This window comes from Thermoplasmata archaeon (assembly GCA_038851035.1).
In the GTDB taxonomy this organism is placed as follows: Archaea; Thermoplasmatota; DTKX01; order VGTL01; family VGTL01; genus JAWCLH01.
The window spans coordinates 56078-113748 of sequence record JAWCLH010000006.1; the positions used below are offsets into that span (position 1 = coordinate 56078).

Annotated in this window: 42 protein-coding genes (2 of these 42 running past the window's edge); 18 read left to right on the forward strand and 24 right to left on the reverse strand. The window is 61.4% G+C overall.

Going from position 1 to position 57671, the window contains the following annotated elements:
• On the forward strand, window positions 1-2642 hold the 3' portion of the coding sequence (locus QW379_03230) for a hypothetical protein (protein MEM2869419.1). The gene continues 226 nt to the left of window position 1, outside the view; only the last 2642 of its 2868 coding nucleotides appear in the window; the start codon falls outside the window, past its left edge; its stop codon occupies window positions 2640-2642.
• Between the two features lie 39 nt (window positions 2643-2681).
• On the opposite strand, the gene QW379_03235 is transcribed toward QW379_03230, so the two are convergent.
• Window positions 2682-3815 (reverse strand): hypothetical protein, encoded by a 1134-nt coding sequence (locus tag QW379_03235; protein MEM2869420.1) that lies wholly within the window; start codon window positions 3813-3815, stop codon window positions 2682-2684.
• A 69-nt stretch (window positions 3816-3884) separates the two neighbouring features.
• On the opposite strand from QW379_03235, the gene QW379_03240 reads away from it, so the two are divergent.
• Together QW379_03240 and QW379_03245 are read left to right on the forward strand one after the other, a co-directional pair.
• Window positions 3885-5342, forward strand: a complete 1458-nt coding sequence (locus tag QW379_03240) for a 4-hydroxyphenylacetate 3-hydroxylase N-terminal domain-containing protein (protein ID MEM2869421.1) — start codon at window positions 3885-3887, stop codon at window positions 5340-5342.
• Window positions 5343-5416: 74 nt separating this feature from the next.
• Window positions 5417-6364, forward strand: a complete 948-nt coding sequence (locus QW379_03245; protein ID MEM2869422.1) for a hypothetical protein — start codon at window positions 5417-5419, stop codon at window positions 6362-6364.
• Between the two features lie 112 nt (window positions 6365-6476).
• Here QW379_03245 and QW379_03250 read toward each other — a convergent pair whose 3' ends face one another.
• Window positions 6477-6959 carry a Mut7-C RNAse domain-containing protein gene (locus QW379_03250; protein MEM2869423.1) on the reverse strand — a complete coding sequence of 161 codons (483 nt, stop codon included), beginning with the start codon at window positions 6957-6959 and terminating at the stop codon, window positions 6477-6479.
• A gap of 4 nt (window positions 6960-6963) precedes the next feature.
• Complete coding sequence (locus QW379_03255; protein MEM2869424.1) at window positions 6964-7686, reverse strand: dihydrofolate reductase family protein; 723 nt, start codon at window positions 7684-7686, stop codon at window positions 6964-6966.
• A gap of 86 nt (window positions 7687-7772) precedes the next feature.
• On the opposite strand from QW379_03255, the gene QW379_03260 reads away from it, so the two are divergent.
• The 4 genes from QW379_03260 to QW379_03275 all read left to right on the forward strand — a co-directional run bounded on the left by QW379_03260 (window position 7773) and on the right by QW379_03275 (window position 12438).
• Complete coding sequence (locus QW379_03260) at window positions 7773-8567, forward strand: PAC2 family protein (protein ID MEM2869425.1); 795 nt, start codon at window positions 7773-7775, stop codon at window positions 8565-8567.
• A 210-nt stretch (window positions 8568-8777) separates the two neighbouring features.
• A complete protein-coding gene (locus QW379_03265) occupies window positions 8778-11063 on the forward strand; it encodes a minichromosome maintenance protein MCM (protein ID MEM2869426.1) in 2286 nt (761 codons plus the stop codon).
• A complete protein-coding gene (locus QW379_03270) occupies window positions 11060-11353 on the forward strand; it encodes a DUF424 family protein (protein ID MEM2869427.1) in 294 nt (97 codons plus the stop codon). Before QW379_03265 ends, QW379_03270 begins: the two co-directional genes overlap by 4 nt.
• A complete protein-coding gene (locus tag QW379_03275) occupies window positions 11350-12438 on the forward strand; it encodes an NMD3-related protein (GenBank protein ID MEM2869428.1) in 1089 nt (362 codons plus the stop codon). The genes QW379_03270 and QW379_03275 overlap by 4 nt, the downstream gene beginning before the upstream one ends.
• 40 nt (window positions 12439-12478) lie before the next feature.
• Here the strand turns inward: QW379_03275 and QW379_03280 are convergent, their stop codons facing one another.
• The gene (locus QW379_03280; protein MEM2869429.1) at window positions 12479-13426 is read right to left on the reverse strand and encodes an A24 family peptidase C-terminal domain-containing protein; all 948 of its coding nucleotides are present in this window, start codon (window positions 13424-13426) and stop codon (window positions 12479-12481) included.
• A gap of 75 nt (window positions 13427-13501) precedes the next feature.
• Between QW379_03280 and QW379_03285 the strand changes: the two genes are divergently transcribed.
• Window positions 13502-14293: an ATPase domain-containing protein gene (locus QW379_03285; protein MEM2869430.1), complete on the forward strand. Its 792-nt coding sequence runs from the start codon at window positions 13502-13504 to the stop codon at window positions 14291-14293.
• A gap of 13 nt (window positions 14294-14306) precedes the next feature.
• A complete protein-coding gene (locus tag QW379_03290) occupies window positions 14307-14771 on the forward strand; it encodes a dCMP deaminase family protein (protein MEM2869431.1) in 465 nt (154 codons plus the stop codon).
• A 59-nt stretch (window positions 14772-14830) separates the two neighbouring features.
• On the opposite strand, the gene QW379_03295 is transcribed toward QW379_03290, so the two are convergent.
• The 3 genes from QW379_03295 to QW379_03305 all read right to left on the reverse strand — a co-directional run bounded on the left by QW379_03295 (window position 14831) and on the right by QW379_03305 (window position 17001).
• On the reverse strand, window positions 14831-15535 hold the full coding sequence (locus QW379_03295) for an ATPase domain-containing protein (protein ID MEM2869432.1): 705 nt from the start codon (window positions 15533-15535) through the stop codon (window positions 14831-14833).
• Between the two features lie 73 nt (window positions 15536-15608).
• Window positions 15609-16310, reverse strand: a complete 702-nt coding sequence (locus tag QW379_03300; GenBank protein MEM2869433.1) for a hypothetical protein — start codon at window positions 16308-16310, stop codon at window positions 15609-15611.
• 199 nt (window positions 16311-16509) lie between these two features.
• The gene (locus QW379_03305; protein MEM2869434.1) at window positions 16510-17001 is read right to left on the reverse strand and encodes a PUA domain-containing protein; all 492 of its coding nucleotides are present in this window, start codon (window positions 16999-17001) and stop codon (window positions 16510-16512) included.
• Window positions 17002-17057: 56 nt separating this feature from the next.
• Here QW379_03305 and QW379_03310 point away from each other — a divergent pair, with 56 nt between their 5' ends.
• Window positions 17058-18116 (forward strand): TIGR00269 family protein, encoded by a 1059-nt coding sequence (locus tag QW379_03310; protein MEM2869435.1) that lies wholly within the window; start codon window positions 17058-17060, stop codon window positions 18114-18116.
• Between the two features lie 200 nt (window positions 18117-18316).
• On the opposite strand, the gene QW379_03315 is transcribed toward QW379_03310, so the two are convergent.
• Window positions 18317-21718 carry an Ig-like domain-containing protein gene (locus tag QW379_03315; GenBank protein ID MEM2869436.1) on the reverse strand — a complete coding sequence of 1134 codons (3402 nt, stop codon included), beginning with the start codon at window positions 21716-21718 and terminating at the stop codon, window positions 18317-18319.
• A 154-nt stretch (window positions 21719-21872) separates the two neighbouring features.
• Between QW379_03315 and QW379_03320 the strand changes: the two genes are divergently transcribed.
• Complete coding sequence (locus QW379_03320; protein MEM2869437.1) at window positions 21873-23684, forward strand: C45 family peptidase; 1812 nt, start codon at window positions 21873-21875, stop codon at window positions 23682-23684.
• Between the two features lie 10 nt (window positions 23685-23694).
• Here the strand turns inward: QW379_03320 and QW379_03325 are convergent, their stop codons facing one another.
• From QW379_03325 to QW379_03340, 4 genes are all read right to left on the reverse strand, one after another.
• Window positions 23695-24000: a transcription factor S gene (locus QW379_03325; GenBank protein ID MEM2869438.1), complete on the reverse strand. Its 306-nt coding sequence runs from the start codon at window positions 23998-24000 to the stop codon at window positions 23695-23697.
• A gap of 103 nt (window positions 24001-24103) precedes the next feature.
• Window positions 24104-27253: a hypothetical protein gene (locus QW379_03330; protein MEM2869439.1), complete on the reverse strand. Its 3150-nt coding sequence runs from the start codon at window positions 27251-27253 to the stop codon at window positions 24104-24106.
• 58 nt (window positions 27254-27311) lie between these two features.
• Window positions 27312-29324 carry a tRNA guanosine(15) transglycosylase TgtA gene (gene tgtA, locus QW379_03335; protein ID MEM2869440.1) on the reverse strand — a complete coding sequence of 671 codons (2013 nt, stop codon included), beginning with the start codon at window positions 29322-29324 and terminating at the stop codon, window positions 27312-27314.
• Window positions 29321-29968: a hypothetical protein gene (locus QW379_03340; GenBank protein ID MEM2869441.1), complete on the reverse strand. Its 648-nt coding sequence runs from the start codon at window positions 29966-29968 to the stop codon at window positions 29321-29323. Before QW379_03340 ends, tgtA begins: the two co-directional genes overlap by 4 nt.
• 137 nt (window positions 29969-30105) lie before the next feature.
• Here QW379_03340 and ftsZ point away from each other — a divergent pair, with 137 nt between their 5' ends.
• Window positions 30106-31224: a cell division protein FtsZ gene (gene ftsZ, locus QW379_03345; protein ID MEM2869442.1), complete on the forward strand. Its 1119-nt coding sequence runs from the start codon at window positions 30106-30108 to the stop codon at window positions 31222-31224.
• A gap of 58 nt (window positions 31225-31282) precedes the next feature.
• Here the strand turns inward: ftsZ and QW379_03350 are convergent, their stop codons facing one another.
• Window positions 31283-32089, reverse strand: a complete 807-nt coding sequence (locus tag QW379_03350) for a putative Ig domain-containing protein (GenBank protein ID MEM2869443.1) — start codon at window positions 32087-32089, stop codon at window positions 31283-31285.
• A 163-nt stretch (window positions 32090-32252) separates the two neighbouring features.
• Between QW379_03350 and QW379_03355 the strand changes: the two genes are divergently transcribed.
• Complete coding sequence (locus QW379_03355) at window positions 32253-32771, forward strand: 50S ribosomal protein L16 (GenBank protein MEM2869444.1); 519 nt, start codon at window positions 32253-32255, stop codon at window positions 32769-32771.
• 193 nt (window positions 32772-32964) lie between these two features.
• Here the strand turns inward: QW379_03355 and QW379_03360 are convergent, their stop codons facing one another.
• Together QW379_03360 and QW379_03365 are read right to left on the reverse strand one after the other, a co-directional pair.
• Window positions 32965-35439 carry a tetratricopeptide repeat protein gene (locus QW379_03360; GenBank protein MEM2869445.1) on the reverse strand — a complete coding sequence of 825 codons (2475 nt, stop codon included), beginning with the start codon at window positions 35437-35439 and terminating at the stop codon, window positions 32965-32967.
• Between the two features lie 65 nt (window positions 35440-35504).
• Window positions 35505-38072 (reverse strand): tetratricopeptide repeat protein, encoded by a 2568-nt coding sequence (locus tag QW379_03365; GenBank protein MEM2869446.1) that lies wholly within the window; start codon window positions 38070-38072, stop codon window positions 35505-35507.
• Window positions 38073-38291: 219 nt separating this feature from the next.
• On the opposite strand from QW379_03365, the gene QW379_03370 reads away from it, so the two are divergent.
• Both QW379_03370 and QW379_03375 read left to right on the forward strand, forming a co-directional pair.
• A complete protein-coding gene (locus QW379_03370; GenBank protein ID MEM2869447.1) occupies window positions 38292-38513 on the forward strand; it encodes a hypothetical protein in 222 nt (73 codons plus the stop codon).
• Window positions 38514-38663: 150 nt separating this feature from the next.
• Window positions 38664-39644, forward strand: a complete 981-nt coding sequence (locus QW379_03375; protein MEM2869448.1) for a sialidase family protein — start codon at window positions 38664-38666, stop codon at window positions 39642-39644.
• Window positions 39645-39771: 127 nt separating this feature from the next.
• On the opposite strand, the gene QW379_03380 is transcribed toward QW379_03375, so the two are convergent.
• The 7 genes from QW379_03380 to QW379_03410 form a co-directional block, all read right to left on the reverse strand.
• On the reverse strand, window positions 39772-40224 hold the full coding sequence (locus QW379_03380; protein MEM2869449.1) for a flagellar protein G: 453 nt from the start codon (window positions 40222-40224) through the stop codon (window positions 39772-39774).
• A gap of 19 nt (window positions 40225-40243) precedes the next feature.
• Window positions 40244-40675, reverse strand: coding sequence for a hypothetical protein (locus QW379_03385; GenBank protein ID MEM2869450.1), 432 nt, complete (start codon window positions 40673-40675; stop codon window positions 40244-40246).
• Between the two features lie 21 nt (window positions 40676-40696).
• Window positions 40697-41878: a FlaD/FlaE family flagellar protein gene (locus QW379_03390; protein MEM2869451.1), complete on the reverse strand. Its 1182-nt coding sequence runs from the start codon at window positions 41876-41878 to the stop codon at window positions 40697-40699.
• Between the two features lie 38 nt (window positions 41879-41916).
• Window positions 41917-42588 carry a hypothetical protein gene (locus QW379_03395; GenBank protein ID MEM2869452.1) on the reverse strand — a complete coding sequence of 224 codons (672 nt, stop codon included), beginning with the start codon at window positions 42586-42588 and terminating at the stop codon, window positions 41917-41919.
• 216 nt (window positions 42589-42804) lie between these two features.
• Window positions 42805-43641 carry an ATPase domain-containing protein gene (locus QW379_03400; protein ID MEM2869453.1) on the reverse strand — a complete coding sequence of 279 codons (837 nt, stop codon included), beginning with the start codon at window positions 43639-43641 and terminating at the stop codon, window positions 42805-42807.
• Window positions 43638-47351, reverse strand: a complete 3714-nt coding sequence (locus QW379_03405) for a hypothetical protein (protein ID MEM2869454.1) — start codon at window positions 47349-47351, stop codon at window positions 43638-43640. The genes QW379_03400 and QW379_03405 overlap by 4 nt, the downstream gene beginning before the upstream one ends.
• A gap of 3 nt (window positions 47352-47354) precedes the next feature.
• On the reverse strand, window positions 47355-52121 hold the full coding sequence (locus QW379_03410; protein MEM2869455.1) for an ATPase domain-containing protein: 4767 nt from the start codon (window positions 52119-52121) through the stop codon (window positions 47355-47357).
• A 122-nt stretch (window positions 52122-52243) separates the two neighbouring features.
• Between QW379_03410 and QW379_03415 the strand changes: the two genes are divergently transcribed.
• From QW379_03415 to QW379_03425, 3 genes are read left to right on the forward strand one after another with little or no spacing between them, the layout of a single operon-like run.
• On the forward strand, window positions 52244-53074 hold the full coding sequence (locus QW379_03415; protein MEM2869456.1) for an NAD(+)/NADH kinase: 831 nt from the start codon (window positions 52244-52246) through the stop codon (window positions 53072-53074).
• A 15-nt stretch (window positions 53075-53089) separates the two neighbouring features.
• Window positions 53090-53218: a hypothetical protein gene (locus tag QW379_03420; GenBank protein MEM2869457.1), complete on the forward strand. Its 129-nt coding sequence runs from the start codon at window positions 53090-53092 to the stop codon at window positions 53216-53218.
• Complete coding sequence (locus QW379_03425; GenBank protein MEM2869458.1) at window positions 53215-53637, forward strand: Mov34/MPN/PAD-1 family protein; 423 nt, start codon at window positions 53215-53217, stop codon at window positions 53635-53637. Before QW379_03420 ends, QW379_03425 begins: the two co-directional genes overlap by 4 nt.
• 4 nt (window positions 53638-53641) lie before the next feature.
• Here QW379_03425 and QW379_03430 read toward each other — a convergent pair whose 3' ends face one another.
• Entirely contained in the window at window positions 53642-56881 is a 3240-nt protein-coding gene (locus QW379_03430) for a PKD domain-containing protein (GenBank protein MEM2869459.1), read from the reverse strand.
• A gap of 118 nt (window positions 56882-56999) precedes the next feature.
• Window positions 57000-57671, reverse strand: partial view of a zinc ribbon domain-containing protein gene (locus QW379_03435; GenBank protein ID MEM2869460.1) — the end only. Its footprint extends 915 nt past the window's final position; 672 of the gene's 1587 nt are visible here — the last part of the coding sequence; its start codon lies off the right edge, out of view; it ends in the stop codon at window positions 57000-57002.

The window sequence follows — 57671 nt, forward strand, 5'->3', positions numbered from 1 at the left end:
GGCTGAACCGCACCGGCGGAAATGTAGAGAAGCTCGTCGTGGAGTCCGAGACGTCGGAGGGGGCTCCGAGGCTCTTCGTTTATGACCCGACGGGAAAGAGAGTGCTGCTCGACGGGGACGCCGCCATTGACACCAGGCACAGGGTCACCACCTACGGTCATGTGACCGGAGACTACTATATTCGGTACGAAGTGCAGACGATGACTACTGCCAGCTACCAGCTCACCTTTACGAAAACAACCGAGGCCCTAGCCGACGATGGTGACAACTCCCCCTCCGCCGCACCAGTTATCAGCGCCTTCCCTGCCCATGTCAGCAATAGCGTAAACGATCCGACCGACCAGGGGGACTGGTATGCTCTGGACCTCCAGTCGGACGACATAAAGGCGGATGTGGTCACCTTCATGTGCAGACCTGCCCAGACTCTTGCTGTCAATGTGGAGGTGTACGACCCGGACCTTGATTTTCTCCAGGAGTTCTTCTACGAGCCCTCGGGCCCTGGGGACATAAACAAGGGCGATACGAGGCAGGGCTCATTCGGTGCGAGCTCTGGGGGGAGGTGGTACCTGAGGGTCTTTGCGGCCGAGGGGGGCGGGAGCTACGAGCTCGACATCTTCAAAACAACTGTTCTGAAGGACAGCTATAACTCGGCGGAGACCGCCTTCGGCCTCCCCGAGGCCGTCGACGGCCACTTCATCGAGTTCGCTGACACCCTCGGAAAGGACGTGGACATCGAGGATTACTTCTCCTTCCCCGTATCCGAGGGACAGATAATCCACGCCACTCTGGTCTCTCTGAATTATTCTAAATCCCTTGACCGCCCGCACATAATGATGGAGCTCCGGGACAGCACGAACACCTCCTACGGGACTTCTGGGGGAGCAGCCCGGAACACAACAACAGCAGATGGCGTGTCGGCGGAGAATGCGATAGCGAGCTTCCTGCGCGTTTCAATGAACAACTACTGGGGCGGGGCGGGTGAGTACAGATTCAACATCACCCTTAACAATCCGCCCCGAATTCGCGAGAACACATGGGAATATGAATTTAAAATCAACGAGAGCTCATACGGCATCCTGGACCTAAGCGAGATATTCTATGACCCCGATGGCGACTTGCTAAAGTTCAGCGCGGAGAACACCGTCCCCTCTGGCAAAACAATTGTTGAAATAGAGGGAAACCGAGCCAACTTCAGCACCGTGCATCCGGGCTGGACGGGCATGGAGAACTACACCGTCACAGCAAGGGACCCGTTCGGAGCGATCGCCACAGCGAACGTCCACGTGATTGTGGGGGTAGTTAACCATCCCCCCTACCTTCAGGGACCCACGATGGCGGAGGTGCGCATGTATCCCGAGCAGATTCTCGTGGACGCCCTAGACCTGAAAGACTATTTCGCAGACGACGACATTTACAACCCCGCAATCAACGATTACCTGACGTATCACGTCAGGGACAATGGATCCGTGCGGGTGACCTTCCAGCTGATTCCAGGAACACTTAGGCACTCGGGAGGTCTAACCCTGCAGGCCCCCAGCCTGCCGGGGCTTGAGGAGCCGATTGTGATAGAAGCAAAGTTCTGGGCGACGGACAGCTACAACCTAAGCAGCCCCGAGCTCCTCTGTGAGATCATCATCCAGCCCCAGCCCAACAAGCCCCCTCGCTGGAGCACCAATTTCACAGAAATAGTGATGGACGAGAACCAGCCCGGCAGACCCTCAGAGGCGACCGTGAACCTCTACGATTACTGCACCGACACGGACCCCTGGGACAAAGGGGCATTGACTTTTTCAGCATCGGGCTATAACCTGAGCGCCTTCGCTGTGACCATCACGGGAAGCGTTGTGAAAATAGTGCCCAAGGAGGGTCTGTGGACGACCTATCCGCACGAGAAAATCACCTTCACCGCTACCGACACAAAAATGGAGAGCAGCGAGCAGACAGTGACTCTCATAGTGAACCACATCTACACACCGCCCGAGTTCACTTCCGTGCTACCCGCTGCAAAGAGTGTGTCCGTCGACGAGGGGAGCTCCATCTCGTTCGGAGTGGCGGTGAGCTACGATGCCAAGATTGCGGCCGAGAGCCCGCACTTACTGAGGTACCGGTGGTACCTCGATGGGGCAATTCTAGCAGCGACCTCCGACACCTACACCTTCAGACCCGACTATACCGCTTCGGAGCGTTCCCCGTACAACATCACCGCCACCTTCAACGACTCAATTACTGAGATTCGGCACTCCTGGAGGGTGACGGTCAACAATGTCAATAGGCCTCCGGAGGGTGTGGCGATTATATCACCCGTTAATGGAACCAACTTCACTAGCGGAAAGCGCGTCGAGTTCAGGGCCGCCGTGGCAACCGACCCCGACGACCCCAACGCCACTCTCGAGTACGAGTGGAGGGACTCGGGTGTAAAAATCGGAAGCGGCCTGAGTTTCACAACAAATAAACTTTCCGTTGGCCTCCACACAATTGTGCTCACGGTCACCGACCCGGAAGGCGGAAGCGCGGAGGCCTCCGTGACGATAAGAATCAAACCCGCGCCACCTCCCCCTACGCCCGGACCCGGCATGGCTACCCTGGGCCTCGCCATTGTTCTCGCAATTGTGGTCTCTGCGCTGTGGGTGAGGAGGAGGTAGACCTGAGGGTGGGCGATCCCCCAACGGCCCGCCAACTCTCTATTTCAACGCGGAGAGCCTCAGGGGCCCTGACGACACCAGACTCCTCCGACCACAGGGGGGTGCGCGGCTGGCGCCCGCGCATGTGACGTGACAATTGGCAGTGCAGCCCGGCACGGGCCTGAAGACTCCGTCCGAGCCCTTCACAGTGAATGGAAGACAGATGCCCTCGCAGTGGGGCAGATAAGGGCTGTCGGTCTCTGACGCCATAGTCTCCTGACAGGTGGCGTAGCTCATACCGAAGTCTTCGGCCAAGGCCCTGGCGATTCTGTGGAAATCTAGCCTCGCCTCCCTGCGAAGGAGATAGCCCTCGCTCGTGCCCTCACGGCTGAATACATAGTCCCTCTCCATTTCCTCCGCAAGGCGGGGCGAGAGAGTTGCCACGATTCTTTTCAGCCTTTGGAACATGGATGGCGACGGTCGACTTTTCGAGAAGCGCCCCGTCGATGACACGACGTGGACCGCCCCGGCGCTCTGGAAGTCCCGCATGAGCTCCTCGAGCCTCTCCCTCCAGCCCTCGTGGTAGAGGGCTTTCCATAGATGAATCAGAACTGGGTCGAGGCGCACGATGCACTTTACGCCATTCAAGCTCATAGACCGCAGTGCCTCAAGACGTGCTTCGTACGGCGGGGCGCCGGGAGAGAGGAGGCGGAGGACTTCTGGCGGACCCTCGATTGTTATCGCGATAAACTTCCGTGGAAATTCTGCAAAGCCATCTATGTCAAGGAGAAATGAGGGGTCGGCCTTCGTGGTTATGGAGAAGGATGGCCCCTTGCGAACCAGCAGCTCGACCAGCCTGCGGGTCTCGCGCCGGAGCTCGGGCACCGCCTGGCATGGGTCGGTGGTGTTTGATATCGAGAAGGGTGGGCAGAGGCGAATTCTCCTCAGGTCCATCTCGACGAGCTCGGGAAGGTTGGAGTAAATCTGCATGACTCTCTTCGGGGGTCGTGAGTAGATAGCGTATCTTGCGTAGCAGTAGACACAGTCGTGGATGCAGTGGTCCTTGCCGGGGGGTGTCAGGTTCACAATCCATGCGTGGAAGCACTTCCGCCGGGGCCCGGCGTATGGCCAGTCGTGGAAAGTCGAGCCCCTCTTCGGCACTAGCTGCAACGCGCGTGGTTCACCCAGCACCAACTGTTCACCGGCAAGTCAATGCAGCCAAAGTATATTTAATCCACCCTCCTCTCCCCCTCGGGGAGATCCATGAGGACACCGGAACAGTATATGGAGAGCCTACGCAGGATGCGGCCCAACGTGTACAAGTTTGGCGAGCTGATCGAGGACGTGACTACCCACCCAGCAACGCGGCGGTGCGTCGCGGGTCATGCCAGGCTCTATGCCGCGGCGCTTGAGGACGGAACGAGGGAGCTTCTCACCACGAGTTCGGGCCTCACAGGCGAACCCGTGTCCCGCTACCTCTCCTTGATACAGAGCCAGGAGGACATGCTCGCCAACCTTCGGTTGAAGAGGCTCGCCTTCAACCTCACCGGCACATGTACAGGAGGCCGCTGCGTGGGGTGGACCGCAATAAACGCAATGTGGGCGACTACATTCGATATGGACAGGGCCTTGGGAACGGACTATCACGGGAGACTCAGGGAGTGGCTAGTCGATAAGCAGCGGGAGGACATAACGCTCTGCGGAGCCCTGACCGACCCCAAGGGTGACCGCAGCCTAGGGCCATGCGAGCAGCCCGACCCCGATTTGAACTTACACGCGGTGGCGGTCAGGGACGACGGCATCGTCGTCCGAGGGGCCAAGGTGATGATCGCGGGGGCAGCGGCCGCAAACGAGATATTCGTCCTACCGGGGAGCAGGTACAACGAAAGGGAAAAGGACTATGCGATCTCCTTCGCAATTCCTAGGGACGCCGAGGGAATAATCGTCGTCGAGGCGCGAAGACCGTCCGACACGCGCGAGAATGAGGAGGGTTTTGATATACCGGTAAGAAAGGGTGGTATCTCCCAGGGCTACATATTCTTCGAGGACGTTTTCGTTCCCAAAAAAAGAGTGTTCATGTGCGGCGAGGCGAACTTCACACAGGCGGCGGTGCTCAACTTCATCACGCCCTATCGTTCCGCGATTGGAGGATGCGTTGCGGGACAGGGGGACGTGATGATTGGTGCGGCCTCGCTCATTGCGAGGGCGAACGGGCTCCCGGACAGGGTCTTCATGGACAAATTCGTCAGGATGGCCGTGAACAACGAGACGACATTTGCGGTTGGCGTCGCAGCGGCCTGCCTAGGCTCACTCCATCCGTCCGGAATCTGGATGCCTGACGGACTGACAGCAAACGTTTGTAAGGTTCAAGTGGCGACCTTGCCTTATGAAACGAAGCGTCTCGCTCAAGAAATCGCCGGGGGTATCGGAGAGACCGGGTGTATGCCCTCCTGGAGGGACTTCCAGGACGCGAGGCTTGGAGCGCTGCTCAAGAAATACTTACGTGCGAGGAGCAGTGCGGAGACGAGAATGAAGGTGGCGAGGCTCATTGAGTGGCTGACCATAGGAGCAGGAGTTCCCGGCTGCCTACATGGCGGTGGGTCCCCGGATGCGGCTAGATTGATGGTCTGGAGGGGGCTGGACAGGGAGCGATTGATTCGAATCGCGGGCGGTCTGGCGGGAATAGAGGAGGCTTTGGAGGAGCCATCCGCAAGGAAATAGAAGCGAATTTCTGCCGCAAAAACTCTATATATAGATATAGTATTTTAGCAACCGGGCTGAGAGGGGTATTGTATATGAGATACGGGGTGCTCCGCGGGGTGCAGCTGGTTCTGATATTCATTGGGATAGCATTCATTATTGCAGGACTCCTCCAGAGCGAGAGGTATGTTCTTAAGAAGGACAAGGAGGTCCCCGGAACTGGCGTAATAGTGACGGAGCAAGTTCCCCCAGGCTCGATAATGATTGTCAAATCAGACTCAACCAGGGCCATGGACACGCGCGTCGTTAAAAACGACAACCGGGAAATGGTATTCGTGGGCAATGACACCTATTTTGACAGCCATCTCGCAGCGGGCGGGCCGCCGCCCAGCGGAAACGGCGTGGGAAAGTATGTCGAGCTCTGGGTCTGGGCATATACAGAGACCAGCTATACGATATCCATCAAAGCGCCCACCGAGAGCGCGATAGACTATACCGAGGCGGATGTGAGCTACACCGTGGAAGTGTGGATATGGACCCCACATTACTATTTGATTCTGATGGGTATTGTCCTTATCTCTTCGACCTTTGTCGTCTCTTCAGTCATGGGCATCGGGATATTCCGCGCCCCAGCTTACAGGCCGAGACCCCGTGAGGCTCCCGCGCCTGCAGAGGTTCCGCCAGTTCACGCTCCGACCCCTCCCGTCGCTCCGCCCCCCACTCCTGAACCAGCTCCAGCAGTTAGGAGAGCTCCTCCAGCGCCTGCCCCCGCTCCGGTGCCAGTTCCAGAGCCTGCGTTCGGACCGAAGTACGAGGTCAGGGTCGAGGCCCCTCCCCCGGCGCCGGCGAGACGCGGTGAGCCCGCTTGGGAGGTTACCCCGGTCAGAGTCGAGAGGCCACCGGCGCCCGTGGAGGAGCCCCGCAGACCGCTTAAAAAGATTAAATGCTCCGCGTGCGGAGCCATAATTCCTATCTACACAGCCGAGAGGCCGCTGAGAGTCACCTGCCCCCTCTGCGGAAGACAGGGCACGCTGACCAGATAGTGCTTGAGGATTGGTGCTCCGGCCCCGCACGGGGCTGGCCCACAGCATATGGTCCACCCCGACGGTGGTCCTTTCCCGGTGGAGAGGGGCCCGGGCCCCAGCACGCGCCGACCTAGTCGCTCCCCTTTCCTCCTCTCTCGATTCTTTCCAGTCTCTGCAGAATTCTGTCATAGTGGCTCCCCGGCCAGTATATCTGTCCACAGCCCGAGCACCGCCAGAACTCACTCTGGCGCTCGAACACCGCCTCCGGAACCCTCCCCCGGGCCTCCTCTCGGGTCATGTCTTCGAGGAGGGAGTTGCAGAGGGAGCAGCGCGTCAGAGCGCTCTCATCGTCGAGCGGGAGTAGGCCCGAGGCCCTCAGCTGCTCGAGCTGCTCATCCAATCCGACGCTCTTGATGAGAACGCCGAGTTCGCCGGCTCTTGAGGCCAGCTCCTTGTCTCGGGTCAGAAGGAGCCTTCCCTCTGTGCGTGCGAGCCTGAGCAGCTCGCTGTCCTCGAGCAGACCTGGGTAGAGAGTGTCGTGGCCCAACAGCCTGAGCCATCTCGCTAGAGACCCGAGCATGTAGTCACAGACGAACCTCAACTCCTTTGCCAAGGCTCTACCTCCGGATGGGCCCGCGGCCCCTCGGCGGCCGGGAGTCTGTTTCGGATACAGTCTCCCTCCCGACAACGTTACCTTGTGGGGCGGGTTCGTACTCAAGGAGGACCCCGTCCCCTAGTCTCCGGACCTTGAGCAGCTTGAGCCTCGTCGCCTCTTCAAGGGACGCCGCGCCCTCGCCGCCCGCGGGCGTGGGTCCATGCCCACCGAGAACAACGCTGCCGATATATATTATAAAACGGTCGAATAGCCGACCGGCCACGAAGGAGCCTATGACCTCCTCCCCGCCCTCCACGAGAAGTCTCCTGACCCCCCTCCGGGCCAGCTCATCGAGAAGAGGAGGGAGAGGGACCCGAGGCCCCGGCCCGAGCCTGAGCTGCTCCACTCCTCCACCCCAATCCCGCCTTTCCGCCGCCTCCGTAGTCACAATGAGCGTTCTCGCCCCGGCTGAGACCACCTTCGCGCTAGGAGGGGTCCTGCCCCTAGAGTCCAGCACTATGCGTAGCGGAAGCTCTTGGCGCTTCAGGTACTTCTCCTTGACCAGCAGGCCTGGGTCATCTTGGAGGACCGTTCCGATACCGACTAGAATTGCATCGCAGGAGCTCCTGAGGCGCTGGACACGCTCAATGTCCTCGTCGCATGATATTCTAGTCTGTCGACGGGATGGGAGGGCGATTTTCCCGTCCGCCGACATTGCACAGTTGATTATCACATATGGCCTCATCAAGCAGGAATTCACCTCCTGGTATATAGCCGAGGGCGTCACATTTTAAATACCTCCAAACAGTTGAGGCGCGAGGAGGCGGAATAGTGGGCGATGATATAGAGATTCACATGCTCAAGAAGATAGATCTGAAGGGAGCCACGGTGATTGACGGCTTCCCCAGCGCGGGCCTTGTCAGCTCGATTGTGGCGAACTATATTGTCAGGGTCCTCTCGCTCGAGCAGGTCGGCGTCCTCGACTCCGTCTATTTTCCCCCGCTCTCGCTCGTCAGGGGAGCGGAACCACTGGACGCGGTCAGAATCTACGCGGGTCCCCGCGTCGGAACCGACACCAGCCACGACCAGATTGCGGTTGTCATATCGGAGTTCCAGCCCCCACCCAACCTGGTCCGCGCAATCGCGAGCTCCATGCTCGACTGGCTCCAGGAGGAGAGGTGCAAGATGCTTTTCTCACCGGAAGGGCTGGTGATCGAGAGGGAGGGAGAGGATGAGAAGGAGGAGAAGAGAGGTGAGGCGGAGGCGGTGAGGGAGGTCGAGACCTACGGCATCGGTAGCACCCCGAGAGCCCGGAGGCTTCTCGAAGAGAGCGGGGTGAGACTCTTCAAGGAAGGTGTGATAACGGGCATGGCGGGTGTGCTGCTGAATGAGGGTAAGAGGCGTGACTTCGATGTCGTCGCCCTTCTCGCTGAGGCAAACCCGCAGTACCCGGATGCACGGGCCGCGGCCAAAGTTATCGAGACGCTGGACAGGCTCATTCTCCACATTCGGCTCGATTCAAGGCCGCTTTATAAAGAGGCCGAAGTTATTGAATCACAGATAAAGAGCATCCAGCAGCAGACCAAGGTCCCAAAGCAGACCCCTGCCCCCCACATGTACGGATAATGACGCTGCCCGGGGTGGACCGCAACCCATTTGGCGCGCATACATGTCCAGGTGGTGGCTGAACCCATCAGCGGCGGCCTGCCCCGGGGCGAATGGGCTTGTGGAGCCGGGTGAGCCGGATTTCCACAGGAAACAAGGGGGTCTTCGCCCATCTCCCAGTTAAGCATATAAAGCAATCGCGCTAATGAAGGTCCCCTACGGGGAGCAGAGATGGCGGAAGAGATGGACCTGGCGGCGATGACCACCAGATGGCGAGACTTCCTGAAGACCTACTGCGCTAAGGAGCTCCTCGAGGTCGCCAACTCCTACCCCGAGAAGAGGAGCCTCCTGGTCAGCTTCAGGGACATCGAGGTCTTCGACCACGAGCTCGCAATGCAGCTTCTCGACAGGCCCAACAGCGCCATCTACACAGCGGAACTAGCGATACAGGACCCTGAGTGCCTCCCCCCCGATATCAGGCCAGAGGTCAGGCGTGGCATCCACTTCCGCGTGAAGGAGCTCCCGCCAAAGCCCCTTGCGTTGACCGACGTGAGGGAGCTCAGGGCGAAGCACATAGGGAGGCTAGTTGCGGTCAAGGGTCTCGTCCGGAAGGCGACGCAGGTAAAGCCGAAGCTCGTCGACGCGGTGTTCCAGTGCGCTAGGTGCCTCGCAATAATAAAGGAGCCCCAGACCAGCAGCGTTTTCAGGGAACCTATGGAGTGCTATAGGGACCAGGGCGGATGCGGAAAGAGCGCGGCCTCGACCTACTTTATCCTCCTGACACACGACATGGCTCCCTTGCGGAGACCGATTCAGCTCTCGAGGGCGAGGGAGAGCGCGGGCACCGACGCCGGGATGGGGGAAGGAGAAACGAGGGCGAGGGAGCTCCCCCACCCTAGGACCGTTCCCCCCACGGAGAGGTCCGTTTTCATAGACACCCAGAAAATCGAGATTCAGGAGAGCCCGGAGGGCCTGCGCGGCGGAGACCAGCCAGAGAGGCTCACGGCCTACGCCGAGGACGACCTCTGCAGGGTGGTCTCGCCCGGCGACAAGGTCATTCTCAACGGAATTCTCCGCAGCCAGCAGAGGACCTACGGGCAGGTCAAGTCCACATTCTTCGACTGGTACCTTGAGATAATCAGCATAGAGCTCGAGCAGCACGAGTTCGAGGAGGTGGAGATATCACCAGAGGAGGAGCAGGAGATTCTCAGGATGGCGAAGAGCAAGGACATCACCAGAAAAATCGTCGCATCAATAGCGCCGACGATATTCGGACTGGAGGTTGAGAAGGAAGCCCTGGCGCTCCAAATGTTCGGTGGCGTTCCCAAGGTCCTGCCCGACAAGACCAGGATAAGGGGGGACATCCACTGCCTCCTGGTAGGGGACCCCGGGACCGCCAAGTCCCAGCTCTTGCGGTATATCGCCAATCTAGTTCCCAGAGGAATCTACGCGTCGGGGAAAGCGACGAGCGCCGCAGGCCTGACAGCGGCCGCGGTCCACGACGAGTTCGGGGAAGGCCGGTGGACGCTCGAGGCGGGGGCGCTGGTGCTGGCCGACAAGGGCCTGGCCTGTATCGACGAGTTGGACAAGATGTCGGAGCAGGACAGCTCGAGCATGCACGAAGCGATGGAGCAGCAGTGCATCAGCATCGCCAAGGCGGGCATAACTGCGACCCTCCAATCGCGCTGCGCCATTCTGGCCGCCGCAAATCCCAAGGAGGGCCGCTTCGATGAGCACAGTTATCTTGTGGACCAGATAAACCTCTCCCCGACCCTCCTCTCTCGCTTCGACGTAATATTCCCTCTGACGGACAGGCCTGACGAAAAGAGGGACGCTGCTCTCGCAGAGCACATTCTCAGCGCCCACCTCGCAGGGGAGATAGCACAGTACAGGAAAAACGTCCAGGACAGGCGGTTTTCCAAGGAGGACGAGAGGAGGGCGATGAAGAGGGTGGAGCCCGAGATAAAGCCAGAGACCCTCAGGAAGTACATCGCCTATGCCCGGAGCCGCGTATTCCCCGTAATGACCAGGGAGGCGATGGAGATTCTTCAGGATTATTACGTGAGCATCCGAGCCCAGTCCAAGATGGCGGAGGGGGGAGAGGGAGGGGCCGTCCCGATGACCCCGAGGCAGATTGAGGCCCTCATCCGCCTCTCCGAGGCGAGCGCTAGGATGCGTCTGAGCAACGAGGTTACGGAGGAGGACGCGGAAAGGGCGAAGAGAATCATCGAGTTCTTCCTGCGTAAGGTCGCGAGCGACAGCGGCCGTTTCGACATCGACGCGATAATGACGGGCACGACCCACAGCCAGCGTGAGAGAATTCGGGCGATTCTGGACTACATTAAGGAAGCGGACGAGGGGCGGGGGGTCCCAGAGGAGGACATCGTCCGGGCGACGGCCAACAAGGGGGTTCCGGAGGAGAAGGTGAGGAGGGACATCGCAAGGCTCGTCGACGATGGTAGAATTTATGAGCCGAGCCCCGGCAGATACAGGTTGGCGGGAGGGGAGAGGAGGTGATTAGGTTGAAGAGGCACCGCTCTGGCAGCGAGCTTCTTATCGCGGCCTGTGACGATGAGCTACTCGGAAGGCGCTTCACAGAGGGTGAGCTAACCCTCGAAGTCAGCCCGGCCTTCTTCGGCGGTGAGAGGGTGAGCCGCAGGCTCCTCCTAGAGTGCCTCGCCCTCGCCACAATCGCCAATCTCGTCGGCGAGGAGACGGTGGCGGCGGCGATTGAGGGCGGGTTCGTTGACCCAGAGTGCGTGATTCGCATTGGCGGCGTTCCTCATGCCCAGATGGTGAGAATATGAGACGGACGGTGGGAGGGCGCCGGGGGCGCCCTAAGGAGCTGGCCTGCATCGTGTGCGGCGAGAGGCCACCCGCCCTAGACGGCCTTTGCAGCGAGTGCCTCTCGACGAGGCGCCGCTTTATAGAGCTCCCACAGTACACCGAGCTGGTGCGCTGCGCCCACTGCGCCAGCGTCCTGAGCGGGCGAAGATGGGCCGACTCCGTCGGAGAGCTAGAGGACATAGAGGCTGCGGTGCGCCGAGAGCTCCGAATTGACGTAGGAGAGGGTGCGAAGGTTGAGGCGAAGGTCAAGGTGATGCCCGTAGATGAGCATAGCGCCGATGCCGAGGTCGTGGCGCTGGTGAGGGCGGGTTTGGCATCCCTAACGCAGACGGCTCGCACGCGGGTGAGGCTGAGGAGATCCGTCTGCGAGCGCTGCTCCAGAATTCGTGGGCAATATTATGAAGCCACGCTTCAGGTGAGGGCCCTGGGCAGGCCGCTGAGTCGAGAAGAGCTGGCGCTGGTCAGGAGCAAGATCAGCGAGCTCTTCAGACCCGCCGGAAGGGAGGATTTCATCGGGAAAGAAGAGGAGGTAGAAGGGGGTCTTGACCTCAGGCTTGGGAAGGTTGCGGGCGCGAGAGCGCTCGCGAGGGCCGTGGCACAAGCGTTCGGAGGGAGGGTCAGCGAGAGCTCGAGTCTTGTCGGCAGGCGGGATGGAAGGAGCCTTCATCGTGTCACTTTCCTCGTCCGTCTACCCGGAATTCGGGAGGGCGATTTCGTGCGCGCAAGAGGAAGGCTCCTGATGGTCATGAGCATTGGGCAGAGGGGCGCCTCCTGCAGAGACTTGGCTTCCGGTGAGGAGAGGCTGCTCGATGGGAAGGATATTGCCACGGCTTTCAGAGTCGGTGGAAGAGAGATCGTCCGGGAAGCCGTTGTGCTCGAGGAGCGAAGGCCGGAGGTCCAAATTCTCGACCCTGTGAGCTGCCGGCCCCTAACATTGGTTGCTCCCGAATGGTTCTGGCGGAAAACTGGGAGGGAGAGCGTCGGGTTGGTCAGAGACGAAGACGAGGTTTATTTGGTCCCGGACGAGAGAGAGCGGGAAAGCTAGTCCGGCTCTACACGGATTGCCTCGAACTCTCCTAGAGGCCTCAGAAACCGGCCAGCGCTTTCACTATCCCGTAAAGAATTACATTTCCAAAGACGAAGCAAAAAACAAAACCCGCGAGGAGCTGGACCATGAAGGGAATTTGTGGCTGGACCCAGACGCGGGTCTCGCCCATCTCTTCGAGCCTGCGTAGCTGCGCCTTTTTCCATCCGGAATCGCAGCCCCTGAAACGGTAATAGAGGTATCTCCTCCTCCCGCCCTCGACACACTCCGAGAGCCAGATGAACCTCTTCGCGCGCGCCTCGTCGATTGGAATTCTATAAGCGAGGAACATCAGCGGGCCCCAGTCGCCTCTCGCCAGATTGTAGATGAAAAGCGCGATGGGGTTGAAAATCGTGAAGAAAGCAGCGGTGAAGAAAACGGCGAGAACGAAGGGGCAGATGAGCATGAAGCCCCGGGGGGCCGGGAGGGGATCAATAATGGGGGAAGGGTAGAAGGGTATGAAAACCGACATCGCCAGGAAGGCCTTGGCATCGGCCCCGCCGGAGAGGAGCTGGGTTCTGTAGAGAACATAGGCGAACAGCATCATCACCGGGATTGTGAGAAGCTGGAGGTGGCGGAAGCCCTCCTGAGTAGAGGGGTCGAGTAGGCCAGTCCTGAGCTGGGCCGCTACCACCATCAGCGATGCCGCGACCAGTCCTATGGTCGCCAAAGCACTGTCCCTTTTCCGGACGCCCACGCCCAGAATTTCCCCCTCGTACCAGAGGGTGATGAAAAAAACGATTATAAAGAACGGCGAGAGAAGGTAGACGATGCCCTCGCCGTTGAGAAGGAGGTCGAGCTCAAGCAGAGCGGTCCCCAGAGCCAAGAGTATCCACCAGGCCCCGTCTGCGACGCGCCTCGTTCTCAGGTCCGATTCCGCCGCCCACGCCAGAACCCCCGCACCGACCAGAAAGCGCACTAGGTCGGTGAAGCTCCCGGGTCCATACACAGACATGACACGCCTTTCGAGGAGTTAAATCTAGGGGAAAACATATTTAAAAACCAATCAGCATCAGGAGGCTCGATGTGCGCTAGGGTCAAAGAGGAGAGAGTCCAACCGCCTGATGCTCCCTCGGCCGCCCCATCCGGTGCCCGCTGCAAGACAGGAATCGAGCTACTAGACAGAGCTCTTGGAGGAGGAATTCCTAGGGGCAGCTCTGTTCTCCTGAGCGGCGCGTGTGGGACGGGCAAGACCACGCTCGGGATGGAGTTCCTCGCTCGCGGAGCCTCGGCAGGGGAGATCGGGCTCTACATCGCCGTCACAGAGCCATCGAAGAGGGTGAGGGACAATATGAGCGCCTTCGAGTTCTTCGACCCTAAACTCGTGGAGGAGGGCAAGCTCCGTCTACTCGACGCCCAGGACATGCTTGAGAGGCTCGGTGTTGACAGGGTCGAGTACACACAGGAAGACGCCGCCGCAATTCTTAAAGCGATTCTAGACTCTGTGAGGGAGTCCGGTGCGGCCAGGCTGGTGGTCGACTCTATAACTGGCATTTGCATCCATCTCAAAACCAGGGAGAGGGTGAGGGACTTTGTGCTCAAACTCGCGAGGGGTCTCTCGGCCGCGGGGTGCACCAGCCTCCTGGTTTCCGAGACCACACCCAGTGAGGGCCACCACTCCCCGTTCGGGGTTGAGGAGGCGGTGGCGGACGGTGTTATCGCGCTGGGGAATGCGGACCAGAGGGGGCACCTCCTGCGGACGCTGCACATTGTAAAAATGAGGGGGACCCACCACTCTAGGGCAAGGTACGCTCTAGACCTCACTCCCTTCGGGATCATTCTCGCCCCCCTTCTCAGGGGATCGCTCGGCGCCTGAGAGAGGCCTCCTGATGTCTCGCATTCCCTGGGATGAGTATTTCATGAACATCGCCTGCGACGTGGCTGCCCGGAGCACCTGCATCAGGAAGGGGAGGAAGATCGGAACAGTGATAGTGAACGAGTGGCACGAAATAGTAGCCACCGGCTACAACGGCAACCCCCGCGGGATGGAGCACTGCGAGGAAATAGGCTGCGTTCGGGAGAGACTTGGAATTCCGAGCGGTGAGAAGGCCGAGGTCTGCACTGCCGTCCATTCGGAACAGAACGCGCTCCTTCAGGCCGGGACTAGGTCCCGCGGCTCCACGCTCTATACTATATTCAACCCCTGTAACACCTGCGCGAAGATGATCGCGAACGCCGGTATCGTGCGTGTGGTCTACATTATTGACTACCCAGAGAGGATGGGTCTGGAGATTCTGAGGAAGTGCGGTGTAAGGGTGACGAAGCTCAGGGGCTTCAAGAGGAGGCCAGAATAGCTCGACCGAAGAGGTGAATCGACAGGATATGCAGGGGGCTCAGGAGCAGCCGCAACCCCCTACTTCTCTGTAATCACCTTCGTCACCGCGAAGTGGCTGTCCTGATGGAGGAGGGTGAAGTAGTTCGTGCTGTGCTTCGTGGCGCGCAGCTTGACTATCCTTATCCTTCTCTGTATGTGGATGTCGCCGACTCGCTCCATTTTGAGAAGGATTATGCCGTCCGCAAGATAGTCTTCTCCATACAGTGCTAGGGGGTCGCCCTTCTGCGTCATCTCAACTGGAAGGAAGGTCGTGACGCCTAGGTCCCTCAGCCACTCAAAGAGCTCGAAGAGCTCGATGCGGGGCTCCTTGAAGGCGGCGAGGAGTTCCAGGACCGTCAGGGAATCAATGGTGAGGAGCTGGTAGTCGAGGCTCTTTTTGAGGTTATTGGCGTACATCTTGAAGACCTCCATCCAGCTCTTCTTGCCGAGCCTCATCTTCTTGCGGAGGATGGCCAAGTCCAGAACGCTCAGGTGGGGCTCGACTTCGTCGTAGACCATGCCGAGGCTCGCCATCTGGGTGAGGACGGACTTGCGGCTCTGCTCGAGCGTAACGAAGAGGCCGGTCCTGCCCTCGACCGCGTTGTGATGGAGGATGCTGTAGGCGAGCGAGGACTTCATCGTCCCAGGCTCGCCCATGACGAGGATGACGAAACCCTGCGGAATTCCTCCCTCAATGAACTCGTCCAAACCCGTTATGTGTGTTGGAATTCGCTCCTCGGCCATGGACCCTCACCCCGAGGAAGTAACGGATTCAGGAGTATAATAATTTTGGCTGGACTCTGAGAGAGGTCCCTAATTATCTCACCTCCTCAAGAAAAGCCCGAATTGCGGCCCGCATCTCGTCCCCGCTCCCATACCTCTCGAGCCTCATCAGGGGCGATGTGTTCCCAGATATCATCGCCGAGAGGGAGTGAACCTCTCTGTGGCACAAGCAGAGCACCGGAATTCTGCGGACGTGTAGCGCATAGGAGATTTCGTATCCAACGCCCAGACTCGGCCCAGAAACCTCCGCGACGAGCGCGTCGGCTCGCCGAAGCCAGTGAAGGTCCCTTTCGTAAATGTAAGCGTCAATTGAGCGTGGCCATGGAGCCCTACCCCCCGGTTCTCCGTCGAGCACTGCGAAGGCCGCTCCTTCTCCCGTCTCCTTGGCCCCTGCGTCTGTCTCTTTCCCGCTCCGGCCTCCCCGGGCTTCATGCTCTCCGGCCCGCGTCGCTGCGGTCTCTCCCCGGCACTCCTCCCCTTTCTCGTTGAATTTCCCATGGCCGCCCGGCTCCTCGCTCAACCCCCCCAGCTCGCCCCACTCGACCGTGCCTGAGAGCTCCGTCAGGGCGAGGTGGCCCAGCTCTTCAACGATTCGAACCATCTCATGGAAATTATCGACGTATTTTCCTCCCGAGCGCATCGGGCCCGCGCAGTAGACCCGGAGCCGTCCGCTTCCACCGGTTGCACTCTCGACCCTTTCGGCCTCTCCTCCCCTCCTGCCCGTTTTCATGGCCACTTCCCCTAGTTCCCCATTTCCTTGTCGCTCCGAGGTACCGCCACCCTCCCTACACCTCCAATCGCTCGAATACCCCTTTTTCTCTCCATCCCATCTTTCCCCGGGCCTGTTCCTATCACCCACCAGCCGCTGCCACTCTCTCACCATCCCCCTGGCCCCCTCCTCCCACTCCCTGCGTCCCGGCCCTCCTGACCTTCGGTCACTTCTGGGAGCCTATGTTCCAAAGCTCGTCCCCTACATAATGGAGCGTCCTCACAGCCTTCCCAGGCGACCTCGAGGCCATCATCCCGGCCGCGACGAGAGCCCTTCCAATCGCAAGAGGTTTGAGGTGCTTTACGTCACGGACCCAGACGAGCTCTCCCTCCCTTATTGCAGAATCGACTTCAACGATGCCGGGGCCCATCACGTCCGCGCCATTGCAGATGAACCTGATCGCCCCCTCGTCCACAGACACGAACCTCCTAGCGGGAGGCCACCTGAGCAGGCCCCGCACGGTCAGGAAGGGGCCGCGCTCGGTCAGGATGGCGAGCGCCTGATTGCCCATGAGAATGACTTGGAAGTCTCCCGCCTCCGCCATGTCGACGGCGTCGTCCTCGCTGAAGGTCCTGACGCCCAGCGAAGCCTCGAGCTCGTCGGCGAGCTTCCTTATCTCCTTCCGCCTGAGCCTGTGCCTGTGCCTGAGCTCGAGCACGCCCCTCGAACTCCTCGGGGGATAATGATATTTGCGGGTAGCGAGATTGAGGGGCGATGAGGGAGTGCGGGAATTCCGGAGGGCGGCGTCGCTACCGCGCGCAGCAGGGCCACCCTGAACGTGGAGAAAAAGAAAAAGAGGCCATTGCGGAGCACTATTGCTCGCTCTGTGGCTCCGGAGCCCTCACCTTCGTGAGGTATAGCGGCGTTCATCTTTGCAGCAGGCATTTCGTGGCTTTCGTGAAAAAGAAGGTCTCGCGCGAGCTCAGGAAACAGGTCAGGCTCCCAGAGAGAGCGAGGGTCGCGGTCGCGGTCTCAGGAGGTAAGGACAGCGTGGTCACCCTGAGGCTCCTGCACGAGCTCCTCTCCCCGCGCAGGGGCACAGAGATTCTCGCGATAACCGTGGACGAGGGCATCAGGAGCTACCGGCCCCCGGCAATCAGGCTCGTTGCGGAGCACTGCAGGGAGATTGGAGTGGAGCACCGCGTGGTTTCCTTTACAAAAACCTTCGGCCTGACCCTCGATTCTACAAAGGGGAAATGGGGCGAGAGCACCGCCTGCACCTACTGCGGGGTCTTCAGGCGCTACTGCATGAACAGGGAGGCGCGGGAGGTCGGGGCGGACGTGCTCGCGACAGGTTTGAACCTGGACGACACCGCCCAGTCGATTCTGATGAACATCTGCAGGGGCGACGTGGAGAGGCTCGCGAGGCTCGGGCCACACGAGAGAGTCCAGCCGGGGCTCGTTCCGCGCATTCAGCCCCTCAGGCAGGTCACCGACAAGGAATCCTATCTTTATGCTATGCTCAGGGGCTACAAGGTCCACAGCCTGACCTGCCCCTACGCCGGAGACGCCATGCGAAACCGCTTCAGGGCCGTGGTGAGCGAGCTCGAGACTGCCTCTCCGGGCACCAGATTCTGCATCCTGAACTCGTACGATGCCATCCGGAGGGCTCTCGAGCCCCTGTACCCTCCCGCGAAACTAAGGCCCTGCTCGTCCTGCGGCGAGCCCTCCGCGGGAGAGTTATGTGAGGCCTGCAGGCTGGTCGGTTTTCTGAAGGGGGCCGGAGGAGGGGCCGGGGAGGCGCCCCGGAAGCCACCTCGCCGGAGGAGCTGAGCGCCGCCCCCTTTTCCTCCGGGGCACCATGATTCCTCCGCCCCCTAAAGGAGTGGCGCCTCCGACGACGAGCACTGCTCGTCGAGGCGGAGGCGACCACAGGTCGTCCGGGCACGGGCTTCGCCCCTTCCCCGTTGCTTCCGGGAATGAAGCCTTGAGCGTCCCAGCGAAGTGCGTGAAAGTTCTGTTCGCTTCACAGGTTACTTCCCAAGCTCCTTGAGGAAGCTGTCCACCTCGCTGTTTCCTCCCGGTTTCACAGGCAGGGCGGGCTGGGGGGCGGCCGCGCTTCCGGGAGCGGCCGGGGGGCCGGGCGGCGGCTGGATGGGAGGCGCGGCGAGAGCGGGCGAGGAGTGCTGGGGCGGGGCCGCGCTGGGTCCCTCCTCGACCCAGCCCGTCGCCGGGGGCTTTTTCTCCTCCCTCGGCGCCTCTCCGGACCGCTCGCCGGGCAGCTCCTCCACGGGCTCTCCCGCGACCGGGGTCACGGGCCCCGGCTCCTCGAGCTCCGGGGCCTCGCCAGGCTCCTCCTCCTTCTTCCTGTACCTGCCGACGACAACGACGACCGCTATCAGAACCAGCAGGACCACGATGACCGCCCACACAACCCAGGCGTAGTCGGGGTTCTCGACGCTGACAGTGTAGACCGCCACAGCCTCGTTACCGAGCTCGTCCACGGCCCTGACCTCGTACCTGTGTACCCCGTTGTCTCCGAGACCTGTGTCCCAGGTGGCGTAGTATCTCCCTGTGATTTCCCGGTATATCATCTCGCGCCACTCGCCGCCCTCCAGCTTGAGCTCGACCCTCTTCACCTTCGAGCTGTCGGAGATGGTGAACTTGAACTCCACCTTTCCCTGGACCGTTCCGGGGGGAGAGAGCTTGAAGATTTCGGGGGCGGAGTTGTCCACGAAAACCCTCACGCTCCGCGTGCTCTGGAGGCCGGAGGTGTCGCTCGCGGTCACGGTTATTGTGACGTACCTGTCCCCGCCCGCCCAGGACTTTGTGTCGAGAAGGGCCTCGTAGAGGGAACTCTGGGGGTTGAGGACCGCCTCGCAGCCCCGCGCCCCTGTGGAGTTGTCCGGGAAGACCAGCACCCGCGCGATTCCAAGGGCGTCCTGGGCCCGCACCGAGACCCTCAGCACGCCGGCGACTCTGGCGTCAGGTAGGGGCGAGGCGAGCAGCAGCTCCGGCTCCGAGGAGTCGAAGACGAAATCTGTTGAGACGGTGGTCAGGTGGCCGGCCATGTCCATCGCCCTTATCATCACAACGTGCCTGCCCTCGCCGAGGCCCGGGCAGGTGAAGGGTTCGCCCGCGGGCCTCCAGCCGGTCCCGTCCAGGTTGTACTCCACCCCGGCGAGGAACAGGTCGCCCGCCTCCAGCTCGAGGAGCCTTTCTCCTTCCGTATAGACAATCCTCTGGTTGGGGCGCGGGTAGCGAACCATGAGCGCTGGTGGCGTGTTGTCGATGTGGAATGAGACCTCCTCCGAAGAAGCGAGCTCACCGGTGAGGTCCCTCGCCTCGGCCAGAGCGGTGTAGTTTCCGTCGGGCAGGGAGCGGGTGTCAAGGGAGAGCTCGTAGTAGCCGCTCTGCGGGCTGAGGGAGAGTCTGCGCGGCGCTAGACCGGAGATGGAGACGCTCACGCTCTCCAGCCCGAGCCCGTCGCCTGCTCTGACCCGAAAGACGGCATCGCCGGAGAGGAACTCTCCCTCCAGGGGCCTCAAGAGCTCGACGGAGGGCAGGGAGTTGTCCACAACGACACTGACTGTCCTTTCCGTCCCGTGGCCGATGGCGTCCCGAGCGAGGAAATCTAGCGCGTGGGGGCCGTCGGGGAGCTCTGAGGTGTTAAGCGCGGCCCTGAAGCTCCCATTCTCCAGAACCATCGGCGACGCCGGGCGGCCGTCGACCCACCAGCTCACCTCAGAGAGGAAGAGGTCGGAGGCCGACACGGACAGGTTGACGGTGCCCTTTACCCTCTGGCCGTCGAGGGGAGACAGAACACCTAGCGAGGGCGCGTGGTTGTCTGTTTTGAAGCTCAGACCCTCATAAGCCACCGTCTTTCCAGAGGCGTCCCGCGCCTCCGCAGAGACGATGTGCTCCCCGTCTGCGAGGCCGGCGGTGTCCAGAGGCAACTCATAGTAGCCGGAGAGAGCGCTGAGGCCAGCGGGCCTCGAGACGCCGTCGAGGGTTATTGTCACGGAGGATATGGGGGCGAAGGAGGCGGCCAGGGCCCTTATCGTGAGCTGGCCCTCGAGCAGGCTCCCGCCGGCCGGGGAGACGATGTCCAGCGCGGGCTCGGCGTTGCAGACGATGACTTCCACGAGGGCCTCGGTCGCCCAGCCCGCCATGTCCACCGCCCGCGCCCGAATTCTGTGGGCCCCGTCGGGAATTCCGGAGGTGTCGATGAGGAAGCTCTCCTGCCAGCCGGGAGCGGCCGGGACCCAGGGGCCCCCGTCCAGTGCGTACTGGGTGTGGGAGGGGTTGGCGTCGCCCGTCCCGCTCAGGTCGAGCTCGAGGAGGCCCGAGACATAGACGCCGGAAACCGGTGAGTTCAGCGAGAGGGAGGGGGGCGTGTTGTCCACCGTAAGGGAGACGGACGGAGTGGACACGTTCGTGCCGGCGAGGTCGATTGAGTAGGCCGAGACCTCGTAGTCGCCGTCCTGAAAAGCGCCCGAGGGCCACTCGTACGCGTACACGCCTCCACCCAGGGTGACCATCGGCGCGTCAATGAAGACGCCGGGCCCGGTTATCAGGATATTCACGTTCATTGAGGCCTCTCCGTTTGAGCCGCTGATTAGGAAGACCTGCTCGCCCCTGACGAAGCCGGGCACGGGCGAGGAGAAGGCGATGCGGGGTTTGAAATTGTCGAACTTCAGGTCTATGCTCTTTGAGTCCGTCCGGCCTTCCCAGTCCCTCGCTCTGACGAGAAGGGTGTGCTGGCCGTCCAGATAGAGCGCGGTGTTGAGGCTGCATACGTAATTCCCGCCGGAGAGTGAGAGGTCCCCGGCGTAGCTCCCGTCAACGAACAGCTCGACGTCCTCGATTCCGGCGCCCTGGACAGAAGCCGTTACCTGCAGCATCCCCGAGACCGTGGCGCCGGGGGAGCTTGGAGCGACGAGGGTGAGCGAGGGCTCCTGATAGTGAATCGTCAGCGTCCAGGAGTCTATGTAGCCGCCGTAGGTGTTGGAGCTCCCGTAGTTGCCCTCGTCCCTGACCCGCAGGAACCACTGCCCGGTGCTCAGCTTGCTGTTGAAGCGGAAGATATCGTAGAACGTGGTCGATATCGAGGCTCCGCCGTAGTAGGTCCCGTCCCACACGAGCTGCTGCTCCGTCCCGTCCGGGTGGCGGATGTAGACGTCGATGTCTGCGGCGTCGTTGCCGTTCTGGTTGGCCCATATCAAGACCTGGACATCTATTCGGGTTATTGCCAGCCCGACATTCACATATATCGGGCTGAGCGCCTCCCTGCCGTACCAGCCGCCGTTCCCGAAGTAGTAGTCGGTACCATTCGAGAAGCTCTGCGTCAGGGCCTTCGAGCCCGGCGCCCAAATCGGGAGCGCCATTAGAAGCATGGAAGCGGTCAGACCCAGCACAACCAGTCTCATTCCCATCCTTTTATTCTCCATGTTGGACCTCCTCGATGCGTAACCGCTCCCTGAGATATTAAAGATATATATCGCGATTGGTGCGGTTTGAAATCAATTTAAGAAGTTTGCGCCCCGCAAAGGGGCCCGAGCGGAGATACGGTTAAGTATTGAGAAACGGTTGTTTCCCGATGGGGTTCCGGGCCTGCGCGGGAGGCTAGCTCGCGGGTCGGGAGGGAGGCGTGCACTCGTTGCTGTAGCTGTGGCTCTGGCCCTCCTCGCCCAGACCCCGATGTGCCGGGAGGCCGGGAGCAAGAGCTCCAGACCGCAGGCCCCGGGCGGCTCCTTCGTCTCCGAGAAGGCCGGCTTCACCCTCATACACCTCGAGGGCGACCCGCGGACGATCGGTCTGGAGCACGGCCGGCTTCTCGCGGACAAAATCGAGAGGGGCATGGCCGCCTACGCCCACTGCTCGATGGACTGGTACGGCTTCACCTGGGCCCAGTGCCGCGCCACCGCCCTCCTCTTCTGGACAAGGGTTCCGGCCGAGTACCAGCAGGAGATTCAGGGCATCGCCGAGGGCGCCGCCTCCGCTGGCGTCAGGAACCCCGACGGGGCTCTTGTTGACTGGATTGATGTTCTCGCCTACAACGCCCAGTGGGACATCTGGTGGACCCTCACATCGCCCGGAAACCCGCTCTGGTGGTGGCCCTTTCATAGGGATGAGGAGTGGCCGCACCATTGCTCCGGCTTCGTCGCCACAGGTCCCGACTGGACCGCGGACGGCGGCTTCGTGCTCGCCCAGAGTCTCTGGATGCCGTATTTCCTACCGCCAGCGCACGCGGTCTGGTGCGATCTCGTCCCAAACCAGGGCAACAGAATTTTCATGCAGCTGACCGCCGGGATGATATGGTCAGGGACGGAATATTACATCAACTCCGCGGGCCTCGTCGCGGCCGAGACGACACTAGGCCACGGAGCCCATGTATGGGGCGGCACGCCCGCCTTCGTCAGGGTACGGAGGGCAATTCAGTACGCCTCGACCATTGACGAGTTCAGGGAGCAGATGCTCAGGGACACCAACGGCGCCTACTGCTCTGACTATCTGCTCGCCGATGTGAAGAGCAACGAGGTCGCGGTGCTCGAGCTCGGTGGAAGGACATGGGCGCTGGCGAGGACGAGCAATGGCTTCCTCCCCTCCTGCAACTATCCATGGGACCCGACGGTGGCCGCAGAGATGGGCGCCCCACAGGGCGCGGCCCACGGGTGCTGGCCGAGGTGGATTCGAATTCAGGACCTCTGCAACAGCTCGAAGGGAAACATAACCGTCGAGTTCGGCAAGGCGCTCCTCGGCGACCATTACGACACCACCGTCGGTTACGAGAACCCGGGGAGGTACAGCCTCTGCGGCCACGGCGAGAACACCACCCGCGGCTACCCGCACGGCTCCCAGGACGGGAAGGTGACGAACCGGACAATGGCCTCTCGAATGCAGGTCTGGGCTCGTTACGGCCATTCCTGTGGCCAGCCTTTCTACAAGGAGCTGCACGCGGCGGAGCACCCCGACTACGCCTTCGACGACCTGGAGGACATGATTGCGGGCCCCTGGAGCACATTCGGCGCGCTCAACCCCCTAGAGCTGTCGGTGCTCGACTCCAGCGGCCAGCCCGTCCGGGGCTCGCGGGTGAGGGCCGAGGACGTGTATGATGGCAACACAACTTGGTTCGAGCTCCCGGAGGGCAGGCTCCTCATCGAGCGCTTCATGACCGGCGTCTACAATTTCACGGCGGAGAAGGGTGGCCTGAAGGTCAGGGAGCGGTTTGAAGTCTCCGGGCCCCGGTCGGTCGAGCTTTTCCTTAGGGAAAGCGGTAGTGGGTCGGTGGCGGGAGGCCACCTCGCGGTTGCGGCCGGCGCGGCGGGCATCGCGGCAGTATCGCTGGGATGGGTGATGTGGAGGAGGATGAAGAACTCGCGAGTCCGGGGGCGGAGCTGACGCGCCGGGTTTAATACTCCCTCCATCTGTGGTGGCACTTCGTGCACTCGTAAATGCGCGTCTCTGGCTCGTCCGCGGCCCGGGTCTGCCTGAGCACCCAGTAGGCCTCGCGCTGCCCGCACTTCGGGCACTCGGTGTCGTGCGTCGTGGGAAGGAGGCCAGCGTCCCCCTCAATAATAAGCGTCTCGCGGCTGTGGCACTCCTCCCTCACCGTCCTACGCTCGCCGTCGGAGACCTCCCTCTGGCACCCGCAGCGGCTGCAGCAGAGCCGGCCCTCCCGGGGGTGCATCAGCGCCCCGCACTCAGGACAGAACATCGGGCGCTCGAAGGGTTTTCTTCTATATATTGATTTGCGGGGAGCCCGGGCCCGCGGTATCCGAGGAACTCGGGCCGCGCACCCGCAAAGAGGGGTGAGTGGACTAAGTCAGGGGAGGCAGGTCCACGCCGCAGTGGGGGCATTTGACGAATCTGAGCTTGACCTCCTTCCCGCAGGCCGGGCAGAGACGGGTCGGAGGCATAGCACCCGTGTAGACCTTTGGCTTCGATGGGGGAGAGGTGTAGCGTGGTTCTGCCTCCGCGCCCGGTATACTATATCCCTCTATAGGGCCCCGGCCAGCTGGATACGCAGGGACTGGGACCGCTCCCGGTGGCTGGGGAACGTACGGCTGGGTGGTTGCGGGTGCGGGAACTCCAGGCGGAGGGGGCGGGAGTGGGTAGGCAGGAACCACCGCGCCTTTTGGCGCGGAAGGGGTGGGCGGGGGCGGCGGAGGCGGGGGCGGAGCCTGCGCAGGACCAGGAGGCGCCTGGGTCACTGCTTCTGAAGGAGGGGCCTGAGGCGCAGGCCTTTCTGCTTTCTCCTCTTTGCCTTCAGCGGCGGCCGGCTCCTCCCTTCTACGAGCACGCGCGGCGGCACCTGCAGCGGCGACGACAGCTAGGACGAGGACGACGATTGTAATTAGCATCCAGTCAGGCTGCTCCTTTGCGGGCGCGGGAGGGGATGCGATCGGGACGCTGATTGAGAGAAGCTCGCTCATCTCAGACCCTTCTCCATCCATGCACCAAAGGAGCACGGGCTCCCGCACCGAGGCACCCTGGGGGGCCGCTTTTACCGACCTCATATTGAATGACACGGTTGCCTTCTCACCGGGTGCAATGTCACCGGCGAGCAGGGCTGGAATCTCCGCGCTCAGGAACTCCCCGCCCTCTTTTAGTGGCTCGGGGGCCAGCGGCGGCTGCTTGAAGGGCAAGAGGCCCGGGACTGCGAGCGCCGGTAGGGCAACCCATACTCCCCGCGCCGTCTCACCTCCGGAGTTGAGGACCGTGACGCTCAGTGTGAACGGCTTTCCGGGAGGGACCTCAGAGGGGGTAAGGGTGATATTGACAATAGAGAGTCTGGGCGGTGCGGGGAGAATTCTGATAATGATGCTTCTCGAGAGCTCGAAAGCCTCGCCGGAAGCGAAGTACCTCCCGCTAAGCGAGGCCTCTATCTCGTAGCTACCGGGGGAGGACGAGGGGTCTATAAGAGCATTAATGGTGGTTTCAAGCTCAGAGAGGGGCTGGAGGGCGCTGATGCGTCTCTCGGGGAGCCAGCTCGAGTTGCTGTCTAGAGGGCTGATGAGGGGGGTGGGGGGACCCGCCCGGAGTCTCAATGTGATATCGGAGAGGAGAGCGCCGCCTGAGTTAATCAATTTGACCGGAATTTTAACGGAGCTGCCGGCGCCCGGAACCGCGGATGGCAGGACGGCACCGGAGGCTATGGAGAGCAAGGGGCCAAAGACCGAGAACCTCACAGGAATCTTCAGCTCCGTGCCTATGGGGAGACCCGTGTCGGCGTTCGTGCCGTTCAGCCTGAGGGTCAGCGCCTGTAGGCCCGAGGGTGTGCTCCTGTTGAGGCTGGCGAGGAACACAAGAGGGACCTCCTCTCCTGGGTCGAGGAGCGATACGTGAACCGGCTCCAAGGTCTTCGATAGCGGGCTGAGGGGGTTGACGAGCGGGGTACCCGGACCCGCTAGCAGGGTCAGCTCCGCCGACCGAATTGCGAAGCTCTCCTCGTTCCGGACAGAGAGCTTTATCGATATCCCCTCCGACTCGCCGCTCGGATTGAGTACGATGGGTGGGAGAGAGACCACGGCGAGTGAGGTCTGGAGGTCCCTCACTTCGAGCTCAATGTATGGGGCGCGGCCCCTCAGAATTTTGAACAGAGCATCGTTCATTGGGACCAGCGTCGAGGCTCCACCAAGCGCACCCTCATTCTCGTAGTACCCGGAGTAGGTAAGTGTTAGCCTGTGGGTCCCTGGGGGTATCGAGCCCAAGACCCTAAGTGGGAAGAGCGCTGTGGTGGTGGAGCCAGCGGGGATGGAGCTCAAGGTGCAGCTCGGCACGCCGGGAACCCTCTTTCCGCTCCCATCGTACCCCATCCCATCCCCCATAAAAAAGCTGGATGCGTCCAAGGTTACCTTCACCAGCTTCAGGTCTGTATTCCCCTCGTTGCTTAGATGGACTGTCAGGTTGAATGACTCAATCCCTTGGTAAATAATTGAAGGCGAGGTCGAGGTTGCGTTGAGGAGGGGAGTGTATTCGAGCCTGAATGTCAGGGGAATTCCCTCCTCCGCGGCCGCAACCCCGTTTACGCCGCCGTCCCAATTACGATCTTTAATATATTGGAGACGGAGAGTGATGTTGGCGCGCTGTGCGTCGTAGACCCCGGGGGGTGTGACTGAGACGTCCACCCTGAAGAAGAAAACCGTGCAGTCCGAGACACTGTTTGCGCTGGAGGTGAGAGTGGTGGTCCCTGAGGGTGCGAGCTGTAGGGGGCTAGTTTGGGGCACCACCAGCGTTGCGATCACAGAGGACAAAGAACCCGCAAGTGGTGTGACAGGAACCCCGATGAGCTGGAACCTCGCGCTCGCGTAAAGTGGCATCGGGTTCAGGCTCTCGTCCAGCACCTCCGGTGCCCCGACCTGCACATTGGAAGCGATTTCCAACCGGATATTGCTCTCTTCCTCGGTTTGCCTCGTGGACCACTCGGGTCCGAGCACGGGATCCCAGGAGGTCTGGAAAACGTATGAAACAGCGACCGATACGTTGTATCTGCCGGCCCTGGCTCCCAGCCCCTTCACATCCAGAGAAAGACCAGTCAGGGTGAGATAGTTCCTTGGCTCGCCGATATGCCCGAGCATGTAGCCATCGCCCCCATTGTCGTCCCTGGCTACGTCCCAAGTTACGGGCGATTCGGCAGCTTGGAGTCGGTTCCCCTTCTCGTCCAGCACTGCCCTCACCTCGATGGTGAGGTTGTAGAGCCTTTCGTCCCCGTTTGCCGAGTTTCCGTCAGAGGCGCGGAGGTTGCGGAGCGTCACGGCCAGCGACACGTTCTGATCACCGATGCGTAACGGCGAGGTTGGCAGGGACCAGTCGGTGACGACAACCCAATCATCACCATTCTCGTTCGGGCCCCTCCCTCCGGCCCCCTGACAGGGGGAAAGTGGAAGAAGCGGAATGAGGCCCAGCACAAGGATAGTCAGAGCGGTCAGAGACGAACCCAAGCGCCTGGTCTGTATCCGGTTCTTCATCCGTTCACAGCCCCTTCCATAATTTTTGTATATGTGCTCGATGGGTTAATAAGGATTGTCAATCCTCCTCTCCCCATACATCACCCGGCTTCGCCATCGCTGCCAACCCATGCCTGACTTTGACAGCCACGCCCCTCTTGAATGACATCATCTCATCCCTCACCATCACCGTTCTTCCTACAGCGACGAGCCTGTCCTCCCTGTCCACCACCAATGCCTCCTCTCCGGGCCTGAGCTCAGGGTCGCAATCAAGGACGAACCTCGCGAAGACGCTCCTCCCCTGTGCGGCATACTCAGCAGCTTCTGCATTTACAGAAACGCGCAGTCGGGGAGGGGGGAAGTAGCGCCTGAGCCTCTCGCCACCCGCGAGCCTCAAAGAGAAGAGGCCGTCGCTGGCCCTGAGGGACATCACGTGCTCTCCGTCAACCATTACCCGTCTCACCCTGCCCGTGCTGGGCGATTTGATGAGCTCGACCCTTCCCTTCAGGAGAGCCTGTGCGGCCCCCGCTCCGAACTGCATATCCGCTGTGGCGACGACGGCGAGAAGGTCGAGGTCGGGTGGGGGCCCCGTTCGGGGTCGCACAAGCATCTCAAGGTTAGTCAATGTGTTCTCCCCTTCCCAGACGATTGAGAACTTCGACTTGAGACCGTGGGAGAAGCGCTCCATTACTTTTCTGATACCAGCGAGCGACTCCGCGTCGAGTTCTTCGGGAACTACGGACTGGGCAATTGGGTACATGTGGTCGAGCTCTAGCGGAACCGGCCCGAAGAAAGAGGTCACTACGAAACGTGCGTCCCAGCGCTCCGATATCCTCGCCACTGCCTCGGCATAGTGCCTGGAGTAGGGCCGGGGCCCCTCAGGAAAGCACACTGTGACCTCGCACTCTGGCTGGCTGTATCTCTCGAAAAGGCGACACCGCCACCTCACGACTTCCGGCCTGAGCGAGGACTCCGGTCCCTTGTAAAAAAACGCCCCTGGCCTTGAAACCGAAGCGTACCTCTCGAGGTAGTCGGAATACTTCCCGAGTCTCCTCAGAGCATCCAGGAGGGCGGGATGGGCCCTGCACCTTTCCTCGACAAGTTCCCACAAGTTTCCCTCGAGAATCGCCTGCCTGACCGCCCTGAGCTCGGAGAAGCAGAGGTGGAGGTTGTGCTCGGCCAGGAGGCGCTCCCTCTCCTTTTCCTCCATACCCATCAGCTCCGTGGGCGTGGTAGAGGTGCAGACGGGGCAGGGGCAAGGGAGGTGGGAGAGATCTCTGAGATGTCTGGTCCCGCCAGGCAACATATACCTGCCGTCGCGTGCGTATTTGGCATAGGAGGCCGAGTCGAATGTGTCGCACCCCAGAAGGGTTGCTAGTGGTAATGTCATCGGGTGGCCTGCACCGAAGAGGTGGATAGGCCTCGACGGGTTGAGAACCATCCGAGAGGAGACGATTAAATCCACGAGCTCAGCAAAACGGTAGGACTCCATCAGAGGCACAACTCCCCCTATGCCCTGCAGCGCGCATTCCAGCCCCGCCACCGCCTCAGCCGCTTTCTTCCTCAGGTGAGGGAAGACCCCACCCTGCACCGTGAGGACAAGGCCCTGGCCTGTCTTCACCTCTCGAAAGCGCTCTGAGGCCTCGCGAGCCCTCCGTAGGTTCTCCGTTAGCTCCTCCGCCACCCTGTTCTCAGGAGCGTCGGGCCCCGAGAAGAGGTCGAGCATGGTGCAGAGGTCTGAGCCAATTTCGAGCTGGAAGTCGAGAATCTCCTTTTGGTCGACACCCACGCCGCCGTAGACATACTCCTGAAATGTGCCCGAATCGGTCATCACTGGGCCGTCGAAGCCGAGAAGGTCGTGCACACCCTCGCGCCGCGCTCTCTCCCGCAGCTCGGGGCTAGAATGGATGATGTAAGAGTTGGTGATGACGATTGGAACGCCGAATTTGCGCTTGAGCTCTGTTGCGGGAATCATTGTCTGGCCCGGGTGAATCACTGGAAGCAGCGCGGGTGTCTCAACCACCCCATGTGGGGTTTCGAGGCGACCGATCCTGGCAAGACCATCCCTAGCCTTCATCTCGAAACGGGTCATCCCTCGCCCCCCCTTCTCAATTCTCTGTGACAGAAGTCCCAGAGGATGGAGGGGTCGGCTAGGACCTCTGAGCGCATCCATGCGCGTAGGGGGGCCATCAGGGTCCTTTTGAGCTCATGAGCGCTGAACCTCCTCGCCTCTTCTACATATATCGTATATACGCCTTTTGCGCCGGCCAGACCGGATCTCAGGTAATCTCTACCCTCCTCGAGGACAAACGCCACCTGAACATAGGTCCTGCCGCGCAGCCTGCGCAGCTCTGCCTTGAGCGTGTGCCTGTAGGGAAAAACGCTCTCCTCCAGCGAGGCCTCCCTCAGTGCGGAGAAATTGAAACCATCCCTAAACCTGTAGCGCTTTCGGCCCTCGTAGATTACGAAATCCCACTGCCAGGGACTCATCCTGAGCTCTCGGCCAAGGTCTACAGCGAAGCGAATCCAGATGTTGAAGAATATTTCCAGCACCCCCCTCATAACCCTCTCACGTTGCGCGGGCGTGATGTCCTCGGCGCTCCTCCCAATCTCCTCGGCTGAGAGCCTCTCCAGTTCCCTGTCGAGCAACCTGAGCCCCTGGGCCGTCGCTTTGGTCGCTCTATCGCCGGCCCTTATTCTGACACCGGACCCTCTCCGTGGCTTCATCCCCGTCACAAAATTGTGATGGGTCTGCGGGTTAATAAACATGAGAGTGCGGGAGCGAGGGGAGTCAATAGAACGTAAAGTCCCCAAAGTAAAGCCTTATATTTCTCTAATTACATGTCGTTTTCCGGTGTAGAGGTGGTGTAGGTATGAAGTCTCTAATCGACAGTGCTCTCACGCGCACTGGCCTACCGGAACAGGCTCAGGCCCCGACGCCCGAGACGCCGGACGACAAGGAGCTGATGGAGCTGATTGAGGGGCTCAAGCTCTCCATCAAGGTGTTCGGGTGCGGTGGCGGTGGCTCAAACACGATAACAAGGCTGATGAACGAGGGCGTCGTCGGCGCGGAACTCATCGCCTGCAATACTGACGCTAGGCATCTTCTCAACACCCACGCGCACAAGAAGATTCTTCTTGGAAGGAAGGTAACAAAGGGGCTCGGCGCGGGGGGCGAGCCAGCAATGGGCGAGCAGTCCGCAAGGGAGGCCGAGGAGGAGCTGAAGAAGGCAGTGGCCGGGGCACACATCGTATTCATCGCCGCCGGGCTAGGTGGCGGAACCGGCACCGGCTCCGCTCCAATCGTAGCCCAGCTCGCCAAGCAGGCCGGTGCAATGGTTATCGCTTTCGTCACGAAGCCGTTCAAGGGCGAGGGGCGCAGGAGGATGGAGGAGGCGGACGCGGGTCTTGCTAGGCTGAGCGCCGTCGCGGACACCGTCGTCGTGATATCCAACGACAAACTACTTGAAATGGCGCCGAAGCTGCCCATCAACCAGGCCTTCCTCGTCCTCGACGAGCTGCTGATGGACTCGATGAAGTCCATAATCGAGTTAGTGACGAAGCCGGGCCTAGTCAATCTGGACTACAACGACCTTAAGACCATCATTGACGGTGGCGGGGTCTCGGTGATGGGGCTAGGGGAGTCGGACGCCCCCGGGGGGGAGAGGGTAGACGAGGCCGTGAACGCCGTGCTCAACTGCCCTCTTCTGGAGTACGACATCCGCAACGCCACCGGAGCCCTCGTGAAGATCACCGGCGGTCCGGACATGACCCTGGCCGAGGCCGAGAGGGTCGCGGAGATAATCCAGTCCAAGGTCAACCCCAACACCCGGCTGATATGGGGCGCGGCGGTTGAGCCTGAGATGAAGGGCACGGTAAAGGTGATGCTCGTGGTCACGGGCGTCACATCGAAGCAGATTGTAGGCCGGACCGACCGCACAGCCATCCAGTATGCCGGAGCTGGGCAGAGCGGCCTCGACATCGTGCGCTGAATATTCACCCTTGGGGCGAGCGGTCGCGGAATCCGGCAGACTTACTCTCTCCGGTAGCTCAGGCATCCCCTCCTCCCACCACCCGCTGTCTGCGCCAGTCGATGATTATAACGACGAGCCCCGTCACAAGCACTGCAGCTAAAACAACCGCGAGCGGTGCCGGGCCGCGCTCCGTTTCGACATCGTAGTCCATCAGAACATACCTTGGGTTGTTAAAAGTCAGGTTGACCCTGAGCTCGAGGGAGTAGGCGGAGCCGTCGAAGGCGCGCGCTGCCAAGACGTGCCTTCCGTTCCTGTACTTCGAGGTGTCGAGCGGGAAAGCCCAAGCCTCGCCCTGTAGCGAGGCAGGGAACCAGGGGCCAGAGTCAATGGAAACCTCGACTGTGGCGACCGGCGGCGCGTCCGGTGCGCTCCACGCCACGCCTCTAACATAAAAGGTTCGGTTGAGGATTTGGCCCTCACGGGGCGCGGATATGCGGAGCTCGGGGAGGGGGTGGTTGGCGGCGAGGACTACATGGAGTATGAATTCCTGAACGACTGAGTAGGTGCCGTCCGAGACCAGGAGCCGCACTGTGTGTTCTCCGGTCTGGTTCAGGGAGGGTCTCCACCGCACAGTGCCGGTCAGGAAGTCAATGACCATGCCCTCTGGGAAGTCGGCAAGCGAGTAGCTGAGGAAATCGCCGTCTGGGTCGGAGGCGTGGACCTGATAGATATACTCGAATGTGGCGAATGCCTCGGAGTGTGGAACCGATGATATGGAGGGCGGTAGGTTGGCGGATGCGAGCGGCTGGGTCAATAATACACCCAGATAGAGGGCGGCGGTCAGCAAGGCCACTCGCGCCCGCGTCCGGCTCACATCCCTCATTCGTGCAGAAGTACGCTTCTCGGGATATTAATAATTGGTCATGTAGTGGTGAGTGAGTGGAGGTCGCAGAGGGTGTGCGCCTCTGGTATCCCATCGCTCGGCACCAATCGCAATGTATATATGCGGTGACCATGTTAGAGCGTGCCCGCCAGAGGGACTTGGTATGGTCCGCAAGCCGGGTAGGATGTACAGGGAGATCAAGAGCCAGGCTTACTGCCAGAAGAGGTACATGGGCGGCGTTCCCGCGCCGCGGATCACCCAATTCGACCTCGGCGCGCCGGCGCGGGACTTTGAGCTCACCCTGAGCCTTGTCGCGAAGGAGAGGTGCCAAATAAGGCACATCGCTCTCGAGGCCGCGCGAGTTGCGGTCAACAAAGTCCTGCAGAAGAGCGCGGGCAACGAGGGCTATCACCTGAAAATAAGAGTCTACCCCCATGTCGTCATCCGAGAGAACAAACAGGCGACTGGGGCGGGGGCAGACCGCGTTTCACAGGGTATGAGGGCATCTTTCGGGAAGGCCGTCGGCACTGTCGCGCGGGTCGAGGAGGGGCAGAAGCTCATCACAGTGAGGGTCAACAGAGAGCACTTCCTCTCTGCGAAGGAGGCCCTCAGGTCTGGAGCGGTCAAGCTCCCCACGCCGACCAGGATTATAATAGAGAAGGGAGCGGAACTCGTAGCCTGAGACTGGCCTGAGGTCCTTCTTCATCAATCGCACCCGATTTCCTGACCCTGAACCTCCGCGACTTCCTATCCATTACCTCAGCCCAACACCAGGCTTCCCATACCCCCCTTCCGGCCATTCCCCACCACGGTTCATCAGCAGCGGCCTTCTACTGTACTCCTTTTCCTCCAACATCGCCACTGCCGCGGCCGCCTCACTCCTCCCTCTCGCTCTCTTGGAGCCTCCTCAGCTCGGCCTGGGCCTTCTCTATGTTCTTCTTTGCACCAATGGCCTCAAATGTGTGGAGTGCTCTGGTGATCAGCCTCCGGGCCTCCCGCTTGTCCCCCTGCATGGCGCAGGTGATGCCGAATTCTAATAGGTGCTCGCCGAGGGTAAAGGGCAGGTTCAGCTCTTCGATGACCCTGGTGCTCTCCAAGAAGCACTTGCGTGCCATTTCCCACTCCTCCGCGTTGCGGAATATCAAGCCCCGTCTCATCATTATCGAGGCTATCATTACCTTCTCGTCGAGCTTCTCAAAAATCGCAATCGAGCTGTCGAGGTGGTCCATAGCGGTCTCCAAGTCCCCGGCGCGTGCGAAGCACTCCCCCAGACTGGCAAGGGTGTAGCCGACCTGTCTGATGTTGCCGCTCTTCTTCGCAGCCTCCACGCTCTTCTGGAAGAGCTCGAGAGCGGCGTCGTAGTGGCCGGCCCTCATTTCGGTCAGTCCCAAGTCGTTGTAGGCCCGCGCCATCTCGAGAGGGTCTCCGATCTCAAGCGCGAGCGCGAGGCCCTTTTCATAGCACTCCCTCGCCTTGAGAGCCTCGCCCATGTTCGTGTAGATGTTCCCAAGAAGGCTCATCGCCATCGCCCTGAGGTACTTCTCTCCGCCATCGCCCAGAATCGAGAGGCAGCGCTCCCCTTCCTCGAGCGCCTTCTGATATTCGCCCTGCCTCCAGTGCATTGTGCCGAGCGCAAGGTGGGTGCTGGCCAGCCCAGTGGGGTCGCCGAGGGCGGTGTAGATCTCGAGGCTCTTCTGCAGGTTCTCGGCCGCCTGGGCCCAGTCGCTCCGCTTCTCCTGTATCTCGCCCATCCTGAGATGGCTCAGAGCGCGGCAGCTGTCGCTCCCGCTTTCCTCCCCGAGCTTGATAACTTCGGCGAACTCCTCAAGGGCTCTGTTCCACTCCCCGATGATGTAGTGCACATTCCCGAGAGAGACCAGAACCTCCTCTTCAAGCCTGATGTTCTCAGGAGTGGGCTCGAGCTTCTCGAGCGCCTCCAGGGCGGAGCTGTAGTATCGGGCAGCCTCGTCGAGAGCGTAGCTCTGAAGCGCCTTGTGACCCGCTTCCGCGAAGTATCTTGCCCCACGGGGTAGGTCACCGGCTCCGGCGTAGTGGTAGGCCATGGCATAGATGTGCTCGTCGATTCTGTCCGCATAGAGCTTTTCGATGGCCGCGGCGGCCTTCCTGTGCAGGGTTCGCCTTCTTGTGCGGCTTAGGTTCTCGTAGACAACCTCTCGTAAAAGCGTGTGAGTGAACCGGTAAATTCCCTCTCCGGAACTGGCTCCCTCAGAGACCAGGTGCGCTTCTTTAAGCCTTCCTAGGGCCTCCTTGAGCTCACCTTCATCCATATCGGAGAGGGCGCGGAGCTCCTCGAACGTGAAATCGTCGCCGAGTACAGATGCGCTTTCTAGAGCGCGGGCGGCCGAGCTCTCCAGACCCGAGACGCGCTGGGCGATGACGGCCCTTACAGTCGAGGGGATGGAGACGGAGGAGAGGTCGAGCCTTTCTGGCCATGTGGCGTCGCCGGGGTTTATGACCCGCTGCTCTACTAGGCTCTTCACCACCTCCTCCACAAAGTAGGGGTTCCCCCCGGTTCTCCGGAAAATAGCCTCCACAAAGCCCTCGGGGAGGTCGGGCCGGCCGAGGAGTATGGAAAGTAAATGCCTGGTCTCCCTCAGCCCCAGCCGGCGCAGGGCGAGGTTGGCCGAGACGCCCTCGCGGGCTATCCTAGCGATGGCCTGGGTCAGGGGGTGCGGCTTCCCATCAATGACCGCCAGCTCCTCCGGTCTGTAGGCTGCGACGATCAGGACCCTAGAGGAGCGTATGCTCCTCACAACATGCGTGAGCAGCTGGAGGGTGGCCATGTCGGCCCAGTGGAGCTCATCTATGAAGAAAAGGAGGGGCCTGGTCCGTGCGATCCCCATGATAATCGATGATATCGCCTCGAACATCCTGTCCCTCTCCCTCCCGAGGTCTATCCTGCGGAGCTGCTCCGCAATATCGACGCTCCTCCTATCCCTCTCCTCTATCCAGTCCTCGGGACCCCCCTCCATCACCGAAAGCCCCATCGGGGCCGTCTCCTTCACCCCCAGCTCGATACCGGTAGCTATGGTCAGCGGGAGGTCAGTCCCCCTCCAGTCGGTTTCTTTCCTCTTGCTTGAAAGCTCCCTGAGCGCGTCGAGGAACGGCAGATAGGGGTCTGCGCCCTCCCTGTAGAGGCACCTGCCGTGCATGTAGAGCACGCCCATCTCGCGGGCATAGGAGGCGAGCTCCTCAACGAGCCGGGTCTTGCCTATCCCCGCCTCGCCAGAGAGGAAAATGATGCGCCCCTTGCCCTGAATGGCCTCATCGAGAAGCTTCTTTAAGAAGGCCAGCTCGTCGTCCCTCCCTACGATCTTCCTCGCGTGCATCACTCCACGACCGCGTGAATGCCCTTGTGCGACTATAAATGATTTTGCGCGCGTTATCCGTCGGACTATTTCCTGCCCTTCATCAACCGTTTCTCGAGAGCCCGGACCCTTCTTGCGAAGGCCGCGGCCCGCCTCGCATCGCCCTTCTCCTTCCACATATCGGAGAGCTCGTGTAGCGCGGCCATCAGGTCCCCCGGAGTTCCGAGTCTCTCGAACGCGGCGGCGGCCCTGCCCAGCCATTCCTCCGCCTTTTCCCAGTTTCGCCTCGCTCTGTGGACCATGCCGAAGCCGAGGTGATTATAGGCGATGCCGTGCTCATCGCCCAGCCTCTCGAATATTTCGAGGGATTTCTTAAAGAGCTCCTCGGCCCTGTCCGTCTCCCCCTTTTTCACATAGACCTCTCCCAGACTGTGGTATATCGGACCGAGCTCTCTATAGTTGCCCTGCGAAAGCGCCTCCTCCTCCGCAGTCCGCAGAAACTCCAGCGCCTCTTCCAGCCTGCCCTGTCGCCTGAGAATCTCCCAGGCAAGGCAATTCTTCGCCCTCACAGCCTCCGAGAGCTCTCCCGTGGCCATGGCGAGCTCGATGCTGCTCCGAAATTGCTTCTCTGCCTCCTCAAACCGGCCGAGAGAAGCCAGAACCCGTCCCATCTCTATTCCCGCCGAGGCCTCCAGCACCCTGTCACCGGCAGCGCGGGCGGCGGCGATGCTCTTCCTGCAGAACTCAGCCGCCAGGTGAAGGCTCCCCTCCCTCCAGAGAACACGCCCCAGGCCGTGATAGGCCCTAGCCACCCCCCTCCTGTACCTGGCGCGCTTGGAGAGCGCTAGACACCTCCTGAAACTCGTCTCCGCCTCCCGCCAGCGATTCCTTTTCTGCTGTATCCAGCCGATGTGGTAGTGCGCCTCTGCCCTCCGCACCGGTGGAGCGCTCCTGAGAGCGCTGGAGTAGAGCTCGAGCGCCCCGTCCCAGTCGCCGAGGATATCGCTCACCCTGGCCCTGAGAAAGAGGAGCTTCTTACCCTCGCGCTTCTGAAGTGCGCCATCTAGCTCTTCGAAGAAGCGCCTGAGCTCTCCCGCGAATCCCGCCGCGAGCAGCTCCTCTCCGTGCCTAGTCAAGAGCGCAATTGCGCCTTTAGTATCGCCGGCGCGGAGTGTGTGGTGAATGAGCTCCAAGCGTGCTGCGCGTGTCCTGACACCCGCGTAGTATTTCGCTGCTTGTTGGTGAAGATTCCTTCTTTCGTAAGGGTTGGTCCGGGAGTAGAAGAAGTCGCGGACGAAATCGTGGATGTCGTATCTTCCGTCCGGTGACTCGTGAAGGAGGGACCGCGAGACCAGACCGGAAAGGGTCTCGAAGGTGAGTTCTGGGAGATAGAGAAGGGCCTCCGCGGGAGCTGGGTATCTGTGAACCGACGCCATTCGGAGGAGCGCGAGTTCATGCTGGTTAAGGCGGGCCGAGATTTCCTCCTCTATGTACTTATTAATGTTAGTCCTCTCCTCACCTTCCACCGACCCGGGAGTGTAGAGTTGCAGCGCTAGCGGATGTCCTCCCGTTGTGAGAAAGGCCCTCTTGTGGTAAACGGGATTCACCCTTCTCGCCGCAAGCAGCTCGTAGCTGGAGCTCTCGTCCAGCCCGTCCAGCTCCAGCTCGGCAACGGTCCTCTTCACCACGACATCGCTCCGGCCGTAGAACCTCCGGAGCTGGCGCGTAACGAGAAGGACTCTGATGCCCTCGCTGATTTCAAGCAGCTCCGTTAGCAGAGAGAAGCAAGGAAGAAAAGCGTCCGAGGCCTTGTGGACGTCATCGAAGACCAGCAGAGCCTTCAGGCCCCGGGCGCTGTCTCTCACGAGACAGCAGACCTCGTCCAGGTCGATTTCTGGTTTAGAGGCGAGGTAAGCCCTGAGCTTCCGCCTGCCCTCTCGCATTAGGAATTCTGAGAAAGGGGTGAGGAGACTCCGGAGAGTGTCCCACTCGTGGAATCGATACCAGAAGACCGGGCGGGAGGTGCGAAGCTCCTCGACGAGCTTCGCCGCCAGCGCGGTTTTCCCTATCCCGGCGACGCCGTGGAGAATCACCATTTTCTTCTCTTCGAGAAGACGCTTGAGGGTCTCCAGCTCCCCCTTCCTTCCGACGAACGGGCTGGGAACGGGAGAGACCATCGTCTCTGTCTCCGGGGCACGCCCCTGGGCTTCAAGCCTCTCATGGTCCAGAGTCCCGTCCGGACGAATCGCGCGGGCGATTTCTACGAGCGAGTGCCGGTGCCCCAGCAGTCTCGCTAGCTCGCGTAGGGGAATCAACCTCTCGACGCCACTCTCAGTCACCTTCACGGGAATTCCTTCCGCCCTCTCTTTGAGTGCAATGGCTACAGCCTCTCCGGCTGGTGTGAGGAAGTAGACTTTCCTTCTCTCTTGGACACCATCGACGCGCCGCTTCGTCTCTGAGGCGAGCCCCTTCTGAACCAGTCTGCGTACGGCTCGGGAGACGTGGTCCTGTCCCGTACCGATAGCCTCAGCTATGCCATACTGCGTCGTTCCCCACGGGGCCTCGAACTCATTAGGAGGTCTAGAGAACCGGAGGAGATGGACGAGTATCCACTCTTCAACTGTCAGATTCCCACGAGCGGGAGCTGAGCGCACGGGGGTGAGTAGCTCCTGAGGATAATAGTGTTTTTGGTCAGTTGGAGGGCCGGAATTCCACACCCAAGAGCCGCCGCCGATTGCTCGCGCTTAGGGGCCAGCGAGGAGCAAAGGAAGTACTAAAAGACCAATAATAATATATATGTTGAAACCTAAAAGGGGCTGGCCGGTAGGTAGAATGCCTCCGTCCGAGAAAAAAGGATTTTTTCGGCACTAGTCGTGGCCGTGCTCCTCGCCGGATGCCTCGGCTACGCCCTTTACCCAAAGCCCGGCCCGAGCTCGGGGCCACGAGGGACTGGGGAGGAGACTTTGCCGCCGGGAATAGTGTGGGAGCCGATATATGCATTCAACAAGCAGGGCTACGAGCCGGGCATAGCGATGGACTCAAAGGGCTACATGTACTATACCGCCCACAAGAACCTCGACGACAAGAGCTCCTAGGACTATCTCGCATCGTGGTTTTTCGTCGGCACGCCAGATGGAAAGCGCTGGCGCTCGCCATCAGAGCCGTTCCCGCGCGGCAACCTATGGAAGACCTATCTAGGCGAGGAGGGCGACATAGCGATTGACGCTAGGGACAACGTGTATTTCGTGGATACACATCTCATCGACAACCACATACATGTCTGGTCGGACCAGCGCCAGTACAGGTACTCGGTCAGGGTCCAGAAGACGGCCGGGCTGGACGACCGGCCCTGGATAGCAGCTCAGGGGGACGGCATCGTTCACTATCTAGGCAACAACGGAGTCGAGGTCAGGGGAGGGCGCTACTGGTACTACCGCTCGACCAACGGCGCCCGAACATTCACCGCCGGCGAGCCAGTGCCGGGCAACGGCTGGGGCCTCATCGATGCCGAGAGGTACGGGAGTCATGTCTATATAATATCGGAAACTGAAGTAGGTGCCGAGGCCGATATCGTAGTGTATGTCAGTGACGACATGGGCGCGACCTGGGACTTTGGAAACCCGATCACGATCGCCCACCGGGATGGTCCGGGGAGGGAATATCCAGTCATCAGCGCGGGCTCCAACGGGACCGTCTGGGCGCTCTGGAACGACGGCAGCAATGGAGAGGAGAATGGGACACGCATCTTCGCCGCCTGGAGCTACGACTACGGGCGGAGCTGGAACTACTCCGACATCACACCTTTCAGGGCCTTCATCGACTACCCAACAATCAATGTAGGCCCAGACGGCTCTGTGGGGGTGGCGCTCTACGCAACAACAACCCTCCCGGTCTCAGACCAGAGCGAGTGGCATGTCTGCGGAGGAATGCTGAGACCAGGGCCCGATGGGAGGATAGCCGTCGACGAGAATCCTACTTGGAAAGACGACCTCCCCTCGCCCTTTGGCCACCCGCGCACCCTGCGCTTCAACTTCACGAGAGGCGAGGAGGGGCCAGTCTACGTGGGCTCCAACCTGCACGCCCTCCACGACTTCTTCGAGATTGTGGTCGGACATGACGGCTACCTCAACGTCGCGTACCAGCAATACATCGGTCCCGAGAACGGGCACAGCGAGCTATTCTTCGTCAGAGGGACGCTGCCGTCGAGCCCTACTAGAGCCCCTTAGGCTTCTAAATGCAATCGCAACATATAGGAGCGCCGTGACTGGACCAAATCCGACCAACATTCAAACGAGGCAGAATCACTTCGGTCCCGCGGGCCATCCACGGAGCTGCCGCCCCACCTAGGACTAATCATATCCTGAACTGGAGCGTTGCGCTCTTTCCGTAGGAGACGACCACCTTAGCCCTGTGGTCCCCGGGTGAGAGGGTTATGTTGTGAATGACGATCTCGAGCACGGTCTCGCGGGACCAGCTCGCGGCCCCGTCGAGGAGGCTGAAGGTGAGATTCTCGGAGCGGGTGTAGTTTCCGTCGATGAAGACTTTGGTGCTGTTCTCGGCCAGAACGGTCTTCCCAACGTTCTTCACATACAGAACAAGGGTGCCGGTGGAGGAGTTGTAGGGCATGGCCGCAGGGTCGTTGATAATCACGACCCTAGTGTTCAGCTCGTTGACGCGGACGTCCGCCTGCTCTTTTATGTCCCCGGACATGCGAATCGCTGTGGTGGCGAAGATGCTCGCCACTGAGCTCGCCACAATCACCGCGGCGATGAAAAATATGATGTGGGAGGCAGAGGTGCCGGGCACTAGTAGCCCTCCAGCTGGGTCATAGAATCACCCCATACTGGGTCACGCCGTTCCCGGTTATGACGACGACGCGCTCACTCGCACTCGCGGTGATGTTCAGCTCGAGCCGCAGAAGCTCCGCGCTCGTCCAAATGGTCGTCTCCCTACCCCCGACCGTCGCGCTGGTCAGGCTCCTATTCACATAGGTCCCGTTGACGAGTACCGAGATGCCCGCGACCTCGAGCACAGTGCTACCAGTGTTGGTCAGATTCAGAACAACTGTGGAGCCGTTGAGGGTAGCGTTGTTCAGAACGAATCTCGTCCGGGCCCACTCCATCCTCTCCTCCGCGATCTCCTCGGCCCCCTGCATAAGCCTGTCGAGAGAGTAGAGCGCGGCGTCGACCATAGCGGCCGCGCCTATGAAGAACCCCACGGTGAGTATGGCGAAGCTAACGGAGACGCTGAGCCCCAAAGCTCACCACACCCCGCAGCGCTAGAGCCCGAAGAAGCCGTCCAGGCCCTTCCTCAGGTTGAGAACGTCCCTCTCAAGCTCTTCAAGCTTGCTCTTGTCGACTTCGGTGCCCCGAATTCTTTCGATGAAAATCAGGGTCTTGAGGTGGTCCTCCGGAGTCATCTTCCAGTCGTCCCCAAGTGGCACCGCGGGCTTCTTCGCCTCGGGGCCCGCCCCGACCTCGGTGACGGCTTCCTTGGAGTAAGCCATGACGACGTCCCCCTCTCTATCTTTGGGGGCCTCGTACGGGGCGTAGGTCCTCCCAGTGGCCCCTCCCACGGGGGCTCCTGGCCCGAACCGAATTCCCCGGATGACATCCATCACGTGCTGTTTAATTCCATCGCTTATCCAGCCAATTCTTACGTAGAAGCTTAGCAGCGATGGTATCTGCTCCCTCTTCACCTTAGAGAGCAGGAACTCAATCCACCTCATTAAAGCAATGAGGCACATCGAGTCGCTGCCGATCTGAGTGAGCCGGGCCACCCTGAGGGGCCTTTCGGGTCGCGGGGCAGCGGGCGCTCCGGGTGCGGCACCGGGAACCGGCGTTTCCATCGCCGGAGGAGCCGCTAGGCCCTCGGGCGTGGGGGCCAGTGGCGGTGGTGCGAGGGGGGCCTGCTCCACCGGAAGGAACTCCTCGCCCGCAGCGAGCTCCGGCGTGGGCTCAAAGAGGGCGTCGAACTCGGGCACCTCTTCCTTGGCAGCCTCTTCGACCGCAGGAGCGGCTTTGGCCGCCGCCTCCATCTCGATGAACGGGTTGACCTGGCTGGATATCAGGTCGTAGAGGGAGGTCAACTCTCTCATGTTCGCCTCAATGTGCGAAATGCTCTCCTTGACCTGGTTGATGTCGTTTCGAACAGCCTCAGTGAACTTGTCAATTGTGTCGATGCGCCGGATGGCCTCCTCGAGAGTCCTCTCGACACCATCGAGCCTCTCCATCGTGCTCTGGCTCGCGAGTTCGGGGGTCGGGGTGACGACCTGATAGGACTCTCCTGGCCTGGGGACGGCCTGGGGAGGAGGCATGGGGGCCATGGCCTGCGGGGGTCCGGGCGGCTGGGCAGCGGCGGAGACCTCCTGAAACTCATCCGCTCCCGGCGGCGCAGCTATCGGCCGGGCTGGAGGGGGAGCCGGAGGACCCCCGGGGCCAGTTCCGACGGGTATGGCCATAGCGCTTCCACCCTAGTCCGTGCCGCAGGATGTTGTGCTCACTGCATTGTCAAGTCGATGAACCTTTGTGAGCCGAAGGACAGGGGCGCTGTGAACTCCTCTTTCACGGTGAGTCCTGCAGAGAGTTCGAAGTAGAGGACCGCCGTCTCCCCGGGTCCTAGCTCGTCACCAATGCCGTTGGGCCCTGGCCTGAGGTCGATCGCAATGTAGATCATGTTATCGTTGAGGAGGAAGTACTGAGGCGGGGTGGCGGTTGGGTCCCACCCGTCGCCGGTGTCGCTGTTCTCATCATCCGCGCCGAATGCCGTGGTGGTTGGGACGGGCGGGTTGTTCGTTCTGTCCATCGGGAGCATTATCTCGACCGTGGGACCTATCCAGTGGACCTTCATCTTTGAGATGTCAACGCCTGGGTTCCCTTCCCATACCGTCACCCAGAGCTTGATCATCTCTATGTCCCCATAGGGAGGCCCGGCTCCGCCATAATCCCTGTCACCCGTGATATCCTGAATTTTGAGTCCGCCGCTGACTTCGCTGACCGCCGCATGCCCGCTCCTCTCGGCCGCGTCCTTGAGGGAGTAGGCGGTCTTGAGTATTACTGCCGAGGCGATCGCAGCCACAAGCACTAATGCGATGAACACGATCATGGTTCCGATGCCAATCGTTGCGCGCTTGGCCTTCTTCCAAGCGAGTTTCCGGGGGCTCTTCGCCATCCATTGCACCTCCACTTTTAACAATCCGTTCAGGCTATCCGTATATCCTAATAGAAGTATAAAAAACTTTGTCATTTACCTTGAAAAAACAATTTTTATCGATAGCCCGAGGCCACATCCTGAGTCCCCTTTACCCCATGGCCGCGCATCGCGCCACTAACATCGCGCTCCTCCCTTTCTGGCCGGGGGAGGTTGCTTCGGGTAGCTCGGAACATTTCACAACACTACATACTCCCGCGTGTTTATCTCAATTCCGCGGGAGGTGATGATGAATGGGTGGATGCCGGTGTCGTGGCGGCCGAACCGCATCTTCTGGACGGAGACCGTCCTCAGGAACTCGCCTTTTATATTTCTGAAGTTGAGCGAGATGTGCGAGTCGGTCAGGAAATGCTCCACGCCGAACATTACGGCGTTCGAGGCGCCCACGGTCTCCGTCACAAGAAGAGATGTCAGCTTCTTCTCCCGCAGGAAGCGGCCGAATGTGAAAAGCTCTTTTCTGAACACCTCTGCCGACTCATACATCAGCCCTATGGCCGCCACGGAATCAACAGCCAGCCTCCGGATGCCCCTCTTTTCGACCATGTGCCCCACCACCTCCCTCAGTGTCCGGAAGCCGACGAAGCCCCTGTCCAGCTCCTCCTGGGCGTCGCTCTCGGAGCTGAGCCATTCCATGTCCATCCGGTTGGCCCTTCCCTTCTCTCTGAGGAGGTCCATCCCGGCCAGACTCGCAGGCGCTTCCCGGACCTTTCCAAGCTCCTTTGTGAACCACCCGAGGTCTGCAATGATCAAGTCGCCATCGGTCTCATAGAGCTCGGGCTTGAGGCCGAGCGACTTCATTGCCCTTACAAGACTTTCGTGGCTCTCCTCCAAGGTAATGTAGAGGCCGGGCTCGCCGTACTTTTCAACCCCCTCGTATATGAAGTGAATGCAAAACAGGCTCCTTCCGCTTCCGGGCGGTCCGCTAACCAAATTGACGGTCTCAACGGGAAATCCCCCATTGAGAAGGGCGTCGAGGCCCTCTACTCCCGTCGGAACTCTGCCCTCCGCCATCATTTCACCACCTTCTTCACCTTCTTGAGCCTCCGTGGGCCATTGGGAGCAGAATCGGTAGGCCTCCTCGCACCCTCCCCACCCCCTTTCTCCTCCGCGCCTCTCCCCTCCCTGCCCTCCGCCCTCTCCGCTCCCTCAGTTGTCTCCCCCCCGGGACCCGTCTCTGGAGCCTCCCCGCTGTCAGGCTCGGCCTCGCGCCTCCGCTTCATCTGGATGTTGAGCGCCTTGAGCCTCTGGAAAACGCCCTCCGCGGTGATGGTCCCCGAGTTCAGGTAGTCCTCGAGGATGCTGACGTCGTGCCCCTCTCTCTTCCATTGCTCCAGTCTCTCGCGAAGCTCAACGATTTTCTCAGGGTCGAGGCTCGCCTCTCGCCTCGTTACCTGAGGACCTTCCACTAGGGCCTCATCAATCAGGTGTCTCCCGCATTCCATGTCCTCTCGGTCTTCCGTGCCCACCTCCTTTCTCGCCCCTCGTCGGCTCTCCTCCCTCCTCAGCCACTCCTCAAGGGCCGGAAGGGCGTCGAGGTCCCTCAGCCGGCTGAGGATTGGAACGGAGGTCGGGTCGATTCCCATTTTCGCCGCCATCCGCTCGACGTTCTTCAGCCTCTCTATGCACGCCTCTACCTTCTTACACTCTTCAGCGAGCCGGTCGAAGGGGAGGTCCAAGAGCTCTTCCATGCGCTGGCCATGGTAGCCCTCCGATATCCACGCGGCGACTTTGTCGGCGAGGAACTCCCTCTCCTTCCTCGCCTCCTCCCTCCTCCGGAGTTCGGCCTGGTGGCGCTCCCTTATTCTTTCCCTCAGCGCGGCGACGGCTTTCTCGGCTTGGTCGAGCGTTTCGGGGTTTCTGGCGAGACGCCTCACATTATCAACTTCTTCCCGGAACTCTGGGCTGTCAAAATGGTCCAGAATTCTCTCAATGTCGCGTCCCCTCTCGAGCTTCACCCTGAACGCCATGACGGCCTTCCGGAGCTCCTCTATCCTCGCGCCCGCGAGAGCCTCTAGGTGCTCGACATTGTGCCCGGCCTGCCTCCAGGCCTCAATCTGCTCGACCATCGCGATTCTCTGGAGCTCCTCGGCATCCCTTAGCTCCCTCTCTCTTCTCTCCCTGCGCGCTATTTTCTCGCGCAGCTCTGCGATCTCCCTTTGGGCCTCCGGCAGCTCGGAGATGTCTCGCAGCATCTCCCGAATTCTGTTCACCTGCTCTCTGAAGCCGGGGCGGTCCAGCGCCTCCAACTCCTTCCTCAGTGTTCGAGCGGTGCTTACGGCCTCCTCGAACTTTCTGAAGGCCGCCCCGATTTCCTCAACGCTCTTCCCGAGGCTCTCCTCCAGCGGCTCGACATGGAAGCCCTCGTCGAGCCAGCCCGTCATCTTCACCATCAGCTCCTGCTTGAGCCTCCTCCTCTCCTCTTGCGCCCTGACCGCCTCCGCTCTCCTCTTCCCTATGTTCAGCTCGAGCTCGGAGAGCCTGTCCCTGGCCTCCCCCACCCTCTCCGTGTCCTTCAGCATCGCTTCTATGGCACGCGCCTCCTCCTCGAACCCGCTCGTGTCTATTGACCTGAGCTCCTCCTCCAGCTCCTTAAGCTTCTGTACTTTGATTTTGAATATCAGGAACTCTTTTTTGGCGGTTTCTATGTCGCCCTCAATAACACCCTCGAGCGTGGAGACATCGTACCCCTGGGACCGCCACTCCTCCATTCTCTTGCGGAGCTCCGCCCTCCTCCTTTTAACGCTCATTTTCTGGGTGACTAGTTGTCTAAGCCTCTCCACCCCCGCCTCCGCCTCGCTGAGTCTGTTCAAGTCGAATGTGGCCCTCTCAACCCTTTCCGCCTCCTCCCTCAGCTCGGAAGTGTCCATCGCCCGAATCTCGCCTTGTAGCTCTTGGGCTCTCTGAATTCGCATCCCCAGGACGGCCATCTCCTTCCGAAGCACCTCAATGTCCCCATCCCTGAAGGGGTCCAGGGCTGAGACGTCGAACCCCATGCGTCTCCATTCCTCAAGCTTTTCCACGAGCTCGCGCCTCCTCCTCCTCTCCTCCTCCGCTTTTCTCTGCCTCTCCTCTTCCGCCCTCCTTATCTTCTCCCGCAGCTCGCTCACGCGGGCCTCGACCTCGTCCTGTTTGGAGATGTCCCAGGACATCTCTTTGAGCTGCTCGACCTCTGCCTCGAACCCGGTCGCATCGAGCTCCTCCAAGCTCTTTCTTAGCGCCTCGAGCTTTCGGAGGGCGCTCTCGACCCTCCTGAACTCCTCCTTGACGCTCTCTATGTCGCCGGCCGTCACTTTGTCCAGCCACCCCTCGATGCCGTATCGGTATCCCTCCTCCACCCATCCTAGTAGCTTTTCCACAATCCTCTGTTTCTCCTTTTTCTCCTCCTCCTTGATGCGCAAGAGCTCCTCCTTCTTGGCCTCGAGGCGGCTCCTCACGGCGATTATGCCCGCCTCGACTTCTGCAATCGTAGCCACGTCGATTGTTCTGGTTTTCGCAAGAAGCTTCTCCACCGTCTCTTCAACGCCTTCGCGCGGGAGGGCCCTAAGCTCCGCCTCGAGGTCCTGCATCCTCCGGAGCTGAATTCGGAACATCACCCACTCCCTCTTGAGCGCCTCATCGTCCCTCCCCATCGCCTCCTTCAGCCTGGTGACGTCATAGCCCCTCTCCTCCAGCTCCGCTATCTTCGTCTGGAGCTCCGCCCTCCACCTCCGGCTCTCCTCAGCCCTCTTCTCCCTCTCCCTCCTGAGCCTCTGCACCTTCAGCTGGAGGCGGACAAGCTTCTCCTCTCCGGCGTGTAGGCGCTCCGGATTGAGGAGCATCTTGCGCACCAGCCCTATCTCACCCTCGAACTCCTTCTCCTTTATCTGATTCAGCTCCTCAAGAAGCTCCTTTGCTCTCGCTATGGCTCTTTCGTACTCCTCAATAGTCTTCAGAAGCGTCTGCGTGTCGGTGGCGTTTATCCGGGCCTCATCAAGGGGGAGCTGAAAGCCCTCAGAGCTCCAGGCTCGGACCTTTTCCAGAGCCCTTTCCATCACCCGCCTCTCTCTCTCGCTCTTGAGCTGCTGCTCCCTCCTGTGCTTCTCTATCTTCAGCCTGAGGCGGAGCAGAGCCTCCTCTGCCTCCTGTGCCCTTGTGGGGGCGTGGAGGAGTGCCTCAACCTCAGACCTCTCGGCATCGAAGCCTGAGGTCTCGAGGGCGGAGAGCTCTTCCTCGCATACCTTTAGCCGCCCTATGCCCTCCTCGATCTGCCTTGCCGCCCTCTCTGCAAGCTCCAGGTCTCCCCCGAGCGCCTCCTGGAGAGACGAGACCTCGTAGCCCTCCGCCCTCCATCTCTCCATGCGAGACCTCAGCTCGCCCCTCCGCCTTTCCTCTTCCCTTTTTCTCCGCTCGGCCTCCTTCCTCCTCTTCTCCGTCTGGACCTGGAGCTCCATCAGCGCGCTCTCCGCCTCCGCCGCCAGCCAAGGGTTCCGGAGCATCCTCCTGACCCTCTCCGCCTGCTCACCGCCTATCATGCCCTCCAGCCCCCGGAACTCCTCCTGAAGCTCCCTAAGCTTCTCGATTCCCCTCTCAGCGGTCTCGACCGCGTGGCGGGCCTCAGGCGCCCCGGAATCGAGAAGGGAGGTGAGGCGGTCCACCTCGAACCCCTCCGACCTCCAACTGGCGACCTTTCTCCTCAGCTCCTCGACGCTCTGCGCTCCTTGCAGCTCCCTTTCCGGCATAGGCACAACCTACTCTCTTTGCTTATTGGCTTTCTTGACAGCTCCACCGCCGTGCTCGCTCCCCTCCCCCCCACTCCCCTTGAGCGACCTTTTTATCCCCTTCCACGTCGCTTCAAGGCCTTTAATCTTCTTTTGCTTTTCGAACTCCTCAAGAGCCTTCCGCAGCTCCGCAACACCCAGCGCCATCGCGCGCTCAAGGGCCGAGACGTCCTCCCCGCTCTCCTTGAGTGCGGCGACCCTCGCGGCGAGCTCCCTCATCTCAGCACTCCTGGCCTCCAGCGTCGCCTCGGCCCTCTGCCTGAACTCCCTGAACGCCTTCTCGGCCTGCGGGAGCTTGAGAGGGTCCTGGAGGAGCCTCTCCACGGTCTCCGCCCCCGGAACGTCCTCGATTCCTCTTGTCAGGAGCTCGTGGAACTCCATGCGGAGCTCCTCGGTCCTGAACAGAGCGTTCTCGAAGTCCGCGAATCTGGCCTCGGCCGACTTCAGGTCTCCGGCGAGGGCCGCGCGAAGGGCGTCGACGTTGTAGCCGAAAGCGGACCACTCCGCAAGCCTCTCCTCGAGCCGCTTCCGGACTGCCGCTGCCCTCTCGGCCTCCAGCCTCCGCGCCTCATCCAGCTCCCTCCTCCTGGCGGCTTCCTTCCTCTCTCTCTCGAGCCTCTCTCGGAGGCCCCTAATCCCCTCTTCTATTTCTTTTATTTTATCGACATCGTTAAGCTTCGACTTCAATGAGAGAACCTCAGCCTCGAGACCCGCTGCGTCGAGCGCATCGAGCTCCTTCTCGAGCTCCCCAAGCCTCCTCACATCCGCCTCGAACCTCTCGAACTCTGCTGGCGCCTCTTCGATAGGGCCCTCGAGCGCCCTCTCCAGCCGTTTCACAACGAGACCCTTCGCCGCCCAAGCCAGGAGCCTCTCCCCCAGCTCGGCTCTGAGTCTTCGCCGGACCGAGCGGCGCTCGGCCCTCTCCCTTCTCCTCTGCTCCGCGGCGCTCATTAGCTTCTCGGCGCGCTCGTGGAGCTTCTCGATACCATCAAGGCTCGAGACCCGCTGCCTGAGCTCCGAGGCCTCGCTCTCGTGGCCCAGCGCTTCGAGGAGCTCTAGCCGGGCCTTTAGATGCTCTGCGGCCGCGACCCTAAGCTTGAAGAGAATCAGCTCTTGCGACGCCCTGTCCAGGTCGCCCTCAAGGTTTTTCTCTAGGTGCTCAGTGGAATAGCCCTTCTGCTTCCATTCCCTGATGGCCGCGCGCATCGCGGCCCTTCTCTCCTCCTCCTTCTTCCTTCGGCTTATCTCGAGCTTGAGGGCCTCGTGCAGGCTGCGGACCTGCGCGACCTTGTCGGGGTCGTTGAGCATGCTCCTGATGTAATTGAGATCCCTCTCGTGGCCCCTCGTGTCCAGAACCTCGAGCGCTGAGGCCAGCTTCGAGAGCTGCTCGATGTCCTTGTCCAGGCGCTCGACCTCGGCCCTCAGGCTCTCCGGGTCAGCCCTGAGAGCGCTCTCGAGCCTCCTGAGCTGATAGCCCGACTGGATCCATTCAGCGAGCTTTTTGTGGAGCTCCAGCTCCCGCTCGAGCTCCCTGCCCTTCTCCCTCCCCCGGGCGAGGGCTTCCTCTTCGAAGTCGAGCCTGAGCTCCAGAATTCTCTTCTCGAGCTCGGGCAGCTTCGAGAAGTCCCTCATCTCTTGCTGAATTCTGGCGGCCTCGGCGGCGTGCTTCCCGTGCAGGAGGGGCTCGAGCAGCGCCAGCAGCTCGTCGTGGAGCTGGAGGTCGAGCCTGAACTTGATAATCGCACGCCTGAGCGAGGGCAGGTCCCCGCCAAGCGCGGCCTCGAGCTCCGATGTTTGGAGCCCGCTCCTCTTCCACTCCTCCACCTGCCTCCTGTAGCCCTCCCTCTCCCTCTCCTCTGCCCTCGCCCTCTCGACCCCGTGCCTCAGCCTCAGCAGGTCTCTCCTGCACTCCTCGAGGCGGCGCGGGTCTCTCATCCGCTCCCTTAGCTCTCGGGCCTCCCTCTCGAAACCCTTCACATCCATCCCCTCGAGCTGGGCGATGAAGCCGCCCATCACCTCCGCGTTCGCCTCGAGGGACTGCAGCTCGCGCTCGGCGAAGCGCAGGTCCTTGTCCATGAGGCCTTCGATGCCCTCGACCAGAAAACCCCTAGCCCTCAGCGCCTCTACCCTCTCCGTCAGTGCCCTCCTCTCGCGGGCCACCCTCGAGTGGAGGCGGAGGTGCTCCTTGAACCTGGCGACCTCCTCCTCGGCCTCTCTCACGCGATGAACGTCGGTGAGCTTTGCCTCCAGGGCAGCCACCTCTTCAGGAAAATCGGACGCGCCGGGTGCGGAGAGCTCCTCCCTGAGCTCGATGAGCCTCCGAGCCCCTTCCTCGAACTCCCGGAAGGCGGCCTCAGCTTCCTCCAAGCCGCCCTCCAGCGCCCTCTCGAGCTCATGGACGTCGATTCCGTGGGAGTGCCACCAGAACATCTTTTCGGAGAGCGCTGCCCGCCTCCTCTGCTCCTCCTCCTTCCTCGCCCTCTCCTCCTCGCGCACGAGCTCGAGTTCTTCCCTCATATCTTTCAGGGAACTCTCGAGCTCGGGAATTCGCTCGACGTCCTTCAGGAGAGGCTTGAGCGCCGCCCTTTTCTTCTCCAGCGCCGGGACATTGATTGCGGCTAGCTCCTCGCCGAGCTCCCTGAGCCTCTGGAGCTGGACCCTGAAGAGCACGAAGGCCCGGCGGGCCTCCTCAATGTCTCCCTCGAGAGCCCTCTCGAGCGGCGCGACGTTATAGCCCTCGGCTCTCCACCTCTCAATCGCTTCCCGGAACTCTTTCCTCCTCTCCTCGTCACCGGGGGCGGGAGTGGGGCCGGTCTCCCTCCCAAGAGCTGGCGCGGCCGCCCCAGCACCTGCCACCCCAACCGCTCCCGCTCCTTCCCCTCCCATCGGCGGCGCCTTCCCCTCCCGCGCCTCCGCCCCCTCCGCAGCACCCTGAATCTGTAACTCACCATGGCCTTCCCTCTCCGCTCCCCCCACTTCCGCGCCCCCTGCAACACCGCCGGCAGCCGCCTCCTCCCCTCCCCCCTCCTCCATTTGGATTTCAATTATCTCCTCCTCCCCCCCGGCTACTTCCGCCCCTCCCGGCCCGCAAGACTCCGGGCTCAACCCAGCCCCAGTCCTCGCGCCCTCACCCCCCCTCTCCACGGCCGAGGCCTTCGTCGTAGTGACGCCGGCCTCCCGGGCTTCTGCATCGCGGGCTCTAGCCTCCTTCAGCGCCTGGAACTTCTGTCGGAGCCTTTTCATGGCCTCCTCGACCTCCGGAAGAAGCTCCGGGTTCCTCGCCATGTCCTGAATTCTCGCAGCCTCGACCTCCACCCCGGTCAAGTCCATGATTCTCAGGTCGCTCCTGACGTCCTGGAGCGCCTCAACCGCCCTTTTATATCGCTCCCACACTTCCTTAGCTCTCGCGGGCGGGCCCCTGAGTGCCTCCTCAAGCGCGTCCACGATATAGCCCTGGGACCGCCAAGCCGCGGCATCGCTCCTGATTTTCTCCAGGAGCTCCGGCTCTGTCATCTCCTCCGCAGGCAGAGGCCGCTCGCTCTCCACCACAAGCGCCGCGCCCTCGGGCCTCAGAACTTTCAGCTTCCCCCTCAGGAGCGGGCCCCTGACCCGGACCGTCACCCTCCCGCCCTCTGCCTCCTGAATCTCTACGCTCGAGTTGAAGCTCAGCCGAATCGCTGCTTTCTCCGGGTCCCTCTCTTCTTCCATGAGGAAGAGCGCTGTCATCGCCCTTTTTCTGAATTTGAGGATGGTCACGGCGACGAAGTTGAAAACCGTCTCTATCGCGACCGTGGCGAGGGCTCTCGGGAGAATGTCCACGAAAGCTCGCGGGGAGCCGCCCTGCGGCAGCTCCTGCAGCGCCATGTTGATGGCGGCCCCGACATGCGGGAGCTCCATCGGGAGCCTCTTCACCGAGCCCTCGTCCTCCAGGTCTTCGATGCGCCTCTCCCTGAATGTGTGCCAATCCAGAATCTGCAGGAGCCCGAGCTCCTCGGACCTTGCGGTGTCCAGCCCCTCGACCATCATCAGCCGCCTGAACTCCTCAGGCGGGCGGGCGAGCACAACGAGCGCCGCTTCGCCTCTCTCGAGACCCTCCTTTATGAATCTGAGGCACATCCTCTCCTTGAGCTGGCCTTGCCCCTCGACGAGAATGGAAGAGCCCCTCGGGAGCCGCTCCCCCAGCCACTCGACCGCTCCCGTGAACCGGGACGCGAGCTCGTCGGCCCCGGCCGCGACCTCGCCCGTCTCCTGGCCCTCCCCGGCCTCCGTCGCCCCGGCCTCCCCCTTCGCGCCGGCTCCCTCTTCCGCTCTGCCCACGGGGAGCGAGACCGCCGCGCCCTCGCCACCCTCCCCGGCCGCCTCCCCGGGCTCTCTCTCGAGGTGGAGCTTAGGCAGGAAGCGGTTCAAGCCGAGCACCCCGCCGGGCATGACCTCCTCGAGGTACCTACGCACCGGTCCCCGGAGCCTCTCCGCCGCCGCCGAGGGCCCGGTGAACATGTCCAGAATCCAGTAGATCGCGCCGAGAATCACGCACACCGCCGCCAGACCGGTGTCGCCCTCTGGAAATCCGTCGGCGAGCGAAACCTTCCCCTCGCTGATGCTCACCATCGAGAGGGCTGGGTACTTTTCCGCTAGGCGGTCGAGATGACCCTTGAGCCTCCTTGTGCTGACGAGGTCGATGTTGGCCTCCACGACCCTCTGGAGGAGACCCTCCCAGACACGAGCCCTCTCACTCATTGATGCAGCTCCGCGGCCTGACGACCACTCCGCCCGTGTTTAGATATGCAACAAAGTAGTTTAAAGGTTGTGCGGGGGCGGACCCGAAGAATAGATATCCCTATAGGCCGATTAGTGCTCGCATGGACTTCGGCATCGTCGCGAAGCCGGGCCTCCTCAGAGCCATCGAGGCCTCGAGAAGAGTGCTCAACTTCCTGAGGGGGCGCAGGGGGGTGGGCAGGGTTCAGGTCGAGGCCTCGCTGGCGCGCGGGCTGAGAACGGAGGGCGTGCCGCTCCAAAGAATGAGGGCGGATGTTATCGTCACAATTGGCGGGGACGGAACCGTTCTCAAGGCGCTTCAGGAGGCTAGGGGGAGGGTTTTCGCGGTCAACGCAGGCGTACTCGGGTTCCTCACGGAGGTCCCGATTGATGGTGTCATACCGGGCCTGAAAAGAATTCTGAGGGGCGAGTACATCGTCGAGAGGAGGCTCCGGCTGAGGACCGACCTCGACGGCAGGAGGCTCCCCGACTCGACCAACGAGGCCGTGGTCCACACCTCTGCGACCTCGAAGATGAGGCACTACAGAATCTTCCTCTCGGACCAGCTCGTCGACGACGTGCGCGCGGACGGCGTCATCGTCGCCACGCCGACCGGCTCGACATGCTACGCAATGAGCGCTGGCGGCCCGATTCTCGACCCCTCGGTCGCCGCGTTCGTAATAGTGCCACTCGCTCCCTTCAAGCTCTCCTCTCGCGCCTTCGTCGTTCCCTCAGACAGGCGAATCTCTGTAGCCCTGATGGACGACAAACCCTCGACCCTAGTGCTCGACGGCCAACACGAGACCCCCCTCCCGCCCGGCTCGAGGGTCGAGTTCTCCGCTTCGGAGAGCCCTGCCGAGTTCATCCGTTTTGCCCCGGACTTCTACGCAAGACTTCGCGAGAAGCTCTCGCACGACCCGTGCATCGAGAGGTGAGGATGGGAAAAATGGATGAGGAGGGGAGTAGGGAAAGGCGACCGGGAGGTGGAGGGAGGGCGGGGCGGGAGGGGGGGCCGCTGGAGGGGAGGGAAGGAGCGGGGGGCGAGCGGTAGCAGGGGCGCAGGAGGTGGGAAGGAGTGAGGGTCTTGGGATTCAGGAGCGAGAGAAGGAGGGAGGCGGGAAAGGATGCTCCGGCGACGCGGATAAAAAGAGCGGTGCTGGAGCTGATTCTGGAGGCGTCGAAGGAGAGCCACCCCAACGAATTCGCGGGACAGCTCCGGGCGCGTGGGGGAACGATACACGAGCTCACGATGCTCCCCGGAACAATGCAGGGACGGACCAGCGCCTTAGTCAACCTCTGGATGCTCCCGATAGACTACAGCGTAGTCGGCTCGGTCCACAGCCACCCCTCCGGGAGCCGCGAGCCCTCCGAAGAGGACCTCGAGTTCTTCAGAAAGTTCGGAAGCGTCCACATAATCGTCGGGAGCCCCTACACCCTGAGCTCCTGGAGGGCCTACGACTACAGCGGGGCTCCGGTGCGCCTCGAGATTGTGGAGTGAGCGGCTATTTTATCGCTGTGCCGCAGTTGGGGCAGGCGAGCCAGTCATCCTCGAGGGGCTCGCCGCAGGTTGGGCAGGTGGGGACCTCACGAATCGGAATATGGATACCGACCCCCGTGCCGCAGGTCGGGCACGCCCTCCAGCCCTCCTCCAGAGGCTCGCCGCAGGTGGCGCACTTCATCACCGGCGCCGGACCCTTCACTTGGCCAGTTTTGGGGGCGCTGAGGGCCCCTATCGCCGCCGCCTCCGCCCTCACCCCCGCTTCTACTTTCTCGAGCTCGGCCGTCTCCCTCTCGACGCACTCCTCGCACAGAATTCCAGCAGCGGGGCTCGCCCCGCCGCACGAGGGGCACCTCGCCTCCTCCTTCGCCGGCGGATGGGGCTCCGGTGGAGCCTCGGCGGGGGCTGGGGCCGGCGGGGATGCCGTGGGGACCGGGGCGGGTGCCGTGGATGGCGCCTCGGGCGCGGTTGTGAGCCCCTCAGGGGGACCAGACGGCGGGGTCTCTGCCTCAATTAGAGCCGGCGCCCCCGCCTCGACTGCAGGGCCCTCTTCCCCTGCAGCGCGCCCCGCTGCCACTCTGCGCCGACGCGTCACCGCCCATACCACCGCCAATACCACGACAGCAGCCAAGCCAGCGAGAGCGCCTGCGAGGGCAGCCGGAAATGCCCTCGCCTCAGGCGCCGGTCTGGCCTTGACAAATATCGTCCTCTCCGAGGGGCTTCCGTCGGGAACCACGATGTCTTCGCGCGGGTCAATGACGGCCCTGAAGGTATGGTTGCCCCCCTCCGCTATCCACACGTAGAGTACTTCCGCTGTTTCCCCAGGGTCGACTCTGGCCACCTCCAGTCCAGCCAGTGGCGCGCCGTCCATGAGAAGTTTGACGCGGACACCTGTCGCGGGAGCGTCGCCGGTGTTGTAAATCTGTAAGGTGATGTTCACCTGAGCCCCCTTGTACGCTCTCGCCAGCGGCTCGAAGCGTATATCCTTCACCCAGAGGACCGGGGCAGTTATTGTTATGTTGACCGAGGCGTAGGAGCTGACGAGTCTGTCCCTGAGCCTAAGGGTCACCTGATAAAGACCGGGGCGGGTGAACCTGTGCGAAACCTCCGGACCGGAGGCCGTCTTCCCATCGGCAAAGTCCCAGGAGAAAGACAGGATGTTGTTGTCATTGGAGTCCGGGTCCCAGCTCTCTCCCGCGCGGAAGCGCACGATGCTCCCCAGGCGGAAGCGGCTGCCATTCTCGGGCTCCGAGATCACGGGAATCGGTGGCCTGTTGGCGTCGCGGACCGTTAGCTCCCAGGTGTGAGAGGCCGCCAGACCGCCTGGGTCCCTGACCACCGCTTTTACAGTATAAGGCGAGCCCTCGGCGGAGCCCTCGCCCTCGTAGGCAGCGGCGAAGGAGAAGCTCGTGCTTCCCTGACCCCTGACCGGCTCGTCGTCGATGAGCCACTGGACGGAGAGCGGGTCCATGTCCGGGTCGAAGGGGGAGATGGAGAAGCTGATCTCCTTCCCTTCGTAGACCTCGACCGCGTCGTCGCGAGGGGACCAGATGTTGATCTCCGGGGGCCGGTTCACATTGATGACATTGACCGACCAGTTTCTCTCCGCGCGCCCCAGCTCGCGATCGGTGACGGCCACCTTCACACGGTGGAGGCCGCTGGAGTTGTGGTCCGGCTGATAAATGAACTGATCCCTGTCCCTGAAGGCCCCCATCACCATATCGTCGACGAACCAGAGCACGGTCATCCTGTCCCCATCGGGGTCGAGCTTTTCGATGGAGAAATAAGCCTCGGCCCCCTCTTGTACCTCGAGCTCTTCGGTATCGGGGAGGGCGACGACAATAACGGGCGGTCTGTTGGTGTTCTCAACGGTCAGGTTCCAGGAGTGGAGTACAGGCAGCTCGCAACCACCGAGGTAGGAATCCTGGATAGAGACTTCCACCTTGTACCTCCCGGCAGAGAGTTCCCCATCGTAGGAAGTAAGCAGGGGCAGCTCCGACCTATGCGAGCCGGGCCCCTTGAGTAGGGAGCTCTTCCTGACGCTGCCGTTGACGCTCCAGTTCACCCTGAGCTCGTCTCCGACGTCCAGATTCTCGTCTGTCACATTGACGCTGAAGACCAGATTCTCCCCCTCGTGAATGACGGGGTCGTTGGTGGGATAATAGGAGAGAATCTCGGGCGCGAAGTTCCTCTCCCGGACCTCGATTGTGACTCGGGTCAGGTTGCTCAGACCCTCCGAATCCACCACCTCGAGGGTGACGGTGTACCGGCCGACTCTGGAGTAGGTGTGGTGGACGACCTTCCCCGTCTCCCTGGCTCCATCCCCAAAGTCCCAAGTGAAGGTCACGGCTTTGGCGCTGTCATAGGTTGTGTCGCTGGCGTCGAACTCGATTTCCTCGTCGAGAAAGAACTTCTCGCCTTCCGCGGGGGCTTTGATTCGGGCTAGCGGGGCCTGTGCGAGGGCGAAGAGGGCCCACGGGCCCGCAATGCCGCTGTAGTTCCACGGCAGCGCTCCCCTCCGTGTCTGGGTGTCGGGGTTGGCGTCGCCGTTGCCGTCCCGTATCAGGATATTGACGCCGAAGAGGGTGTCCTTGCCCGGTGTGAGGCCCAACGACCTCTGATAGTCTATCGAGTACTCGTAAAACCTATGCCCCGAGAAGCCGGCCCTCATCTGGTCGGTGTGCTCGTAGCCGTAGGCGTCCCTCCACATCACAGGGTAGCCGCTGGGGCCGTCGATGTTTATCCAACCGGCGTAGTTGGTGTTCCAGCCGAATATCTGGGCCCAGCGGTCCCTACAGGGACCGCCGTAGGTGAGGGGGAGAACCACGTCCTCGGGGAGGCCGGTGGGGTTGGTGTAGGTGATTACTCCGTCATTGTCCCCGTCGATACATATTAAAGCCAGCTCCGCCTCGCTCTGGAGGGTGTCGGCGCTGGTGTCCGATGGAACATCCAGGCCTATGAAGAGCCTGTGGCCCCCGGTGTCAAATCCGATGTACATCATGCACTGACCCCCGCCTACGGACACATCCAGCGCGCTAGCCCTCGACCACTCCCCGGAGCCCCAGCTCCCGTCCACATTGGGGGCCGGGCTGAGTTTGTTAATGTAGACCGGCAGAGTTTCGCGGGCCCCGGTCTCCTTACTCGGAGCGAGGTCATGGGTGATAAGCGCGGGGATGGGCAGCGAGGGGGTGAGGATCAGGAGCGCCACCATGATTAGCCCCGGCGCTCTTGCACTAAATTTCATCGTGAATAACAATATTTGAAAAGTATATAGATATTATGGTATTGAATATAATAATCAATCAAGCGCTCGAGCCCGGGTCAGAGAAGCGCGCTCACGCGCGTTCAGGCTTCGTCGGGCCTCATTCCCCGAGCATCGTCTCCGCCACATAGCGGGCCTTTCTGACGTACCTTTCGCCTTTTTCATAGTTTCCGTTGCGGGTGAACGCCCGAGCCAGATCCAGAAGATTCCAGCCTTTTCTAGCATCAATGCCTCTGCCCTCAACTTCGCGCAGAAGCTTCGTGACCTCCTCGATTTCGTGGAGAAGGGCCCTCTTGCGCTCCTCGGGTGGAATCACCGGCGGCTCTCCTCTCTCCTCCCTAACCACCCGCGGTCCTGAGGAGCTCCGGGCTCTGCGTCCACCACCGGGGATTTTCGCCTCGCAGTGGGGGCAGAGACTCCACTCGGCCAGTACTTCCCTTCCGCAGGAGGGGCACCGGCCGGTCCAGAGCTCGGCCCTCTTCTCGATAGGGGTCTCACAGCTCGGACATGTCTTCCACCCCGGCTCGATTCTCTCGCCGCAGCCGCGGCAGAACTCCTGCGGAGTTTTCCCGGATAGCCCAGTGGATGAGCCGCAAAGGGGGCACGTGAGAGAGCTTTCAGAAACTCCCTCACCGCATACCTGGCACCGAGCGGCCGAACCCGGAAATCTCCGTATGGCCCCGGTGCGCGCGGGGCCTTTCTCCGAGAAGGGGGGGCCGATGAGCGATGGGACCGTGGCCGCCTCCTCCATCGCCTCGAGGTAGCTGCCTTG

Bases quoted from the DNA above. Each gene is read 5' to 3' on its own strand.
- QW379_03430 (MEM2869459.1), bottom strand. From the start codon at position 56,881: ATGAAATTTAGTGCAAGAGCGCCGGGGCTAATCATGGTGGCGCTCCTG.
- QW379_03360 (MEM2869445.1), bottom strand. From the start codon at position 35,439: ATGCACGCGAGGAAGATCGTAGGGAGGGACGACGAGCTGGCCTTCTTA.
- QW379_03415 (MEM2869456.1), top strand. From the start codon at position 52,244: ATGGACTTCGGCATCGTCGCGAAGCCGGGCCTCCTCAGAGCCATCGAG.
- QW379_03410 (MEM2869455.1), bottom strand. From the start codon at position 52,121: ATGAGTGAGAGGGCTCGTGTCTGGGAGGGTCTCCTCCAGAGGGTCGTG.
- QW379_03245 (MEM2869422.1), top strand. From the start codon at position 5,417: ATGAGATACGGGGTGCTCCGCGGGGTGCAGCTGGTTCTGATATTCATT.
- QW379_03395 (MEM2869452.1), bottom strand. From the start codon at position 42,588: ATGGCGAAGAGCCCCCGGAAACTCGCTTGGAAGAAGGCCAAGCGCGCA.
- QW379_03285 (MEM2869430.1), top strand. From the start codon at position 13,502: ATGTGCGCTAGGGTCAAAGAGGAGAGAGTCCAACCGCCTGATGCTCCC.
- QW379_03310 (MEM2869435.1), top strand. From the start codon at position 17,058: ATGAGGGAGTGCGGGAATTCCGGAGGGCGGCGTCGCTACCGCGCGCAG.
- QW379_03400 (MEM2869453.1), bottom strand. From the start codon at position 43,641: ATGATGGCGGAGGGCAGAGTTCCGACGGGAGTAGAGGGCCTCGACGCC.
- QW379_03390 (MEM2869451.1), bottom strand. From the start codon at position 41,878: ATGGCCATACCCGTCGGAACTGGCCCCGGGGGTCCTCCGGCTCCCCCT.
- QW379_03350 (MEM2869443.1), bottom strand. From the start codon at position 32,089: ATGAGGGATGTGAGCCGGACGCGGGCGCGAGTGGCCTTGCTGACCGCC.
- QW379_03295 (MEM2869432.1), bottom strand. From the start codon at position 15,535: ATGGCCGAGGAGCGAATTCCAACACACATAACGGGTTTGGACGAGTTC.
- tgtA (MEM2869440.1), bottom strand. From the start codon at position 29,324: ATGACCCGTTTCGAGATGAAGGCTAGGGATGGTCTTGCCAGGATCGGT.
- QW379_03330 (MEM2869439.1), bottom strand. From the start codon at position 27,253: ATGAAGAACCGGATACAGACCAGGCGCTTGGGTTCGTCTCTGACCGCT.
- QW379_03355 (MEM2869444.1), top strand. From the start codon at position 32,253: ATGGTCCGCAAGCCGGGTAGGATGTACAGGGAGATCAAGAGCCAGGCT.
- QW379_03265 (MEM2869426.1), top strand. From the start codon at position 8,778: ATGGCGGAAGAGATGGACCTGGCGGCGATGACCACCAGATGGCGAGAC.
- QW379_03275 (MEM2869428.1), top strand. From the start codon at position 11,350: ATGAGACGGACGGTGGGAGGGCGCCGGGGGCGCCCTAAGGAGCTGGCC.
- QW379_03290 (MEM2869431.1), top strand. From the start codon at position 14,307: ATGTCTCGCATTCCCTGGGATGAGTATTTCATGAACATCGCCTGCGAC.
- QW379_03255 (MEM2869424.1), bottom strand. From the start codon at position 7,686: ATGAGGCCATATGTGATAATCAACTGTGCAATGTCGGCGGACGGGAAA.
- QW379_03240 (MEM2869421.1), top strand. From the start codon at position 3,885: ATGAGGACACCGGAACAGTATATGGAGAGCCTACGCAGGATGCGGCCC.
- QW379_03315 (MEM2869436.1), bottom strand. From the start codon at position 21,718: ATGGGAATGAGACTGGTTGTGCTGGGTCTGACCGCTTCCATGCTTCTA.
- QW379_03420 (MEM2869457.1), top strand. From the start codon at position 53,090: ATGAGGAGGGGAGTAGGGAAAGGCGACCGGGAGGTGGAGGGAGGGCGG.
- ftsZ (MEM2869442.1), top strand. From the start codon at position 30,106: ATGAAGTCTCTAATCGACAGTGCTCTCACGCGCACTGGCCTACCGGAA.
- QW379_03325 (MEM2869438.1), bottom strand. From the start codon at position 24,000: ATGTTCTGTCCTGAGTGCGGGGCGCTGATGCACCCCCGGGAGGGCCGG.